General features: G+C 64.4%; 47 protein-coding genes, 1 tRNA gene and 1 riboswitch (2 of these 49 running past the window's edge). Of the genes, 29 read left to right on the top strand and 19 right to left on the bottom strand.

Annotated features, from left to right (window positions below):
* From NJ75_RS09330 to atm1, 4 genes are all read left to right on the top strand, one after another.
* Positions 1-431: the end of a glycosyltransferase gene (locus tag NJ75_RS09330; RefSeq protein WP_236727105.1), read on the top strand. Its footprint begins 625 nt before the window's first position; only the last 431 of its 1,056 coding nucleotides appear in the window; its start codon lies off the left edge, out of view; the stop codon is at positions 429-431.
* Between the two features lie 2 nt (positions 432-433).
* Positions 434-1,957 (top strand): oligosaccharide flippase family protein, encoded by a 1,524-nt coding sequence (locus NJ75_RS09325; protein WP_039333684.1) that lies wholly within the window; start codon positions 434-436, stop codon positions 1,955-1,957.
* A gap of 52 nt (positions 1,958-2,009) precedes the next feature.
* Positions 2,010-2,972 (top strand): aspartyl protease family protein, encoded by a 963-nt coding sequence (locus NJ75_RS09320; RefSeq protein ID WP_236727104.1) that lies wholly within the window; start codon positions 2,010-2,012, stop codon positions 2,970-2,972.
* A gap of 86 nt (positions 2,973-3,058) precedes the next feature.
* Complete coding sequence (gene atm1, locus NJ75_RS09315; protein ID WP_039333771.1) at positions 3,059-4,885, top strand: heavy metal ABC transporter ATP-binding protein/permease Atm1; 1,827 nt, start codon at positions 3,059-3,061, stop codon at positions 4,883-4,885.
* A 23-nt stretch (positions 4,886-4,908) separates the two neighbouring features.
* On the opposite strand, the gene bfr is transcribed toward atm1, so the two are convergent.
* Both bfr and NJ75_RS09305 read right to left on the bottom strand, forming a co-directional pair.
* Positions 4,909-5,388 carry a bacterioferritin gene (gene bfr, locus NJ75_RS09310; protein ID WP_039333682.1) on the bottom strand — a complete coding sequence of 160 codons (480 nt, stop codon included), beginning with the start codon at positions 5,386-5,388 and terminating at the stop codon, positions 4,909-4,911.
* Between the two features lie 107 nt (positions 5,389-5,495).
* Complete coding sequence (locus tag NJ75_RS09305) at positions 5,496-5,672, bottom strand: (2Fe-2S)-binding protein (RefSeq protein WP_039333680.1); 177 nt, start codon at positions 5,670-5,672, stop codon at positions 5,496-5,498.
* Positions 5,673-5,801: 129 nt separating this feature from the next.
* Positions 5,802-5,921: riboswitch (SAM-I-IV-variant riboswitch) on the top strand.
* Positions 5,922-5,969: 48 nt separating this feature from the next.
* Here NJ75_RS09305 and NJ75_RS09300 point away from each other — a divergent pair.
* The 15 genes from NJ75_RS09300 to NJ75_RS09230 all read left to right on the top strand — a co-directional run bounded on the left by NJ75_RS09300 (position 5,970) and on the right by NJ75_RS09230 (position 20,975).
* A complete protein-coding gene (locus tag NJ75_RS09300; RefSeq protein WP_039333678.1) occupies positions 5,970-6,875 on the top strand; it encodes a homoserine O-succinyltransferase in 906 nt (301 codons plus the stop codon).
* Positions 6,876-7,080: 205 nt separating this feature from the next.
* Complete coding sequence (gene rpmI, locus NJ75_RS09295; protein ID WP_039333769.1) at positions 7,081-7,284, top strand: 50S ribosomal protein L35; 204 nt, start codon at positions 7,081-7,083, stop codon at positions 7,282-7,284.
* A 13-nt stretch (positions 7,285-7,297) separates the two neighbouring features.
* Positions 7,298-7,660, top strand: a complete 363-nt coding sequence (gene rplT / locus NJ75_RS09290) for a 50S ribosomal protein L20 (RefSeq protein ID WP_039333676.1) — start codon at positions 7,298-7,300, stop codon at positions 7,658-7,660.
* Positions 7,661-7,792: 132 nt separating this feature from the next.
* Positions 7,793-8,671 carry a helix-turn-helix domain-containing protein gene (locus NJ75_RS09285; protein WP_230487710.1) on the top strand — a complete coding sequence of 293 codons (879 nt, stop codon included), beginning with the start codon at positions 7,793-7,795 and terminating at the stop codon, positions 8,669-8,671.
* Positions 8,672-8,715: 44 nt separating this feature from the next.
* The gene (gene pheS / locus NJ75_RS09280) at positions 8,716-9,816 is read left to right on the top strand and encodes a phenylalanine--tRNA ligase subunit alpha (RefSeq protein ID WP_039333674.1); all 1,101 of its coding nucleotides are present in this window, start codon (positions 8,716-8,718) and stop codon (positions 9,814-9,816) included.
* On the top strand, positions 9,813-12,203 hold the full coding sequence (gene pheT, locus NJ75_RS09275) for a phenylalanine--tRNA ligase subunit beta (RefSeq protein ID WP_039333673.1): 2,391 nt from the start codon (positions 9,813-9,815) through the stop codon (positions 12,201-12,203). The genes pheS and pheT overlap by 4 nt, the downstream gene beginning before the upstream one ends.
* On the top strand, positions 12,200-13,084 hold the full coding sequence (locus tag NJ75_RS09270) for an aldose 1-epimerase family protein (protein ID WP_039333671.1): 885 nt from the start codon (positions 12,200-12,202) through the stop codon (positions 13,082-13,084). The genes pheT and NJ75_RS09270 overlap by 4 nt, the downstream gene beginning before the upstream one ends.
* Positions 13,085-13,095: 11 nt before the next feature.
* On the top strand, positions 13,096-14,616 hold the full coding sequence (locus tag NJ75_RS09265) for a peptide chain release factor 3 (protein ID WP_039333669.1): 1,521 nt from the start codon (positions 13,096-13,098) through the stop codon (positions 14,614-14,616).
* A gap of 59 nt (positions 14,617-14,675) precedes the next feature.
* Positions 14,676-15,548, top strand: a complete 873-nt coding sequence (locus NJ75_RS09260; protein ID WP_039333667.1) for an alpha/beta fold hydrolase — start codon at positions 14,676-14,678, stop codon at positions 15,546-15,548.
* The gene (locus NJ75_RS09255; RefSeq protein WP_039333665.1) at positions 15,548-16,105 is read left to right on the top strand and encodes a pyridoxamine 5'-phosphate oxidase family protein; all 558 of its coding nucleotides are present in this window, start codon (positions 15,548-15,550) and stop codon (positions 16,103-16,105) included. Before NJ75_RS09260 ends, NJ75_RS09255 begins: the two co-directional genes overlap by 1 nt.
* Before the next feature lie 7 nt (positions 16,106-16,112).
* Complete coding sequence (locus tag NJ75_RS09250) at positions 16,113-16,826, top strand: endonuclease/exonuclease/phosphatase family protein (RefSeq protein WP_039333664.1); 714 nt, start codon at positions 16,113-16,115, stop codon at positions 16,824-16,826.
* Between the two features lie 210 nt (positions 16,827-17,036).
* Positions 17,037-17,375: a P-II family nitrogen regulator gene (locus tag NJ75_RS09245; RefSeq protein WP_039333663.1), complete on the top strand. Its 339-nt coding sequence runs from the start codon at positions 17,037-17,039 to the stop codon at positions 17,373-17,375.
* A 35-nt stretch (positions 17,376-17,410) separates the two neighbouring features.
* Complete coding sequence (locus NJ75_RS09240) at positions 17,411-18,733, top strand: ammonium transporter (protein WP_039333662.1); 1,323 nt, start codon at positions 17,411-17,413, stop codon at positions 18,731-18,733.
* A gap of 191 nt (positions 18,734-18,924) precedes the next feature.
* Positions 18,925-20,040 carry a histidinol-phosphate transaminase gene (hisC, locus tag NJ75_RS09235; protein WP_039333661.1) on the top strand — a complete coding sequence of 372 codons (1,116 nt, stop codon included), beginning with the start codon at positions 18,925-18,927 and terminating at the stop codon, positions 20,038-20,040.
* The gene (locus NJ75_RS09230) at positions 20,037-20,975 is read left to right on the top strand and encodes a prephenate/arogenate dehydrogenase family protein (protein ID WP_156135749.1); all 939 of its coding nucleotides are present in this window, start codon (positions 20,037-20,039) and stop codon (positions 20,973-20,975) included. The genes hisC and NJ75_RS09230 overlap by 4 nt, the downstream gene beginning before the upstream one ends.
* Positions 20,976-20,978: 3 nt before the next feature.
* Here the strand turns inward: NJ75_RS09230 and NJ75_RS09225 are convergent, their stop codons facing one another.
* Genes NJ75_RS09225 through ftsE form a run of 6 tightly spaced genes read right to left on the bottom strand, consistent with a single transcriptional unit; the run spans position 20,979 to position 25,742 of the window.
* Positions 20,979-21,527 carry a hypothetical protein gene (locus NJ75_RS09225; RefSeq protein WP_156484052.1) on the bottom strand — a complete coding sequence of 183 codons (549 nt, stop codon included), beginning with the start codon at positions 21,525-21,527 and terminating at the stop codon, positions 20,979-20,981.
* 16 nt (positions 21,528-21,543) lie between these two features.
* The gene (locus tag NJ75_RS09220) at positions 21,544-22,812 is read right to left on the bottom strand and encodes an NRAMP family divalent metal transporter (RefSeq protein WP_039333655.1); all 1,269 of its coding nucleotides are present in this window, start codon (positions 22,810-22,812) and stop codon (positions 21,544-21,546) included.
* The gene (locus NJ75_RS09215) at positions 22,809-23,507 is read right to left on the bottom strand and encodes a lysophospholipid acyltransferase family protein (protein ID WP_413783124.1); all 699 of its coding nucleotides are present in this window, start codon (positions 23,505-23,507) and stop codon (positions 22,809-22,811) included. Before NJ75_RS09215 ends, NJ75_RS09220 begins: the two co-directional genes overlap by 4 nt.
* The gene (locus NJ75_RS09210; protein WP_369821036.1) at positions 23,504-24,064 is read right to left on the bottom strand and encodes a YdcF family protein; all 561 of its coding nucleotides are present in this window, start codon (positions 24,062-24,064) and stop codon (positions 23,504-23,506) included. Before NJ75_RS09210 ends, NJ75_RS09215 begins: the two co-directional genes overlap by 4 nt.
* Positions 24,061-24,996: a cell division protein FtsX gene (locus tag NJ75_RS09205; RefSeq protein WP_039333653.1), complete on the bottom strand. Its 936-nt coding sequence runs from the start codon at positions 24,994-24,996 to the stop codon at positions 24,061-24,063. The genes NJ75_RS09210 and NJ75_RS09205 overlap by 4 nt, the downstream gene beginning before the upstream one ends.
* The gene (gene ftsE, locus NJ75_RS09200; RefSeq protein WP_039333651.1) at positions 24,993-25,742 is read right to left on the bottom strand and encodes a cell division ATP-binding protein FtsE; all 750 of its coding nucleotides are present in this window, start codon (positions 25,740-25,742) and stop codon (positions 24,993-24,995) included. Before ftsE ends, NJ75_RS09205 begins: the two co-directional genes overlap by 4 nt.
* Before the next feature lie 148 nt (positions 25,743-25,890).
* Between ftsE and NJ75_RS09195 the strand changes: the two genes are divergently transcribed.
* Positions 25,891-26,748 (top strand): MJ0042-type zinc finger domain-containing protein, encoded by an 858-nt coding sequence (locus tag NJ75_RS09195; RefSeq protein WP_039333649.1) that lies wholly within the window; start codon positions 25,891-25,893, stop codon positions 26,746-26,748.
* A gap of 131 nt (positions 26,749-26,879) precedes the next feature.
* Positions 26,880-26,966: transfer RNA gene (locus NJ75_RS09190), tRNA-Leu, on the top strand.
* A 154-nt stretch (positions 26,967-27,120) separates the two neighbouring features.
* Here the strand turns inward: NJ75_RS09190 and NJ75_RS09185 are convergent.
* The gene (locus NJ75_RS09185; RefSeq protein WP_039333647.1) at positions 27,121-28,038 is read right to left on the bottom strand and encodes an SDR family oxidoreductase; all 918 of its coding nucleotides are present in this window, start codon (positions 28,036-28,038) and stop codon (positions 27,121-27,123) included.
* 91 nt (positions 28,039-28,129) lie between these two features.
* Positions 28,130-28,750, bottom strand: a complete 621-nt coding sequence (locus NJ75_RS09180; RefSeq protein ID WP_039333645.1) for a TetR/AcrR family transcriptional regulator — start codon at positions 28,748-28,750, stop codon at positions 28,130-28,132.
* Between the two features lie 65 nt (positions 28,751-28,815).
* Between NJ75_RS09180 and NJ75_RS09175 the strand changes: the two genes are divergently transcribed.
* Positions 28,816-29,838: an aromatic ring-hydroxylating dioxygenase subunit alpha gene (locus NJ75_RS09175; RefSeq protein WP_052242270.1), complete on the top strand. Its 1,023-nt coding sequence runs from the start codon at positions 28,816-28,818 to the stop codon at positions 29,836-29,838.
* 35 nt (positions 29,839-29,873) lie between these two features.
* Here the strand turns inward: NJ75_RS09175 and NJ75_RS09170 are convergent, their stop codons facing one another.
* Both NJ75_RS09170 and NJ75_RS09165 read right to left on the bottom strand, forming a co-directional pair.
* On the bottom strand, positions 29,874-30,302 hold the full coding sequence (locus NJ75_RS09170) for a nuclear transport factor 2 family protein (protein WP_039333641.1): 429 nt from the start codon (positions 30,300-30,302) through the stop codon (positions 29,874-29,876).
* Positions 30,302-31,504, bottom strand: coding sequence for an MFS transporter (locus NJ75_RS09165; protein WP_039333639.1), 1,203 nt, complete (start codon positions 31,502-31,504; stop codon positions 30,302-30,304). Before NJ75_RS09165 ends, NJ75_RS09170 begins: the two co-directional genes overlap by 1 nt.
* A 239-nt stretch (positions 31,505-31,743) precedes the next feature.
* On the opposite strand from NJ75_RS09165, the gene NJ75_RS09160 reads away from it, so the two are divergent.
* The 5 genes from NJ75_RS09160 to NJ75_RS09140 are packed head-to-tail and all read left to right on the top strand — an operon-like array spanning position 31,744 to position 36,236.
* Positions 31,744-32,859 (top strand): FAD-dependent oxidoreductase, encoded by a 1,116-nt coding sequence (locus NJ75_RS09160; protein WP_039333637.1) that lies wholly within the window; start codon positions 31,744-31,746, stop codon positions 32,857-32,859.
* Between the two features lie 27 nt (positions 32,860-32,886).
* On the top strand, positions 32,887-33,801 hold the full coding sequence (locus NJ75_RS09155; RefSeq protein WP_039333635.1) for a VOC family protein: 915 nt from the start codon (positions 32,887-32,889) through the stop codon (positions 33,799-33,801).
* Positions 33,802-33,804: 3 nt separating this feature from the next.
* On the top strand, positions 33,805-34,962 hold the full coding sequence (locus NJ75_RS09150; protein ID WP_039333633.1) for an alpha/beta hydrolase family protein: 1,158 nt from the start codon (positions 33,805-33,807) through the stop codon (positions 34,960-34,962).
* Positions 34,963-35,421, top strand: a complete 459-nt coding sequence (locus NJ75_RS09145) for a hypothetical protein (protein ID WP_039333631.1) — start codon at positions 34,963-34,965, stop codon at positions 35,419-35,421.
* A 23-nt stretch (positions 35,422-35,444) separates the two neighbouring features.
* Complete coding sequence (locus tag NJ75_RS09140) at positions 35,445-36,236, top strand: cyclase family protein (RefSeq protein WP_039333629.1); 792 nt, start codon at positions 35,445-35,447, stop codon at positions 36,234-36,236.
* A 516-nt stretch (positions 36,237-36,752) separates the two neighbouring features.
* On the opposite strand, the gene bioD is transcribed toward NJ75_RS09140, so the two are convergent.
* The 6 genes from bioD to NJ75_RS09110 form a co-directional block, all read right to left on the bottom strand.
* Positions 36,753-37,373 (bottom strand): dethiobiotin synthase, encoded by a 621-nt coding sequence (gene bioD / locus NJ75_RS09135; protein ID WP_039333627.1) that lies wholly within the window; start codon positions 37,371-37,373, stop codon positions 36,753-36,755.
* A complete protein-coding gene (locus NJ75_RS09130; protein ID WP_039333625.1) occupies positions 37,370-38,518 on the bottom strand; it encodes an 8-amino-7-oxononanoate synthase in 1,149 nt (382 codons plus the stop codon). The genes bioD and NJ75_RS09130 overlap by 4 nt, the downstream gene beginning before the upstream one ends.
* Positions 38,518-39,585 carry a biotin synthase BioB gene (bioB, locus tag NJ75_RS09125; RefSeq protein ID WP_174544602.1) on the bottom strand — a complete coding sequence of 356 codons (1,068 nt, stop codon included), beginning with the start codon at positions 39,583-39,585 and terminating at the stop codon, positions 38,518-38,520. Before bioB ends, NJ75_RS09130 begins: the two co-directional genes overlap by 1 nt.
* Positions 39,586-39,718: 133 nt before the next feature.
* Positions 39,719-41,422: a GGDEF domain-containing protein gene (locus NJ75_RS09120; RefSeq protein WP_039333623.1), complete on the bottom strand. Its 1,704-nt coding sequence runs from the start codon at positions 41,420-41,422 to the stop codon at positions 39,719-39,721.
* Between the two features lie 115 nt (positions 41,423-41,537).
* Complete coding sequence (locus NJ75_RS09115; protein WP_039333621.1) at positions 41,538-43,952, bottom strand: FtsK/SpoIIIE family DNA translocase; 2,415 nt, start codon at positions 43,950-43,952, stop codon at positions 41,538-41,540.
* Between the two features lie 95 nt (positions 43,953-44,047).
* A complete protein-coding gene (locus NJ75_RS09110) occupies positions 44,048-44,581 on the bottom strand; it encodes a thiamine phosphate synthase (RefSeq protein WP_052242268.1) in 534 nt (177 codons plus the stop codon).
* 22 nt (positions 44,582-44,603) lie between these two features.
* On the opposite strand from NJ75_RS09110, the gene NJ75_RS09105 reads away from it, so the two are divergent.
* Positions 44,604-45,269: a YggS family pyridoxal phosphate-dependent enzyme gene (locus NJ75_RS09105; RefSeq protein ID WP_039333619.1), complete on the top strand. Its 666-nt coding sequence runs from the start codon at positions 44,604-44,606 to the stop codon at positions 45,267-45,269.
* Positions 45,270-45,384: 115 nt separating this feature from the next.
* On the top strand, positions 45,385-46,686 hold the full coding sequence (locus NJ75_RS09100) for a sensor domain-containing diguanylate cyclase (RefSeq protein ID WP_156135748.1): 1,302 nt from the start codon (positions 45,385-45,387) through the stop codon (positions 46,684-46,686).
* 37 nt (positions 46,687-46,723) lie between these two features.
* On the opposite strand, the gene NJ75_RS09095 is transcribed toward NJ75_RS09100, so the two are convergent.
* Positions 46,724-48,504: the 3' portion of a TonB-dependent receptor gene (locus tag NJ75_RS09095; RefSeq protein WP_039333617.1), read on the bottom strand. 547 nt of this gene lie beyond the right edge of the window; 1,781 of the gene's 2,328 nt are visible here — the last part of the coding sequence; the start codon falls outside the window, past its right edge — the gene reads right to left on this strand; it ends in the stop codon at positions 46,724-46,726.

Here is a 48,504-nt window from a genome sequence, read left to right as displayed (position 1 = left end):
GACTGGCATCGGTCACGAAACTGGCGAACATTCCCGAACGCCTGCTCAGCTATCGGCATTATGCTGGGCAGATTTCGAACCGCCATGCGTTCGCGCAGCAATACGGGGCCGCCGTTGCCCAACTCGCCTACCGCGAGCGTCAGCTCGGCCGACCGGATCCCACAGAGCACATGCAGCAGCTTCCCGCCGTCGAGGCGCTGGACCAAGTATTCGACACTCCGGGCCTGTCTCGCCAGATCCGGGACAAGGTTGCGCGGGGCGCCATTTATTCGCGCGATGCCATGCGCGGCGCAGGTTTCCCCCTCCTGATCGGCCATGTTCGCGACGGGGGCAACGGACCAGAGCTTTGGCGCACGGTAATGCGTCTTGTCCTGTTCGGCGTGCCATTACGCGCCATGCGACTGGCAATAGCCCTGCTCCTGCGTATTTGACGATGGCCGCTCCGCAATCACCCGCCGACCAGACAACCGACCGGACTGGCGCACCGATGATGTCTGTCCGCGCGGCAGCCGTCTGGGCGCTGATCTCGCAATATGCCTCCTTTGCGCTGCAGTTCGTGGCCAGCATCGTGCTCGCGCGCTGGTACATCACGCCCGATCAGCTGGGCCGGTTCTCGATCGCCTTTGCCGCGGTCACGCTGGTCGCATTCCTGCAGGATTTCGGCGTCACGCGTTATATCAATGGAGAGCGCGATCTCACGGCAGAGAAACTGCGGTCCGCTTTCACGATTTCGGTGGTCTTCGCCTGGGGGATAGCGCTTCTGGCTCTCGCCAGTGCCTGGCCGATCGCTGTCTTCTATGGCGATCCGCAATTGCTGCCGATCACTCTGGTCATCGCGGCATCCTACCTGCTCGTGCCGCTGGCGATCGTCCCCCAGGCGACCTGCCAGCGCCGCATGGACTATCGTTCGAACACGATGATCGAGGTCGGAGCGGCGGTGGCCAACGCCTTGACCGCATTGATCCTGGCGATCCTTGGTCATGGCGCGCTTGCCCTCGCCTGGGGGGCCTTCGCACAACAGGCGGCGCGGTTGCTCATCAGTCAGTGGCGTTCGGGCGGCATGCTGCCGTGGCCGCCAAAGATAGCGCGCGCGGCAGACGTCATGGCACTGGGCGGCACCAACACCGTACAAGTGGTCTGCAGTTCACTCTCTGCCCGCGCGCCGGAGCTGGTCATCGGGCGCATGATCGACAGCGCCGCTGTCGGCCTCTTTGCGCGCGCATCGGGATTGGCCCTGCAGTTGCGGCTGCTGATCGCGGGTGCGGTTACCGGCGTATTCTATCCCGCGTTTCGCCGGATCCGCGATAGCGGTGAACCCTTGGGGCCACCCTATCTGCGCGTGCTGGCGGCCTATACCGGGGTAACCTGGCCGGCCATGGCGGGCATCGCGGTCCTCGGCGAGCCCCTGATCAGGCTGCTTTACGGCGAGCGCTGGATGGCAGCGGCGCCCCTGCTCACCTGGGTTGCGCTCTCGCAGATCGGCTACGTCGCGCTGCCGCTCTATGCAGACCTGCCGGTGCTTATGGGACGGCTGAAGCCGCTCATGCGCTGCATGGTCATCGAGACGGTGCTGTCCGTGGTGCTGATCGCATTGACTGCGCCGCTGGGGCTGGAATGGGTGGCCGCCTCGCGCGTGATACATGCCGGGCTATGGGTCGTGATCTACCTGCCCTTGCTGGCTTCGACACTCGAGCTGCGTTACCGCGACATCCTGCTGGGCTGGTTGCGTAGTGCCGCGGTCTCGCTGGCCGCAGTCCTGCCGGTATTGCTGGGGTTCTTCATAGGGCAAGGTCCCGCCGAACTCGGGCTGGTGCAGGCCGCATCGACTGTTGCGCTCGGGATCGTGCTGTGGCTCGCCTCCTTGCGAGTGCTCGGCCATCCGCTTTACGCCGAGATCCACGAGATCGCTCGCGGACTGCTGGCGCTCATTCGTCGCTCGTCCCCCGCCACGCGCTAAGGACTCGCCAAGGCGCCCATGCAGGCGTAAATCAGGCATGGGAGAAGTCGCCATGCCACAGGGCCGCCCTTTGCCGGTGTTTTCGCGAAGGCTTTTCATGCTTGCGCTGGCCAGCATCGTGCCGCCGGCGTTCGCCAGCGAACCGGCGACCCAGCCCTTCCCATCACCTGCTGACGAGCTTGTGCAGCTCCAACGGGACAGACATGATCGCATGACTGTCCCGGTCCTGATCGGGAAAAGCGGCCCCTACGATTTCCTGATCGACACCGGCTCCGAGCGCACGGTCCTTTCACGGCAGGTGGCGCAAGGGTTGGGCCTGCCTGTGACCGGCAATGGCGTGGTCGTCGGCGTGGCAGGCTCGCACCAAGTGGAACTGGTCGATGTCGAGGAGATAAGCCTCGGCAAGCGGACATATTATACCCTGACCGCGCCGCTGCTGGAAGCCGAGCATATCGGCGCGCAAGGCATCGTCGGGCTCGACAGCCTGCAGGACCAGCGCGTGCTGATAGACTTCGGCGCCAATCGCATCGCCATTGGCGATGCCGCATCGCTGGGCGGCACGAAAGGCTTCGAGATCGTCGTCAAGGCCAAGCGGCGTTCGGGCCAGCTGATCATGACCAACGCGATCATCGATGGCGTCCACACCGACGTCGTGCTCGATACCGGGTCTGACAGCTCGATCGGCAACCTTGCGCTGCGCAAGGCCATGGCCCGCCGCAACCGCACCGAGCAGACGACACTGTTCTCGGTGACGGGCCAGGCGCTCAATGCGGATATTGTCATGGCCTCGACGATCGAGATCGAAGGGTTGCAGATCCACAATACCCCCCTCGCCTTTGCCGACTCCCCGGCGTTCCACCGGCTCGATCTGGTCAAGCGCCCGGCAATCCTGCTGGGTATGGCGCAGATGCGCATGTTCAGGCGGGTGGCGATCGACTTCGCGACAAGGCGCGTGCTGTTCGACCTGCCGCCCGGGACCGCAATGCCGGACTCGCACAGGAGCATCCGGTTCTGATTGCCAGTCTGCCTGCAAGGCCGCCTTTGCCGCTGTAAACTTTCAAAGCTCTGGCATAGCCGTCCACGTTCCCTATGTGGGAACCCATGCCACCTGATACACCGACGAGTCCCAAAGACGCCCGCCACGATGGCTGGGCCACGCTCAAGCGCTTCCTCCCGTACCTCTGGCCTGCCGACAATGCGATCCTGCGCCGCCGGGTCATGGGCGCGGTGGTCATGGTACTGCTCGGCAAGGCGACGACACTTGCGCTGCCATTCGCATACAAGAAAGCTGTCGACGCAATGACGCTTCCGGCAGGCGCTCAGCCTGCCCTGACTGTCGCACTGGCGTTCGTCCTGGCCTATGCCCTCGGTCGCTTTGCCGGGGTGTTGTTCGACAACCTGCGCAACATCGTGTTCGAGCGCGTTGGCCAGGACGCCACGCGGCATCTGGCGGAAAACGTCTTCGCCCGCCTCCACAAGCTTTCGCTGCGCTTCCACCTCGCCCGCCGCACCGGCGAGGTAACCAAGGTGATCGAGCGTGGGACCAAGAGCATCGACACGATGCTCTATTTCCTGCTGTTCAACATTGCGCCGACGGTGATCGAGCTGACGGCGGTCATCGTGATCTTCTGGCTGAACTTCGGGCTGGGACTGGTCACGGCGACGATCCTTGCCGTGATCGCCTATGTCTACGCCACGCGCACCATCACCGAATGGCGTACGGCGCTGCGCGAGAAGATGAACCGGCTCGATGGCCAGGCGCTGGCCCGCGCGGTCGATTCGCTGCTGAACTACGAGACGGTGAAATACTTCGGCGCCGAATCGCGCGAGGAAGCGCGATACGCCTCCGCCGCGCGCGCCTACGCCGATGCCGCGGTGAAGAGCGAAAACAGCCTTGGCCTGCTCAACATCGCGCAGGCCCTGATCGTCAACCTGCTGATGGCAGGGGCAATGGCGTGGACGGTCTATGGTTGGTCGCAAGGGCGGCTGACGGTCGGCGACCTTGTCTTCGTCAACACGTACCTCACCCAGCTCTTCCGCCCGCTCGACATGCTCGGCATGGTCTATCGCACCATCCGGCAGGGCCTGATCGACATGGCCGAAATGTTCCGCCTGATCGACACGCATATCGAAGTGGCAGACGCCCCCGATGCGCCTGCGCTGGTGGTGAACCGCCCCTCGGTGACGTTCGACAATGTCGTGTTCGGTTATGACCGCGATCGCGAGATCCTGCACGGTCTGTCGTTCGAAGCGCCTGCGGGCAGCCGCGTGGCCATCGTCGGCCCATCAGGCGCGGGCAAGTCGACCATCGCGCGCCTGCTGTTCCGCTTCTATGACCCGTGGTCCGGGCGTATCCTGATCGACGGGCAGGACATTGCAGGCGTGACGCAGGCTTCCTTGCGCGCCGCACTGGGCATCGTTCCGCAGGACTCGGTGCTGTTCAACGACACCATAGGCTATAACATCGCCTATGGTCGTGACGGTGCAGGAATGGCCGAGGTCGAGGCCGCCGCCAAGGGCGCGGCGATCGCAGACTTCATCGCGCGATTGCCGCAAGGCTATGACACCGAAGTCGGCGAACGCGGCCTGAAGCTGTCGGGCGGCGAAAAGCAGCGCGTCGCCATCGCGCGCACCCTTGTGAAGAACCCGCCAATCCTGCTGTTCGATGAAGCGACCAGTGCGCTCGATACCCGCACGGAGCAGGACATCCTCTCCACCATGCGCGCCGTCGCCAGCCACCGCACCACGATCTCCATCGCCCACCGGTTGTCGACGATTGCCGATTCCGACACGATTCTCGTGCTGGATCAGGGGCGCCTGTCAGAACAAGGCAACCACGCCGACCTGCTGCGCCGCGATGGCCTCTACGCCGAAATGTGGGCGCGTCAGGCGGCGGAAAGCGCGGAAGTGAGCGAAGCGGCCGAGTAGGAGGCCGCTTCGCAGCGCCAGGATCAGCTTTCGGCGGCTTCGCTGTTGAGCTGGATGTAGTTGGCCAGGCCCATGCGCTCGATCATGTCGAACTGCTTCTCGATCACGTCGACATGCTCTTCCTCGCTCTCGAGGATCTTGGCGAAAAGATCGCGGCTGACGAAATCGCGCACGGATTCACAGTGGGCGATGGCGTCCCTGAGCAGCAGCAGGGCATCCATCTCCAAGGCAAGGTCAGCCTTGAGGATCTCCTCGACCGATTCGCCAACGCGCAGGCGGCCGAGCGCCTGGAAGTTGGGCAGGCCATCGAGGAACAGGATGCGGTCCGCCAGCATGTCGGCGTGCTTCATCTCGTCGATCGATTCGTGGCGCTCGTACTCGGCCAGCTTCTTGACGCCCCAGTTGGCGAGCAGGCGGTAGTGCAGCCAGTACTGGTTGATCGCGGTCAGCTCGTTGAGCAGGGCCTTGTTGAGATATTCGATGACCTTGGCATCGCCCTTCATCGCGCTGGCTCCTATGCAATGGATAGAGCGACGTTACGCTGCAGGATGGACGGCATAAAGCGCGAACGACTCGCACCGGGTGCCTGCAACACTTTGCAACGTGGGACTTATGCCAGCGCGCAGGCGCGCTCGTCGGCGATCACGTCCTCGGCATCATCAAGGCACTGCCGGCACTGCGGCTTGAAGCCCATGCGGCCGTAGATCTCCTCTGCATTGCCGGCGTGGCAACGGGCAGTGGCGCGGATGTCCTTCTCGCGGATGGCATTGCAGATGCAGATGAACATTGCACTGAAACTCCAGGGCAGCACGCTTCCTGCCAATGACTCGCATTAATAATGCGACTGGATCGCAATAGCAAGTGACATCCTGCACCTTCGCCCCGTTGCAAAGCTTTCAAGGCGGTTCTATCTGTCGTCCTACATCGAGAGTTGGAGTGACGCTCCAACGCCAACCTGCCGATCCGGGCAAGGTGGTACCCGATCTGCCCCAAGCAGAAAGGGGATGTGGCCGATCCGGCAACCAAACGGACACGGACACCGTGAAGAGCGTCTTCTCCCTCAGGTTTGAGGAAGACGTTACACGTGCCGATCAGGATTGCCGACAATCTCCCTGCCCGCCGCACACTCGAGGCCGAGGGCGTGATCGTGATGAGCGAGACCGAGGCCGCGCGCCAGGACATCCGCCCGATGCGGATCGCCCTGCTCAACCTGATGCCCGACAAGATCACCACCGAGACCCAGATCGCCCGCCTTCTGGGCGCAACTCCGCTGCAGGTCGAGCTTGAGCTGGTGCGCATTTCCGACCACGTCAGCAAGAACACTTCGGCAGGTCACATCTCGGCCTTCTACCGTCCGTGGGAGGACGTGCGTGCCGAGAAGTACGATGGCCTGATCGTCACCGGCGCACCGGTCGAGACGATTCCTTATGAAGAGGTCAGCTACTGGGACGAGCTCGCCCGCATCTTCGACTGGTCACAGACCAACGTGCACCGCACGCTGTCGGTGTGCTGGGGCGCGATGGCCGCGCTGCATCATTTCCATGGCATCGAGAAGCACCCCTTGCCGACCAAGGCCTCGGGCGTGTTCCGCCACATCAACCACGCGCCCGCCAGTCCCTTCATGCGCGGCCTGCCCGATGTGTTCGACGTGCCTGTGTCGCGCTGGAGCGAAGTGCGCCGCGAGGACCTGCCCGAAGGTCGCGGCCTTTCGGTCCTTGCCGACAGCGCCGAAACCGGCCTGTGCCTGATCGATGACCCGGCCCACAACACGTTGCACATGTTCAACCATCTCGAGTACGATACGCTGACGCTGGCGGGCGAATATGCGCGGGACGAAGGCAAGTACTTGCCCCGCCACTATTTCCCCGGTGACGATCCCCAGGCCATGCCCGCCAACACCTGGCGCGGCCACGGCCATCTGCTCTACGGCAACTGGGTCAACGAGACGTACCAGACGACGCCATACGATCTGGCAGATATCGGGAAATGACAAGTGGTGCCGTTTCGCGGGGGAGCGGGCCGGTGCCGCCAGCCCTTGGCAGATGCCAGGGCGCACCGTGCAAAGACTCCACAACACTTGCCTTTCCGCGCCGCATCCCCTAACGGCCCCACCTTCAACCGACACGGATTCGATGATCGGCCTGGCCACAAGGGCTGCCAAGGCAGATCGGACGCGTCGAACTCAGGAGACGAAAATGCCCAAGATGAAGACAAAGAGCGGCGTGAAAAAGCGCTTCAAGCTCACCGCCACCGGCAAGGTGAAGCACGGCGTTGCCGGCAAGCGCCACCGCCTGATCAGCCACAACGCCAAGTATATCCGCCAGAACCGCGGCACTGACGTGATCTCCGACGCCGATGCGAAGGTGATCAAGAAGTGGGCGCCCTACGGGCTGAACTGAGGAGCGCTGAACTATGAGCCGTATCAAGCGTGGTGTAACCACCAAAGCCAAGCACAAGCGGATTCTGGATCAGGCGAAGGGCTATCGCGGCCGTCGCAAGAACACCATCCGCGTCGCCCGTCAGGCCGTCGAAAAGGCCGGCCAGTACGCATACCGCGACCGCAAGGTCAAGAAGCGCAGCTTCCGCGCCCTGTGGATCCAGCGCATCAACGCTGCTGTCCGCGCCGAAGGCCTGACCTACTCGCAGTTCATCCATGGCACCAAGCTTGCCGGGATCGAGCTCGACCGCAAGACCATGGCCGACCTCGCGATGAACGAAGGTGCGATCTTCACCGCCGTCATCGCTCAGGCGAAGGCTGCCCTGCCCGCCGCCTGATCGGCGTTGCAAGCAGGCTGAACAAAAGGGCGGTTCCTTCGGGAGCCGCCCTTTTTCGTTGCGATTCGCGCAAGCGCAGTGCAGGGTGCGGATGAACAACACATAACTAAAGTAAACAGGGGCGCGCACAGCTTGACCGGGGACTGCACAGTCCGGGTTCGATTCCATCGGCCGCCAGAGCCGCTGCAGCGCTATTTCACGACATTTTACCTGACCGAGATCGACGTGCCCCAAGGCCGGGTGACCGATCACCTCCACCCTGAATGGGCAAACATCCGCATCTACCAGGGCGACTTTCCGGATTCGCAATTGCCGGGTCGGCCTCCGTTCGCGGGCGTCCAGGCCAACGCCACCGGGCCGACGAGCACCACTCTGGAATTCACCACCGGCACCACGCGCATCTGGGGCATCGGCCTCTTGCCGCTGGGCTGGGCGCGCTTCGTGCGCCAGCCCGCCAATGCGCACGCCGATCATATCTATGACGTCGCCAGCGAGCCTTTCCTTGCCCCCTTCCGTCCTCTCGCAGCCTCGGTCTTCGGCAAGGAGAAGGACGAGCAGGCCGAACTTTCGCGCATCACCCGCTTCTTCGAACAGAACCTGGCGGCCGACGTCGAAGACGATCCACGCATTGTCGCCTGCCACGCCGCCTTGGTCGATCCGGACATCGCTTCCGTCAGCGAGATGGCCGAGGCGACCCAGTTGCCCACCCACACCGTGGAGCGCCTGTGCCGCAAGCATTTCGGCTTCCCGCCCCGGCTCCTCCTGCGTCGCCAGCGCTTCATGCGCAGCCTCGTGCAATACATGATGGACCCGTCGCTGAAGTGGATCGGCGCGATCGATGGTCACTACCATGATCAGGCCCAGTTCGTTCGGGACTTCCACCGTTTCATGGGCATGAGCCCGAGCGAATATGCCCATTGCCCCAAGCCCGTGCTGCAGGAAGTCATGCGCGCACGGAAGGAGTTCGTCGGCGCGGCGGTTCAAGCCCTGCACACCCCCACTCGATCTTAACTCCAGACTTTGATTCCGGCGCATTTGCGGCTAGCGGCTTGCCGATGGAAAACCTCGATCAACAGCAGGCCGCAACGCTCGCGGCCATTGCGGAAGCAGGCACGCCCGAAGCGGTGGAGGCGATCCGCGTCTCCGCGCTCGGCAAGCAGGGCTGGGTCAGTGCCCTGCTCAAGTCGCTGGGCGGGATGACGCCGGACCAGCGGCAGAGCGAAGGCCCGAAGATCCACGCCGCGCGCGAAGCGGTGACCGCGGCCCTCGCAGACCGCAAGAACGCGCTGGAAAGCGCCGCGCTCGAAGCGCGTCTGGCTGCCGAGACTGTCGACCTTTCCCTTCCCGCGCCGCAAGCGCCCAGGGGTTCGGTCCACCCGGTTTCGCAGGTCATGGACGAACTGGCCGAGATCTTCGCCGACATGGGCTTTGCCGCGGCCAGCGGGCCGGAGATCGAGGACGACTGGCACAACTTCACCGCGCTCAACATGCCCGAGACCCATCCGGCGCGCGCGATGCACGATACCTTCTATTTCCCCGACAAGGATGCCGAAGGCCGTTCGATGCTGCTGCGCACGCATACCTCGCCGGTGCAGATTCGCTCGATGATCGCGCAAGGCGCGCCGATCCGCATCATCGCGCCGGGCCGCGTCTATCGCTCGGACTCGGACGCCACGCACACGCCGATGTTCCACCAGATCGAAGGTCTGGTGATCGACAAGGGCATTCACCTCGGCCATCTCAAGTGGACGCTGGAGACCTTCCTCAAGGCCTTCTTCGAGCGTGACGACATCGTCCTGCGCCTGCGCCCGAGCTACTTCCCCTTCACCGAGCCTTCGGTCGAAGTGGACGTCGGCTACACCCTCATCAATGGCAAGCGCGTCGTTGGCGGCAGCGGCGATGCGGAGAACGGTGGCTGGATGGAAGTGCTGGGCTCCGGCATGGTCAACCGCAAGGTCATCGAATTCGGCGGGCTCGATCCCGATGAATGGCAGGGCTTCGCCTTCGGCACCGGCGTCGATCGCCTCGCCATGCTCAAGTACGGCATGGATGACCTGCGCGCCTTCTTCGATGGCGATGTGCGGTGGCTTGGCCACTACGGCTTCGGCGCGCTCGATGTGCCGACCCTTTCCGGCGGTGTTGGAGTACGTTCGTGAAGTTCTCGCTTTCGTGGTTGAAGTCGGTCCTCGATACCAAGGCCGACGCCCGCACCATCGCCGAAAAGCTGACCTCGCTGGGCCTGGAGATCGAAGGCGTCGAAGATGCCTCGGCGGCGCTCAAGAGCTTCCGCGTCGCCCGCGTGCTGACGGCGGAGAAGCACCCGCAGGCTGACAAGCTGCAGGTGCTCTCCGTCGATCTTGGTGATGGTTCGCCCCTGCAGGTTGTCTGTGGCGCGCCCAATGCGCGTGCAGGCCTTGTCGGCGTGCTCGGCCTGCCCGGCGCAGTGGTCCCGGCCAATGGCATGGAACTTCGTAAGTCCGCCATCCGCGGCGTCGAATCCAACGGCATGATGTGCTCGACGCGCGAGCTTGGCCTTGGCGAAGAGCATGACGGCATCATCGAACTGCCCGAAGACGCGCCGCTCGGCACGACCTTTGCCGATTACCTCGGATCGGACCCGGTGTTCGACGTGGCGATCACGCCCAACCGTCCGGACTGCATGGGCGTTCACGGCATCGCCCGCGATCTCGCTGCGGCGGGCTTGGGCGTGCTCAAGCCGATCGAAGCCAAGCCGGTTGCTGGCAGCTTCCCCTGCCCGGTCGAAGTGCGCACCGACGATCCTGAAGGTTGCCCCGCCTTCTACGGCCGCGTGATTCGTGGCGTAAAGAATGGGCCGAGCCCGAAGTGGCTGCAGGACTACCTGAAGAGCGCGGGCCAGCGTCCGATCTCGGCGCTGGTGGACATTACCAATTACGTCATGCTCGGTTATGGCCGCCCGGCTCACGCCTATGACATGGCGAAGCTTTCGGGCGCGGTCGTGGCCCGCAAGGCGCGCGAAGGCGAGACCTGCCTCGCGCTCAATGGCAAGGAATATGCGCTGCAGCCGTGGATGACGGTGATTGCCGACGATGTTGGCGTGCATGACATCGCCGGGATCATGGGTGGCGAAGATTCGGGCTGCTCGGACGGGACGACCGACGTCCTGCTCGAAGTTGCGTACTTCGATCCGGCTTCCATCGCCCGCACCGGGCAGGCGCTGGCGCTAGCTTCCGACGCGCGCGGGCGGTTCGAACGTGGCGTCGATCCGGCGTTCCTCGATACCGGGCTTGACCTGCTGACCAGTCTGATCCTCGAGATCTGCGGTGGCGAAGCGAGCGAAGTCGTGCGCGCAGGGCAGCCGCCGCTGGCGCGCAAGACCGAGGCCTATGATCCGAAGCTGGCCGGGAGCCTTGGCGGCATCGACGTCGGCAATGGCGAACAGAAGCGCATCCTTGCCGCGCTCGGCTTCGACGTGGCCGAAGACTGGACCGTCACCGTGCCGACCTGGCGCCCGGACGTGGACGGCGCACCCGACATCGTCGAGGAAGTGATCCGCGTCCACGGGCTGGATGCCGTGCCTTCCACGCCGCTGCCGCGCGCAGATGGTGTGGCCAAGCCGACCGCAACTGCGGTGCAGACGCTTGAGCGCCGGGTCCGCAGAGCGGCTGCCTCGCGTGGCCTGCATGAAGCGGTGACGTGGTCGTTCCTGCCCGAGAAGGAAGCCGCGCACTTTGCCGATGGCGAGGAAACCTGGGCGCTGGCCAACCCGATCTCCGAAGACCTCAAGGTCATGCGCCCCTCGCTGCTGCCCGGCCTGCTCTCGGCCGCCCAGCGCAATCTCCACCGTGGCGCCACCTCGGTGCGCCTGTTCGAGATCGGCCGCCGCTACTTGCGCGGCGCCAATGGCGCGAGCGACGAAAAGCTGAGCCTAGCCGTTGTTCTGGCAGGCGAATCCGTCTCGCGCGGCTGGGCGACTGGCAAGGCCAGGCCGTTCGACGCATTCGACGCCAAGGCCGAAGCGCTGGCGCTGCTTGCAGAAGCGGGCGCTCCGGTCGACAACCTGCAGGTCATGGGCGAGGCTGGCGATCAGTTCCACCCCGGCCAGTCGGCCACCCTGCGCCTCGGTCCAAAGCAGGTGCTGGCGCGCTTCGGCATGCTGCATCCGGCAACCGCCAAGGCCTTCGATCTCGATGGTCCCGTGGCGGTGGTCGAGCTGTTCCTCGACCGCATCCCGCCGCGCAAGGGCCCAGGCCAGTTCGCCCGCCCGCACTTTGCGCCACCTGCACTGCAGGCGGTGACGCGCGACTTTGCCTTCCTTGTCGCGGCCTCGGTCCCTGCGGGCGATCTGCTCCGTGCTGTCAAGGGTGCGGACAAGCAGGCCATTGTTTCGGCACGGATTTTCGATGACTTCCGCGGGACTGGCGTGCCAGAGGGCCAGAAGAGCCTTGCCATCGAAGTGACGCTCCAGCCGGTCGAGAAGTCATTCGATGAGGCGACGCTCAAGGCGATTTCGGACAAGGTAGTGGCGGCTGCCGCCAAGCTCGGCGGTGTCCTGCGCGGATGAGTGACGATCTCGTCACCATCGCCAGCGAGGAGCTGACTGCGCAAATAAATCCTTTGGGCGCAGAGCTTTGGTCGCTGACCGATGCTGCGGGGGCGGAATACATGACCGATGCGGACCCGGCCTTCTGGTCGGGTCACGCGCCCTTCCTGTTTCCGATCGTCGGGGCGCTGTCGGGTGACACCTTGCGCCTTGATGGTCGCAAATTTTCCATGCCGAAACATGGCTTTGCGCGCCGCAGTGCCTTCGCCCCGGTCCATGCCGAAGGGGCCGAGGCACGCTTCCGCCTGACGGATTCGCCGGCGACGCGCGAGGTCTATCCGTTCGGCTTCGTGCTCGAAGTGGCCTACCGCATCGAGGGCATGACGCTGCACACCGAGGTCAGCGTGTTCAATCCCAACGCGGAAGCGCTGCCCTTCAGCTTCGGCTTCCATCCGGCCTTCGCGTGGCCGCTTCCGGGGAGTTTTCCCAAAGAAGATCATAAGCTTGTCTTCGAAAGGGCGGAAAGTCCAACTCTACGGCAACTCACCCCCAACTCTGGCGAACTCTCCCCCAACTCCGTGCCGAGTCCTGCGAACTCTCGCGAGCTGCGGCTGCACGAAGACCTGTTCCGCAACGATGCGCTGATCTGGGACGTGTTCGAGAGCAAGTCGCTCACCTATGGCACCGATGGCGGGACCACTCTCGACCTCCATTTCCCCGACACGACGTCGATGGGCGTCTGGCAGGTTCCGGGCGCGCGCTACATCTGCATCGAGCCGTGGCAGGGTTACGCCGACCCCGCAGGCTTCACCGGCGATTTCCGCGAGAAGCCCGGCGTCGTCCTGCTCGATCCCGGCGCGACGCGCAGCTTCCGCATGGACGTGACCGTAAACCCGCGCTAACCGCGCTCCCCATGTCCAATCGCCGCACCTTCGCCATCATTTCGCACCCTGACGCGGGCAAGACCACGCTGACCGAGAAGCTGCTGCTTCAGGGCGGCGCGATCCACCTTGCCGGCGAGGTCAAGGCACGCGGGGCCGCCCGCCGCGCGCGGTCGGACTGGATGAAGATCGAGCAGCAGCGGGGAATTTCGGTGACGTCGTCGGTGATGACGTTCCAGAAGGACGGCGTTGTCTTCAACCTGCTCGATACGCCGGGCCACGAGGACTTTTCCGAGGACACCTACCGCACGCTGACTGCGGTCGATTCGGCGATCATGGTGATTGACGCGGCCAAGGGTATCGAGCCGCAGACGCGCAAGCTGTTCGAAGTCTGCCGCATGCGCTCGGTGCCGATCATCACCTTCGTCAACAAGGTCGACCGCGAAGGCCGTTCGGTGTTCGAGACGCTGGACGAAGTCGCCGATGCGCTGGCGCTCGACGTCGTGCCGATGTCCTGGCCGATCGGCATGGGCGGGATCTTTCAGGGCGTGATGAACTTCGCCGACGAAACCATCGCCCGTCCCGAAGGTGACAGCCGCGAATTCCTGAGCAAGCGCGAACCCGCGGTCGACATACCCGAGGACATTGCCGAGGAAATCGAACTGGCCCGCGCCGGCTACCCCGAGTTCGATCTCGAAGCCTATCGCCATGGCGACCTGACGCCGGTCTATTTCGGATCGGCGCTGAAGAACTTCGGCGTTGCCGAGCTGATCGATGCGATTGCCCGCTATGCTCCGCCGCCGCGCCCGCAGAAGTCGAGCGAAGGCACGGTGGAACCGGAGCGGCCCGACGTGACCGGGTTCATCTTCAAGGTGCAGGCCAACATGGACCCGCAGCACCGCGACCGTATCGCATTCATGCGCATGGTCTCGGGCACGTTCAGGCGGGGCATGAAGCTGACGCCTTCGGGCCTGGGCAAGCCGATCGCCGTGCATTCGCCGATCCTGTTCTTCGCGCAGGACCGCGAGATTGCCGACACCGCCGAGGCGGGCGACATCATCGGCATCCCGAACCACGGAACCCTGCGCGTGGGCGATACGCTTTCGGAAAGGAACGACCTGCGCTTTACGGGGCTGCCGAACTTCGCGCCGGAAATCCTGCGCCGCGTGGTGCTGAAGGACCCGACCAAGACCAAGCAGCTGCGCAAGGCGCTGGACGACCTTTCCGAAGAAGGCGTGATCCAGGTATTCTATCCGGAGATAGGCAGCCAGTGGATCGTCGGCGTGGTCGGCCAGCTCCAGCTCGACGTGCTGGTTTCGCGCCTCGAGGCGGAATACAAGGTCGAGGCGGTGCTCGAACCTTCGCCGTTCGATACCGCACGCTGGCTCAAGGGCAGCGACGCGGCGCTCAAGTCCTTTGCCGATTTCAATGCATCGAACCTTGCCAAGGATCGCGATGGCGACCCCGTTTTCATGGCGCGATCGTCATGGGATGTGGGCTACCAGCAGGAGCGCAACCCTGAGCTGACCTTCTCGGCAACGAAGGAAAGGTAGCGGGCCCAGCGGCATCCGGGGGTTGAAACCGCGGCCTATCCGGCGCAGTTACTCGGCCCATGCAGTTACTCGGTCCCAGTTCGAACACCTTCATCTCTCAGCGCCTGCGCCTCCACTATGTGGACTGGGGCAACACGGACAAGCCGCCGCTGCTGCTGGTCCATGGCGGGCGCGACCATTGCCGGTCGTGGGACTGGACCGCCGAGGCCCTGCGCGAGGACTGGCACATCATCGCCATGGACCACCGCGGCCACGGTGACAGCCAGTGGACCGAGGACGGCAACTATCGCACGATGGACCTCGTCTATGACGTGGCCCAGCTGATCCACCAGCTCGACCTCGCCCCGGTGACGATTGTCTCGCATTCGTGGGGCGCGAACACCAGCCTGCGCTATGCCGGGCTGTTTCCGGAAAACGTGCGCAAGATCGTGGCCATCGAAGGGCTGTTCCCGACGCCCGAGCGCGAGGCGATGATGAAGAACGTGCCCTTCGCACGGCGCGTCCGGGATTTCATCGGCGAGAAGCGCAAGGCCGCCGGGCGCCTGCCGCGCCGCTATCCGACGCTCGAGGACGCCTATGCGCGCATGAAGGGCGAGAACCCCTACCTGACCGACGAGCAGGCGCGACACCTGACCCGCCACGGCATCAACCGCAACGAAGACGGCACGTTCAGCTGGAAGTTCGATCCGCATCTCAACGTCGATGGCGCGCCCTATGATATCACCATCGAGCAGCGCAACGAGCTGTGGAAGGCCATCACCTGTCCGACCCTGCTGCTGAACGGCGCGGATTCCTGGGCCGGCAATCCGGTCGAGAACGGGATGATCGAGCACTTCCGCAATGCCGAGGTGATCGAGTTCGAGAACGCCGGGCACTGGCTGCACCACGACCAGTTCGACAAGTTCATCGCGACGCTGAAAGACTTCCTCTGATGGCAAAGTTCACTGACTGCATCCTGCCCGAGCACGAGGCGATGATCGGGCAGCAGTCGGTGTTCTTCGTGGCCACGGCCGCAGCGGAAGGGCGGATCAACCTTTCGCCCAAGGGTTATGACTGCTTCCGGGTGCTTGGACCAAATCGCGTGGCCTATCTTGACCTTGCCGGATCGGGCAACGAGACGCACGCGCATCTGATGGCCGATGGCCGCATCACGATCATGATGACCAATTTCCAGCAGCCTGCGCTGATCCTTCGGTTGTATGGCCATGGCAAGCCGGTGCTTCCTGCCGATCCCGCATGGCAGGAACTGGCAGCGCATTTCACGGTTCTGGCAGGCACACGCCAGATCTTCGACATCGCGGTGGACAGCGTGCAGACAAGCTGTGGCTGGGGCGTGCCGCTGATGACACTCGAGCAGGAGCGGCAAACGCTGGTGAAGTACCACGCGCAATCCGATCCTGCGGCCTGGGAAGCAAAGATGGCGGCGCGCACCAGCAGCATCGACGGACTGCCCGTGACGCCGACCGACCGCTATATTTCAGGGGCCTGACGTCGGTTTGAAACTCAAGGTCGCCAGCTACAACATCCACAAGGCCGTCGGGCTTGACCGGCAGCGTGATCCCGACCGGATCATGACAATCCTGCGCGAGATCGATGCCGACGTGATTGCCCTGCAGGAAGCGGACCGCCGCTTCGGCTTGCGCGAGGCGGTGATTCCCCGCGCCACGCTTGACGACCACAGCCCGTGGCGTGCCGTGGAGCCGGGGCATTACGATCGGGCGCGGACCGGAGCGAGCATGGGCTGGCACGGCAATGCGCTGCTGGTGCGGCGCGAGATCGAAGTGGCGGAAGCCTGCGCCGTGCCATTGCCGACAATCGAGCCGCGCGGGGCGGTCTGTGCCACCTTGCGCATGGGCGGCGCGCTGGTGCGCGTGGTGGGCATGCATCTCGATCTTTCCGGCCTGCGCCGCCGCCAGCAGGTGGAGACGGTGTGCGGGCATGTCGCCGGGCACGCCGAACCCGGCCATGTCGTGATGATGGGCGATCTCAACGAATGGTCGCCTTCAGGCGGCGCACTGGGAGCGTTCGCCGCGCCGCTGAAGGTCCTTGCGCCGGGACGGAGCTTTCCTTCGCGCCGGCCCGTGGCGCAGCTTGACCGGATCGTGGTGAGTGATGGGCTCCGGGTGGAGGGCCTGGGTGTGCACCACAGTCCGCTTGCCGCGGTGGGATCGGACCACCTGCCGGTCTGGGCCGAACTGGTCCTGCCCTGAATTGGTGCTCCGAATTCGTGCACCGGACCCTGCCTAAAAATTGGGCACGCCGGTTTGGCTGCACAAGAATCGAGCGCGCATAACCACCACGTGGCCATTTTTGTTCCCGTGAAAGGCTGAATCCGTAGAAATTCGGATTTGGCACGCCCCTTGCTTAATACTTCTCGCCGGCAGGTCGCCCGGCGTTGAGGGCAACAGAAGGGGGCATGAATGAAATTCATCATCGCCATCATCAAGCCGTTCAAGCTCGACGAAGTGCGTGAAGCACTGTCCGGGCTGGGCGTTGCTGGGATGACGGTGTCGGAGGTGAAGGGCTTTGGTCGGCAGAAGGGCCAGACCGAAATCTACCGTGGCGCCGAATACTCGACCAACATGCTGCCGAAGGTGAAGATCGAGGTTGCTGCGAGCGACGATCTTGCGCCGCAGATCGTGGAAACGATCCAGCAGGCTGCCAGCACCGAAGCAATCGGCGACGGCAAGATCTTCGTCCTCGACCTCGCATCGGCCACGCGCATTCGCACCGGTGAAACCGGGGATACCGCGCTTTGAGCGCGCCTTCCATTTCCGACCTTAGGGGAACCAACATGATCCGCAAGATGATCGGTGGCTTGGCGGGAACGGGCGCTTCGCTCTTCGCTGCCACTGCCGCTTTCGCACAGGAGGCGGCCCCTGCCGCCACCGTCGACAAGGGGGATACCGCCTGGATGATGGTCTCGACCATTCTCGTCCTGATGATGATCCTTCCCGGCCTCGCGCTGTTCTACGGCGGCCTGACCCGCACCAAGAACATGATCGCGACGATGACCCAGATCGGCGCCGTCGCGTGTCTCGCGATGCTGATGTGGGTGATGTTCGGCTACGGCCTCGCTTTCGGCCCCGAAGGCAATGCCTTCATCAGCTGGGGCAAGTTCTTCCTCTCGGGCGTCGACGCCTCGAGCCAGGCTGCGACCTTCACTGCCGGCGTGGAAATTCCGGAATACGTGTTCATCTGCTTCCAGATGACCTTTGCCGCGATCACCGTGGCGCTGGTGCTGGGTTCGGTGGTCGAACGCATGAAGTTCTCGGCGATCATGGTGTTCGCCGCCGTCTGGCTGACGATCTCCTATTTCCCGATTGCGCACATGGTGTGGGCAGCGGGCGGCCTGTTCTTCGACATGGGCGCACTGGACTTCGCCGGTGGTACGGTCGTGCACATCAACGCCGGTGTCTCGGCTCTGGTGGCCTGCCTCATCCTCGGCAAGCGTATCGGTTTCCAGAAGGAAATCATGGCGCCGCACTCGCTGACCATGACCAGCATCGGCACCGGTCTGCTGTGGGTGGGCTGGTTCGGCTTCAACGCCGGTTCGGCTCTCGAAGCCAACGGTTCGGCCGCTCTTGCCATGATCAACACCTTCGTCGCCACCGCTTCTGCCGGTCTGTTCTGGATGCTCGCCGAGCGTGCAGCCGGCCACAAGGGTTCGGCGCTGGGCTTCTGCTCGGGCATCATCGCCGGCCTCGTCGCGGTGACCCCGGCTGCCGGTAACTCGGGCCCGTTCGGCGCGATCGTCCTGGGTGCCATCGCCTCGATCGTCTGCTTCTACATGGTCACCGTGGTCAAGCCGAAGCTCGGCTATGACGACGCCCTGGACGCCTTCGGCATCCACGGCGTGGGCGGGATCGTCGGCGCCATCGGCACCGCGATCGTCTACGCTCCGTCGCTCGGCGGACCTGGCGCGGAAGACTACGACATGGGTGCCAAGCTGGTCGTGCAGATCATGGCAGTCGTCACCACCATCGGCTGGGCTGCAGTTGCCACCGTCATCGCCATGTATGTCTCGAAGGCTGTCACCGGGCTGCGGGTCACCGAAGAAGTCGAACGCGAAGGCCTCGACCTCGGTGAGCACGGCGAGCGCGCTTACAACTACTGATTACCTGAATTCCCGAATTGGCGGGGTTGGAGAGCCAGATCCTCTCCCTCTCATCTCCCTCCCCGCCAAACCTTGTTCCTCCTGCGAACAGACTAAGGCCGGAAGCGCTAGCCCGCTTCCGGCCCTTTTTTTGTTCGCGATCGGCGGTTCGCTTGCCCGGAACCCCGGCAGACCGTAAGGCGCGGGGCGTTATGGCAAACGCAACGACTCCTCCCGCTCCTCGGCCGAAAGACTGGATTCTCGGCATTCACGCCTACGTCCCCGGCAAGTCGACCGGCAAGGACGGGCAGAAGCTGACCAAGCTTTCCGCCAACGAGAATCCGCTGGGCACCAGCGCGGCTGCGCTCGAGGCGCGGGGGATGGCTGCCCATCCGGCGACCTATCCGGATCCGGACAGCACGGAACTGCGCAAGGCCATCGGCGAAGTTCACGGCATCGATCCCGCGCGGATCGTGATGGGCACCGGCTCCGACGAGCTGCTCAACCTTGCCGCGCAGGCCTATGCCGGGCCGGGCGATGAGGTGCTCTACGTGCGCTACGGCTTCTCGGTCTACGACATTGCCGCGCGGCGCTGTGGCGCAGTGCCGGTGGTGGCGCCGGATGCCGATTACGGCACGGACGTCGATGCACTGCTCGCCTGCGTGACGGACAAGACGCGGGTGGTGTTCCTTGCCAATCCCAACAATCCCACCGGCAGCTGGCTGCCGCGCGCCGAAATCGAGCGGCTCCATGCAGGGCTGCGCAGCGATGTGCTCCTGGTGCTGGACGGAGCCTATGCCGAGTATCTTGATCCGGCGGATGACGATGGCGCGCTGGAACTCGCCGCGCGGGCATCTAACGTGCTGGTGACGCACACCTTCTCGAAGATCTATGGCCTTGCCGGAGAGCGCATCGGCTGGGGCACCGGGCATGCCGACATCGTCGACATGCTCAACCGTATTCGCGGGCCGTTCAATGTCTCAAACACGGCGCAGGCGGCGGGGCTGGCGGCGGTGCAGGACCAGGCCTTTGTCATCGCCTCGCGCGAGCACAACAACGCCGAACGCGCGCGCTTTGTCGAGAAGCTGGAAGCGCTGGGCAACCATGGCGTGCGGCCGCTGCCGAGCAAGGCGAACTTCGTGCTGATCCTGTTCGAGGGCAAGGTCAGCGCCGAGGACGTCTATCTGGGCCTGATGGACCACGGCTACATCACGCGCTGGCTACCGGGCCAAGGCCTGCCGCAGGCCTTGCGCATCACCATCGGCACGAGGGTGCAGATGGACGAGATTGCCGATGCCATCCGCGCCATGTGCGAGAGCGCGAAGTGAGCGACACGCCCTTCCGACAGGTCACGATCGTCGGGCTGGGTCTGCTCGGCGGGTCGATCGGCCATGCGGTGCAGGCGTTCCTGCCCGGCACGACGGTTGTCGGATGGGATGCCGATGCCGGCGTGCGCGCGCAGGCGGCGGAACTTGGGCTGGCACACCGGATTGCCGAAAGCGCCGAGACAGCGGCGCAAGGTTCGGATCTGGTGATCTTCTGCGTACCCGTGGGCGCGATGGACGCCGCGGCGCGAGCGATTGCGCCGGGACTGTCAAAGGACGCGCTCGTCAGCGATGTAGGCTCATCGAAGGAGACGGTGGCCGCGGCTCTGGCCGAGGCTCTGCCGGGCCATCACGTGATCCCGGCGCACCCGGTGGCAGGGACCGAGCGCAGCGGGCCGGACGCGGGCTTTGCCACGCTGTTCCGCAACCGCTGGTGCATCGTCACCCCACCTGCGGACGCAGACCCGGCGCTGTCAGCGCGGCTGGTGGCGTTCTGGGAGGCGCTGGGCGCGCGGGTCGAGACGATGGACGCCGCACATCATGACAAGGTGCTGGCCGTGACCAGCCACCTGCCCCACCTGATCGCCTACACCATCGTCGGTACTGCATCGGACCTCGAGCAGGTCACGCAGAGCGAGGTGATCAAGTACTCCGCCGGCGGCTTCCGCGACTTCACCCGCATTGCCGCCTCGGACCCGACGATGTGGCGCGACGTGTTCCTTTCGAACAAGGACGCGGTTCTCGAAATGCTGCAGCGCTTCACCGAGGACCTGACCGAGTTGCAGAAGGCGATCCGCAAGGGCGATGGCGACGTGCTGTTCGACCACTTCACCCGCACCCGCGCGATCCGCCGCGGCATCATCGAAATGGGCCAGGACGATGCGCGGCCCGACTTCGGGCGCAGCGATCATAATGGGGCGAAGGAGAGTGCAGGCTGATGGTCAGCGCTTCTTCTTGTTGACCTCCTCAAGCCGTGCTGCACCTTCAACCGCTTCGGCAAAAATCTCCGTCAATTGTGGCAAAACCCTCCGTGCCGCTCCCTCGTGACGGATGGGCAAATCTTCGAAGCGATTTCTAAAGCTGTAACCGTCCGGCGCGTCGAGAAACGCCATCAGGCTGTGGACTGAGCGTTCTTCGATATAACGGTAAGGAATGGCGAGCTCCTGAAGCGTTGCATCGTCGGGTGACCGCATCGCCTTGCGGTATCGCTCCGCCACTTTCAGCATAAAGGCCGCCCGTTGGTTGGGCGTGGCATCGCTGTGTTGTTCGCGGAGCCAATTTGCGACGGCAGTGCGCATCTCTGGGTTCATATCTGCATCCCACGGCGCGAGTTGGGCTATCAGGGCGCGAACTGCTTCGATTTGCTCTGCTGTCGGCGGGACGGGCGGTGGCGTGTATGCCTTGAGTTCTCCCTGACCGAAGACGATGAGTGCCGGCACGGCCACAAGCAGGCGGGCTACTTGGGTTTTGAGGATTGAAGCAATCGACAAGCGCATAAGTGGAACCTCAGCCGAGCAGAAATAGCAGCGCCACTGCCCACATCGCGACGGTGGAGAGCCAGCCGCCCACGGCAAGACGGCGCGAGATGGCGAGGCGGCCCATGATGCGCGGGTTGCGGGCGATCATCATCGTCACGACCATCAGTGGCGGGGCGAGCAGGCCATTGACGACCGCTGCCCAGTAGAGGGCGCGCATCGGGTCGAGGTCGATGAGATTCAGGGCAACGCCGCCCAGCGTTGCGAGCGCGATGGCGGCGTAGAAGGCCTTGGCCTCGCGCGGGCGACGATCAAGCCCTTCGGTCCAGCGGAAGGTTTCGCTCACCGCATAGGCGGCGGATCCGGCCAGGACCGGCACGGCGAGCAGTCCGGTGCCGATGATGCCGAGCGCGAACAGCGCGAAGGCGAAATCACCGGCAATGGGACGCAGGGCCGCGGCAGCCTGTTGCGCAGACTGGATCTCGGTCAAGCCACTCGCATGAAGCGTGGCGGCGGTGGCCATGACGATGGACAGCGCGGTCACGTTGGAGAACGCCATGCCGGTCAGCGTGTCGTTGCGGATGCGGCGCAGTTCGGGGCCTGCCTCACGCGGGGTGATGCACAGCGGCTTGGCGTGGCGACGGTGGCGTTCCTCCACTTCCTGACCCGCCTGCCAGAAGAACAGGTACGGGCTGATCGTGGTGCCGAAGATGGCAACGAGCGCCATGGTGTGATCGCGATCAAGCGCAAAGCTGGGCACTGTCAGGCCGCGCAGGGCCGCGCTCCAATCGACATCGGCGACCAGTACCACGGCGATGTAGGAGAACAGCGAGAGCGTCGTCCATTTAAGGATGCGGGCGTAGCGTTCATAGGAGACGAAAACTTCAGCCAGCACGCTCGCAACGCCGAACAACAGCACGAACAGGTGTTCCGGCCCCGGTATCAGCAGAGCCAGCACCGCCCCCATCGCGCCAAGGTCTGCGCCGAGGTTGATGACGTTGGCGACAAGCAGCAGCGCAACCATCGTGCGCAGCAGCGCGGGATGGTAGTGGCGGCGCAGGTTGTGGGCGATGCCGCGCCCCGTCGTCGCGCCGATCCGCGCGCAGATCGCCTGGATCGAGACGAGCAGGGGCAAGGCCAGGATCATCGACCAGGCCAGCGAATAACCGAACTGCGCGCCGACCTGGCTGTAGGTGCCGATACCCGATGGATCGTCGTCAGCGGCGCCGGTAATCAGGCCGGGGCCAAGCACTTCGACAAGCGAGCGCTGCTCCTCCTCGCTCGGTGCAGTTTCGCTCATGCGTTGAGCGCGTTGATCGCGGCCTCGACGCGCGCCTCGATCTCCTCGCGCTTGAGTCCGGGCGGGATTTCCTCGGCAAAGCGATAGCGGATGATACCCGGCTGCTTCCACGTGCGATGATACAGCGGACCGCTGTCGACCGCGACCGGGATGACCGGCAGGCCAAGCAGCTTGTAGATCCCCGCGAAGCCTGCCTGAAGGGCGCGGCGTTGCCCATGCGGGACACGGGTGCCTTCAGGGAAGATGATCAGAGGGCGGCCCTCGGCGATCAGGCGGCGAGCCTCGGTCAGCATCGTACGCAGGGCGCGCGCGCCTGCCTCGCGCTCGACCGAGATCAGGCCGTAGTTCCGGCCGGCGAGCCCCCAACCGGGTATGCTCATGAGTTCCGCCTTGGCGAAGACCACCGGCAGGCGGAACAGCCACGGCAGGTCGATCGCCTCGAAAAAGGCTTCGTGGCGGATGGCATAGAGCACGCCGGGCTTGAACACCGGGTTTTCCAGTTCGACGCGAATGCCGAGCAGGACGCGCGCGCAGAGCCGGTGCCAGCCACCCCAGCCGCGCACCACCGCGCGAAAGCCATCTCGCCAGAGCGCCATCAGCGCCAGGGAGCCCAGCACGAAGAACACCGAGCCGCCATAGAACGCGGCGTAAAATAGCAGGCTGCGGGGAATGGATAGCAGATTGCGCAAGATCACCAACCGATCGCTTTCGCTCCGAGCCAGACGACGAGGCGCGCAACGTACTTGTTGTATTCGATGAAAAGGATGCGGAAGCTGGGCTTCGACACAACGGCATCTTCGACGATGATGAGATGGGTCGGCGCCTCGGCCGAAAGGTCGAACGCGGCGCGGCGCATGTGCCAGTCCGTCGTGACAAGACGGACGGAGCGCAGCTTGTTTTCCTTGACCCAGCGCGTGACCTCGACCGCGTTCGACCGCGTGTCGACCGCATCGTAGCCCAACACGATGCAGCACAGCATCAGGCGATCGGGCACCTTGTATTCGGCGGCGAACTCGCGCGGGCGCACTTCACGGTCCACGCCCGAGACAAGCAGCTTGCTGGCGCGACCGCGTTCCAGCACCTTGAGCGCGTGAGGGATGCGCCCTCCCCCGCCAGTGAGCGCGACGACTCCGTCGGTGCGGACCGGTTCAACCACCGGACGCGGCAGGAAGACCGCAAACCAGATAAAGCCGAGCGCCCAGGCGATCAGCAGGAGCGCAAACAGACGGCGAAAGATGCCCCGCTTGGTCACAGCATGCGCCTCAAGGCGCTCAGCACGGTCAGGCGCGCGGTGAGGACGGCGAGCAGGACGCCGGCCAGGGGAATGCAGCAGATTGCGATCCAGTCGCTCCAGGCAAGGCCACCGGCGGCCATCATGCCCGAACCAAGCGCGGCAAACTGGCGGCCGAGAAGCCCTGTCACGACTACGCCAAGCAGCAGGCCGCCGATGCCGCCCGCGGCTGCGTCCACTGCCATCGAGCGCTGGAAGATGCGAGCGATCTGGCTGTCGGTGCCGCCGAGCATGTGGACGATCTCGATGGTACTGCGGTGGTTGCCCAGCGCATTGCGCGAAGCCAGCAGCACCGTGGCGACGGTAGCGAAGGCGAGCAGCGCGATCAGGCCGCCAGCGAGCCACTGCAGCGCATGGACCGCCTCGAACACCGGAGCGAGCCAGCTGGCCTGCGCATCGATGCGAGCCGCCGGTGCCTTGCGCCGGACGGCCTGCCCCAAGGCCTTGACCCGCGCGGGATCGGCACTTCCGGCGAGGCGGACATCGATCAGCGCGGGCACCGGCAGGGCGTTGACATCGTCGCCCGCGCTGGTGCCGAGCCAGGGCTCCACCAGCGCGTCCAGCTCCTGCTGGGGGACGAGGCGCGCTTCGGCAATGCCCGGCGTCGCCTTCAGGACAGCCAGGGCAGCCCGGGCCTGACGGTCTCGCTCACGTGGGGCGCCGTGGACGATCTGGACGGTGACGCCACCGGCGACATCGGCCCTCGCCGCCCGGGCCGTGTTGCGCAAGGCGAGGCCGCTGGCGGTGGCAACGACAGTCAGGCCGATCATGATCGCGATGACCCAGGGCATCGGGCCGGAGAGCTTGCCCTGAGGCAGCAGTCGGCTTTCCGCGCTGGTGCGTTCGCGCCAGTCGCCACCCAGGGCGCTGGTGATGGCGGGAAGTACGCTCATGCGCCGAGCACGTCCGGGCGCGGCGGAACGGCGGCGCGGCGCGGCGGATAGCGCAGGGCGCCGGTGGGATCGGACAGGCGGCCCTTGTCCAGCCGCATGATCAGCGATTCCGGAACCTTCTGGATAAGGTGCACGTCGTGGGTGGCGACGACCACGGTCGTGCCGAGGCGGTTCAATGCCTCGAACAGGCGCAGCAGCTTGACCGCCATCTCGGGATCGACGTTACCGGTCGGCTCGTCAGCCACAAGCATGTCGGGGCGTCCGATCACCGCGCGGGCAATGGCGACGCGCTGTTGTTCACCACCAGAAAGCGTAGCGGGGCGGGCATTGCTGCGATCGCCGAGGCCTACCCATTCGAGCATGTCGGAAACGGGCTTGACGATGTCCCGCTCGGGCACGCCGGCCACGCGCAGGGGCAGTGCCACGTTGTCGAACGCAGACAGGTGCGGGACGAGGCGGAAGTCCTGGAACACGACGCCGAGGCGGCGACGGAAACCGGGCAGGCGTTCTCGCGGCAGGGTGATGGCATCGGTGCCGAACATGCGGATCAACCCGCGCGAAGGGCGCTGGGCAAGGTAAAGCAGCTTGAGCATGCTCGTCTTGCCCGCGCCCGATGCACCGGTGAGGAAGTAGAAGCGCCCGGAATACAACGTGAAGCTGACATCGGTCAGCACCTCCTTGCCCGTGCCGTAGCGCAGGCCGACGTTGTCGAAATGGACAATCTCCGCGTCGTCTGGCTGGCTCATGAGGTGGAGACTGTACCCGTTTGTTCTGCGCCGATCGTTACGCCCCAAGGGCTATACGCGGCAATCCATGTGGAAAAAAGGCCGGGGATGCGTTTCTTGGGTGGTGTGGCTATTGTTTCCCACGGCACGGCCATGCTTAACCCGACGAATGATCATTGCGTGCCCAGCCTGCTCGACGCGCTATGTCGTTCCCGACACCGCGATCGGCGTGGACGGCAGGACCGTGCGTTGCGCACGGTGCCGCCATTCGTGGTTTCAGAACGGGCCTGAGCTGCCCGCGCGTAGGGAAGCGTCGCTCGAACCCGCGCCGGTGGAGGCCGCACCTGTTGCGGCCGCCCCTGAGGCGCCCCCCCAAGCAACCGCACCGCCCACACCCGATGCGGCGCCGGCGAACGCGGCTGCGGCCCAGCCTGAACCCGATTTGCCATTCGCGCGCGCTTCGCAGTCCGGTGCTGCCCCGGACGAGGCCGAGCCGCCGACGCCTCCGCCACTGCCCCACCCGGCGCGGCGCAAGTTCACCCCGGTGGAGGAAGCGGTCGATCAATCACCCTTCGAGCACCAGCCCCCGTTCCGTCCGCGGCGCAATCCCACCAAGCTGTGGACGATGGCTGCCGTGGCGTTCGCGGTCACGATCGCGGCACTGGGCGGGGCGGCATGGTATTTTGGCGTGCCGCAGTGGATCCCCGGCGTGAACCAGACATTCGGCGCTGGCCCTGCCGATCTCGTGCGCTCTTTCCCGCCGGAAAAGCAGGATCGCCGCCAGCTGCCCAACGGCACCGAATACTTCGGCCTGAGCGGAACTGTCACCAATACCGGCAAGGAAGTGCGCGCCCTGCCGGAAATCCTGATCGTGCTGCGCGATTCGAACGACAAGGTGGTCAAGACCTGGCCGGTGCCGCCACCGCAGGCCGAACTTGCGCCAGGCGAAAGCGTGACCATCAACGCTGCGGTCACCGACGTGCCGAAGTCGGCAAAGGTCGCGGAAATCGGCTGGAAGCCTGACTGACCCGCAGCTGTTTCGAGGCGCGCGCGAAAAATTGCGCGAAGCTTGTTGCGCAGGCCAAACTCCTTTGCTAGGGGCGCGCTCCTACCCCACCACGGGGCGCCGATCACGGATCGGACACCCCGTATGATTTTGCGGTCGTGGCGGAATTGGTAGACGCGCAACGTTGAGGTCGTTGTGGGCGAAAGCCCGTGGAAGTTCGAGTCTTCTCGACCGCACCATCACTCTCCGAACAGTGTGATCCTTGCCTTCGGGCAACCAATTTTCGCTTCAGGCGGAAACCTCTTCCTGCGAACTGCGTTCGGCAGGCAGGATGAGACGCATGACCCTTGGCGGGGCACAGGCCACAGCGGCCCGTGCCCCGCTTTTCTGTGATCAGGTAAGGTCTGCAAGGCCGATGGCGTGCCCTTCGGCCGCTGCCTTGTTGGCGGCCCGGCGCAGGCGCTCGATATGGAGGCGGCCTTCGGGGACAGGCTCCTTGGGCAGGGCTTCGAGCGAGGTGCGGTAGATCTCCTCGAAGTCCTCGGCGAATTCGCCGTGGGTGAGGATCAGGCCGCGGTTCTCGATCATGCCCTGCAGGGTCTTCTGCCCGACCTCAAGCGGGTCCATGCCGAGTTCGAAGGCAGTGCCGAACTGTTCGAGCTCGGCCGGGTCGGCCGGTGCAAAGCCGGAGTCGGCAAAGCCTTCGGGCCGCTTCAGCGCACTGGTCCAGGCGTTGGTGCGGGTCAGGCCGGGGCACATCAGCGAAACGCCGATGCCATGCGGGGCGAGGTTGTAGCGCAAGGATTCGGTAAGCCCGCGCACCGCAAACTTGCTGGCAGTGTAGATGCCTGCCTGAGGTCCGGAGAGATAGGCCGCCATCGAGGCCACATTGACCACGTGCCCACCCTCGCCATGGGCCTTCATGCCCGGCAGGAAGGACACGAGACCGTTGACCACCCCGCCGAAGTTGACGCCCATGATCCAGTCGTAATCGGCATAGGTCGCCTCGTCGGTCGGGCCGAACACGCTGACGCCCGCATTGTTGACGAGGACGTGGACCTTGCCCACCTCGGCAGCGATCGCGGCAAAACGGTCACGGTCGGTGACGTCGAGCCGGACGTAGCGCGCCGCCGGGAGGTTGTTGTCGGCGAGCCAGCGGGCCGCATCCTCGCGGTCCTGCTCCTTGCGGTAGGTGAGGACGAGGTCCATCCCGGCCATGGCGAAGGCGCGGGCTATGCCGAAGCCGATGCCGTTGACGCCGCCGGTGATGAAGGCGGTCTTTCCCTGAAATTCGCGTGTCGTGCCAGTCATGTGTCGTTCCTCTTCCGTTTGCAAGGCTAACAATCGTGAGGATTGTCGGCAACTGTGCGAAGTGAAACGGCCGCAGTGAACGGGCGGCAGTTCAGGCGGGCTTGCGCAGGCCATGGAGGAAGATGCGGACGCAGGTGCTCGCGTGGTCGGCGAGCGATGCGTCATCGAAGCTGGCCTCGACACGGTAGAGCTTGCGGCTGACCATGCCGGCAAGGGTAAGGTCGAAGAAGGCGAGCGCGGCGCGTTCCGGATCGTCACAGGCCAGCAGGCCACGCTCGGTCCAGGCGGCGAGTTGCGCGGCGAGCAGATCGTTGAGCGGCGTGACCGCGTGCTGGCGGTAGGTTGCGCCCACTTCGGGAAACAGATGGCCCTCGGCAATGGCCATGCGACCAACGAAGATGCTTTCGTCGGTGAGAATCCACGTCAGCGCACGCAGGGCGAAGCACTCCAGCCACCCCTGCGGTTCGGCATCACTGACGTCCGCCATGTCCACCACATCGCGCCAGCGTTCGGCAATCCGCGCGACGACCCCTTCGAACAGCGCGCGCTTGGTTTCGAAATGACGGAACATGGTGGGCTTGGAACCGCCGAAGCGCTCGAGGATGCGGTTCGTGCTGGCGCCGGCAAAGCCCTCAGCCATGAACTCGGCCTGCGCGGCATCGAGGATGCGGGCGCGCACCACTTCCGGATTGCGACTGACCGGGCTTCTCATCGCGACTGTCCGTGATACAAAGAAACCAACTGGTGTATTTGATTCGACATCTGGGGAGAATGACCGTGAGCGCCTTCATTCGCAATGGCTGGTATATGGCCTGTTGGTCGCACGAAGTGCCCGAGGGCGGTTTTCTCGCCCGCCGCCTGCTCGACAGGCCATGGGTGATCTGGCGCAAGTCGGATGGCGAGCTGGTGATGATGGCGGATCGCTGCCCCCACCGCTTCGTGCCCCTGAGCCGCGGCGGGCGCGATGGCGACATGATGCGCTGCGGCTATCATGGCCTCGCCTTCGACGGTGCAGGCAACTGCGCGCACAACCCGTTCAGCGGCCAACCGCTCGACATTGCCAAGGTCGAGGTGCTGCCGGTGGTGGAGAAATACACCGGGGTGTGGTTCTGGCCGGGCGATGCCGACAAGGCAGACCCCGCGCTGATCCCCGACTACAGCTTCATCGACCATGACAGGCCACTGCATCGCGGCACGATCAAGATGGACGCGAGCTACGAACTGGTCACCGACAACCTGATGGATCTGAGCCACGCCGAATTCATCCACCGCGAAAGCTTCGGCACGAACGGTGCCCTGCTGGCCTGCGGCGAGCACGAGGTGATTCAGGAAGACGATGGGGCCATCTGGAACAACTGGACGATGCCCGACTCCGATCCGCCGGCCTGGGCTGTGCCCATGCTTCCGGAAGGCGCGAAGACCGACCAGTGGCTGCACATGCGCTGGAATGCGCCGTCGAACCTGGCCCTGTACATTGGCCTTGCCCGGGCAGGCACGGACCGCAAGGACATGGTCGTGCCGCTGATGGGCGACCCGCATATCCTGACGCCCGAGACGGCAACGTCGACGCACTATTTCTATACGCACGAGCCGACCCCCGAAGCGCATGCGCTGCTCGAGAAGGCCTTCCTTGAAGAAGACCATCCGACGCTGCACGCGCAGCAGGAAGCGATGGGCGATGCAGACTTCTGGGATCTGCGCCCGGTGATCCTGCCATCTGATGCAGGCGCGATCAGGGTCCGACGGCGGATGATGCAATTGCGCCGCGCCGAAGCAGGGGAGCCTGTGGCCGCGCAATAGCCGGCCACGGCCAGCGCGCACTCAGAACATTGCCCTCAGAACATCGGGTGCGCGTTGGCCGACTTTTCCGGGATCGGCTGGATCACGTCCCAGTGCTCGACGATCTTGCCGTCCTTGAGGCGGTAGAAATCCGCCACGGCGGCACCGCGCGCCGCAGGATCGGGCCTTGCGAAGATGTGGATCGCGGCAAGGTCCCCGTCGACGAGGATCCTGCGGACCTCGAAGCTGCGGTTGCGGTCGGAAAACATCGGCTGCAGCAGCGCGATCGCAGCCTCGCGCCCATCCGGCACGCCCGGGTTATGCTGGATGTAGTCGGGCGCGACGTAGGTCTCGAAGGCCTGGCGCACGTCGCGCTCGACATAGAACATCCGGGCGAAGTCCTCGATGATGCGGCGGTTGTCCGCCGCTGCCGGGCCATTGCCCAGCAGGGCGACGGTCGCGATGGCCAGGAGGACGCGGCGCATCAGGCCAGCGCCGGTTCGGCCTGGCGCGGGGTAACGATGAACCACGTCACCACCGCAATCACGATGCCAAGGCCACCCGCGATCAGGAACGCGCCCTGCATCGAGCCGCTGGACGTGCGGGCAACGCTGACCAGCAAGGGCGAAATAAACTGGCCGAGGAAGAACGCAGAGGTCCACACACCCATGCCGCGCCCGCGGTGTTCGAAGGGCAGGTAGCCTTGCGCCCAAGCGATCAGCGTCGGCACCGCCATGCCAGCGCCGGTCTGCTGCAGGGCCATGCCGGCAACCATGCCCTTCCAGTCGCTCGCAGAACCGATCACGGCAAGTCCTGAGCCGAGCAGCAGGAGGAAAATGGTCAACTGGGTGCGCGCACCGAGGCGCCCGGTGGTCCAGAAGATCAGCGCGCCGACGATCACGAACATGCTCGGGATCGTGGTCAGGCGGCCGATTTCCTTGGGATCGGATACGCCAAGCTCCTGCCAGACGATGCCGCCATTGATGATGAAGACATAATAGAGTGCGCCGCCGAACAGGGTGACGAGACCGAACAGGAGCACACCCTTCCACGGGAACGGAGTGCTTGCTTCGGCACCGATGCCCAGCATCTTGCGGGCGGTGTCGTCGTTTTCAGGCTCATAGATGAAAGCGAGCATCGCGAAGAAGCAAAGGAAGCCGACTCCATAGATCGCAAAGACCGCGTTCCAGCTCATCGAAGCGAGATAGCCCGACGTGAAGATGACGGCGCTGCCAAAGAACGGGCCGACGATGCCCTGCATCGAAAGCCAGCGATAGCGCCCCTTTTCGTCCCAGTAGTCTCCGATCAGAGTGTTGACCGTGGTGAGGATCGCCGCTTCTGCGACACCCAGCAGCAAGCGCGATGCGTAGATGTGGTCGAGATTGTCGAGCAGCATCGGTGCCATGCCGACGAAACCATAGAGTCCCGTGGACCACAGCAGCAGGCGGCGGCGACCGAACTTGTCGACGAGCAGGCCCGCGAACAGGGCAAGGATCGCGACGGTCAGACCGGGTGCCGAGACCATGGCCGGCACCTTGGTCGGCGCTGTGGGATCGCTCGCGAAATGCGCGATCATCGCGGGCACCGCCGGGAACATCGACACGATCGCGACGATGGGCAGGAAGCCGGTCAGGACTATGGTGAGGCCTTGTGGAATGCCCGGTTGGCGCCTGGCGGAACTGGTCATCTGATCTCCCTGTGGCCGATTGCCGCCACATTCTAGAACCGTTATTCTCAAACGGTATCCACGCGCCTTTTGCGCAAGTCAAGCTAATGGACTTGATGCCAAACCATCAATTTCAGAGATGCTATGGCATAAAAATTACTTGCTTGGTGTATTGGTCCGCGCATTCTAAATCCTGCGCAATCCCAATCAAGCAGACGAGAGGGGCCGGCATTCCGAACTGACGGATCCGGTCAGAGGCCATGGAAAATCTGGATATTCTAATCATCGGCGCCGGCATCGGCGGACTTTCGGCGGCCATCGCGCTGGCTCGCAAAGGGCACACCGTAACAGCCGTGGAAAAGGACCCGAACTGGTCGGTCTATGGTGTAGGCATCATCCAGCAGTCGAACGTCCTCAGGGCGATGGACCAGCTTGGCGTGCTCGACAGGTTCATGGATGCGGCCTGCGGTTTCGATGCGGTCGAGATCTTCCTGCCCGATGGCACCAAGGTCGCCCGCGTGCCGAGCCCCCGCCTGGTCGAAGGTCGCCCCGCCAACGTCGGCATCGGCCGCCGCGCCTTGCAGAAGGTGCTTGGCGACAGCGCAAAGGAACTGGGCACCGAGATTCGCCTCGGCATCACGGCCGATGAGATTGTCGATGATGGCGAGAAGGTGGCCGTGACCTTCTCGGACGGCTCGTCTGGCATCTACGACGCCGTGATCGGCGCCGATGGCGTCTATTCACAGACACGCGCCGCCATCCTGCCCGAGGCAGAGAAGCCGGTATTCACCGGCCAGGCGGTGTGGCGTTACAACTTCCCGCGCCCCGAGGGACTCGATGCCTTGCAGGTCTACAATGGCCCGACCGGCGTGGGCCTCGTGCCGATGAGCGCGGACGTGATGTACATGTATGTCACCACGCCCGAGCCGGGCAATCCGTGGTATCCGAAGGAAGGCATTGCCGCCGCGATGCGCGCCAAGCTGGCCAATTGCTCGCCTGCAATCCGTGAACTGGGCGAGCAGATCACCGACGATGAGGGCGTGGTCTACCGCCCGCTCGAAGGCATGCTGGTGCGTGGCGACTGGAGCAAGGGCCGCGTCGGCCTGCTGGGGGATGCCGTCCACGCCACCACGCCGCATCTCGGCCAGGGCGCAGGCATGGCCATCGAGGACGCCATCGTCGTCGCCGAGGAACTGGAGCGTCACGACACCGTCGAAGCCGCGCTCAAGGCCTATCGCGACCGCCGCTTCGAGCGCTGCCGCTACATCGTCGAGAGCAGCCTTGCGATCTGCCACGGCCAGCTGGGCGTGGGGCCCGCGGTCGACAACCACAAAGCGACCGCAGAGATGTTCGAAGTCGTCTCGCAGCCGATCTGATTCACCCGCATTTCAAGGAAGATCCCAATGAGCCGCGTTACCGAAATCCGCTATGTCGGGTATGGCGTGAAGGAATTCGACGCCGAGAAGACCTATTACACCGAGGTCTGGGGCCTCGAGCCGGTGGGCGAGGACCCGAACCATGCCTGGTTCAAGGCGCAGGGGCATGACGAGCACCACGTGGTGCAGCTGCGCCGCGCGGACGAGAACCGCGTCGACGTGATTGCACTTGCGGCTGACAGCCGTGCCGACGTCGACGCGCTGCGCACGAAGGTTGCCGATGCCGGATGCCAGATCGTCAGCGAGCCTGCCGACCTGACCTCGCCCGGCGGCGGCTACGGCTTCCGCTTCTTCTCGCCCGATGGCCTGATGTTCGAAGTTTCGAGCGACGTTGCCCGTGGCGCCAAGCGCGAGCTGGCGCGCTGGGAAGGCGTGCCGGTCAAGATCAGCCACATCGTGCTGCATTCGCCGAACCATCAGGAAGCGGTGAAGTTCTTCTGCGACGTGCTCGGCTTCAAGGTCTCGGATTGGCTCGGCGATTTCATGTGCTTCCTGCGCTGCAATTCGGCGCACCACCGCATCGCCATCCTGCCGGGGCCGGCCTGCCTCAACCACGTCGCCTACGACATGCTCTCGGTCGACGATATGATGCGCGGCGCGCATCGCCTGAAGATCAAGGGTATCGACATCAGCTGGGGTCCGGGCCGCCACACTGCCGGCAACAACACCTTCAGCTATTTCGTGACCCCGGGTGGCTTCGTCACGGAGTACACCTCGGATCTTGAAGAGGTGGACTTCGAAGCGCACCAGCACAAGGTTCACGTGCCCGCACCGATGGTCATGGACCAGTGGGGCATCGGCGTCGGCGGTCCGCAGACGATGCCGCATCCGCACGTCAACCCGGGCCTGTTCAAGACCCCCGAACTCGTCGGCGAGGCTTGATCGATGGCACTTTACGAACCGTTCCCGAACTACATCTGGAACCTCTCCGTCTCGATCGCGATGGAGAGCGGCGGCCAGATCGGCGAAATCGTCGACATGTGCCAGCCGATCATCGATGCCGCGGCCAATGGCGGCGATGCCGGCACGCCGCAGTTCATGAAGCAGTGGGCCGCCTATGGCGACAAGCTGATCGAACTTGCTGCAGAGGACGAAGCCAAGGGCCGCGCGTTTTCGGCATCCAACAAGCTGGAGCGCGCGTCGCTCTACCTGCTGGTGGCCGAACGCATGCAGGGCCACGGCGCGCCGGGCCGCAAGGAAACTTACGCCAAGGCGCTGGACGCCTTTGCGAAATCGACAGCGCTGGGCAAGATCAATCGCGAGCGCGTCGAAATTCCGCTGGCAAAAGGCACGATGCCCGCACTCTACACCCGCGCCGAAGGGCCGGGGCCGCATCCGGTGGTGGTATATTGCAACGGCCTCGATAGCTGCAAGGAGCTGCTTTACTGGAGCCGCCTCCCCGAAGCCCTGGCCCGCCGGGGCGTCTCCACGCTGTGCGTCGACCAGCCGGGAACGGGCGAGGCACTGCGCCTGCAGGGCCTCCCGGTCGATCCGCATTCGGAGAACTGGGCGAGCAAGGCGGTGGACTGGCTGGAGAGCCAGGCAGACGTCGATCCCAAGCGGATCGGCATGACCGGGATCTCGCTCGGTGGCCACTTTGCGCCGCGCGCAGTCGCCTACGAGCCGCGCTTTGCTTCGGGCGCGGTATGGGGTGCCAACCACAATTGGCGCGAAGTGCAGGACAAGCGCATGAAGCGCGAGGGTGAAAACCCGGTCCCGCACTACTGGGCGCACGTGATGTGGGCGTTCGGCGCAGAGACGATGGAAGAGTTCCTCGAGAAGTCGACCGACATGAACCTGAACGGGCACATGGGATCCATCAAGGTGCCTTTCCTGGTGACCCACGGCGCGCAGGATCGCCAGATCAGCGTGTCGTACGCGGACGACCTTTATGATCAGCTCGTCAATTCGCCCCGCCGCGAGAAGGTGATCTTCACTGCCCGCGAAGGCGGTGTCGAACACGTCGGCGCGGACAACATGTCCTACGGGCGCGACCTGATCGCCGACTGGTTCGCCGAGACGCTGGGTGGTACGACTGCCTGAATGGAGCCTGCCGCCTACATCCGCCGCGAGACTGCGGTCAGCATCGCCGTAAATGTCGCCTTGAGCGCGGCATTCTTCATTGCGGTGTTCGGCACAGGTAGGGACGTACCGGTGTGGAGCGTGGGCGGCTATGTCTTCGACTTTGCCCCTCAGGGGTTCATGATCGGCCTGATGGCCACGCTGGTGCCAGGCTTGCTGGCACGCAAGGCCCGGGCGGCGGGCAAGGTGCGGACTCTGGACAGTGAATCGCGCCTGCCCGCAGCGGTCCTGCCACGCGCAATCCTGTGCGGCTTGGCTGGTGCCGCATCGGGCGTGGCAGGCGCAGCCGCCGTGCTGATCTTGGCGGGGACAACGCAGCTCGGATGGCTGCCTGCCCTGCTTGCAAAACTCGCGTTCGGCGCGGCACTGGCCCTTGTGGTCACCCCTGCGGGCCTCCGGACCGAACTGACAAGGCGCTGAGCAAGCGCAAGGGAGAAATTGCCATGAGCCGCCGTTTCGTCGATCTCTCGATCTATCTCGAGAATGATGTCATCACCGATCCGCCGTTCCTGCGCCCCAAGATCGAGTATCAGAAGCATGGCGAGACGATGCCCGAACTGGGCTTCTTCTTTCCCGGCGTGACGCCGGAGCAGACGCCGGACGGCGCGGGCTTCGCAGCGGTCGAGAACGTGACGCTGACCACGCACAACGGCACGCACCTCGATGCGCCGTGGCACTTCCACCCGACGATGGACGGCAAGGACGGCAACCCCGTGCCCTCGATGACCATCGACGAAGTTCCACTGGAATGGTGCTTCCAGCCGGGTGTGAAGCTCGACTTCCGCCACTTTCCCGATGGCTACGTCGTGACCGCGCAGGACGTGGAAGACGAGCTCAAGCGCATCGGGCACGAGCTCAAGCCGCTTGAGATCGTGATGGTCAACACCGCAGCCGGCAAGGCCGTGGGCGATCCCAACTACGTCAGCATCGGCTGCGGCATGGGCTACGAAGCGACGATGTACCTGACCTCGCGAGGCGTGCGCGTGACCGGCACCGACGCTTGGAGCTGGGACGCGCCCTTTGTCCACACGGCAGAGAAGGTCAAGGAAACCGGCGATACCTCGCTGATCTGGGAAGGCCACAAGGCCGGGCGAGACATCGGCTACTGCCACCTCGAGAAGCTGCACAATCTTGAGGTGCTGCCGCCCGACGGCTTCATGGTCAGCTGCTTCCCCCACAAGATCAGGGGCGCTTCGGCAGGCTGGGTCCGCGCCGTGGCGATCTTTGAGGAATAAACTCCACTTATTTAGTTGACATTAATCTCAAGCGCATTAGTAGAGTTCTTGTCGCGCAATTCTGCCGCGATTCGAAAAGGCCCAAGGCGACCTCGCTCGGGTTCGTGTTCCCACGAGCAAGGACTCTACCAATGACGATTCAACTGAGCCCCACCCTTATCCGGCCAACGCGCGGCATCCCGGCCGAAGCCTTCGCGATCGGCGTCCTGGTCCTGACCGCAGCGGCAAACGCGCTGCATCTGGTGATCTAGAGTACTTTCCGACCAATCGGGCTTACCGTGATTGTCGCAGGGCGCTTCTCGGCAAGGAGCCTTGTGCAGGGCGCGATGGTGGCCCGTCCAAACAAAGCGACGCTGTCCGAGGGGCTCCCTGCGGCAAACCCTCCGGGGCGGGCCCCTTTTGGCCGATCGCTGCGTCTCTCGTCGGTCACTATGCGATGGCATGGCTCCCTCCTCGATCCTCGCGCTCGGCCAAAATCGGCTCCGTCACGGTGAGCCAGATTGGTCGGAAAGTGCTCTAGACGAAGTCGCCCACCCGGAAATTTTCGGCGAACGCGGCGGCGAGGCTCTCGCGATCGAGCCTGGCGAGCATCGGCAGGCGGCCAAGGCGCTTCACGTTGCCCATTGCGCAGATCGTCGCCTCGCTGTCCTCGTTACCCTCGCCGACGAACGCGACGCCGTGGATCGGGACACCGCGCGAACGCAGCGCCTCGAAGGTCAGGAGCGAGTGGTTGATTGTGCCCAGCGCCGTCCGCGCCACGACGACGACCGGAAGGTTCCACCAGGCAAAAACATCGGCATAGGTGGTGCTGCGCGTGACAGGCACCAGCGCGCCCCCTGCCCCTTCGACGACCAGCGGCCGCACTGCGGGCAGCGCCAGTTGCGCCAGATCGATGACGACCCCGTCCAGCTCTGCGGCCCGATGGGGTGAACATGGCGTGTTCAAACGGTAGGCTTCCGGGAGAACCTGATCTGCAGGCACGCCCGAAAGACTGGCAACGTGGTCACGGTCCGCGCCGTCATCGAGTCCGGCTTGCACCGGCTTCCAGTAGTGCGCGTGCAACGCTCCGGTAAGCGCTGCGGAGAAGATCGTCTTGCCGATGCCGGTATCGGTGCCGGTCACGACAAAGGCGCTCATCGCAGTGCCTCCAAAAGAGCCATCCCCAGAGCGTCGACATCTTCGAAGGTGGCATTCAGGGTCAGCGAGATGCGCAAGCGGCTGGTGCCTTGCGGAACAGTGGGCGGACGGATGCCGCGCACGTCAAACCCCTTGGCCTGAAGCGAAGCGGCGACCGCCATGGTCCGTGCATCCTCGTGCAGGATCAGCGGCAGGATCTGCGATCCCGAAGGCAGCGCACCGTGCGGAGCAAGCACGCGCTCGGCATGGGCGACAAGGGCGCGCAGGGCTTCGCGGCGTTGCGGTTCGTCCGCCATGATCCGGACCGCCTCGCGCACGGCAGCGCAAACCAGCGGTGAAGGCGCGGTCGAGAAGATGAAGGGACGCCCGCGGTTGACCAGGAAATCACGCACGACCTTGGGGCCCAGGACAAGCGCGCCTTCGCAGCCCATCGCCTTGCCGCAGGTTCGCAGCACCACGGTGTCCGGCCGGCCATCGAGCGTTGCGGCGATGCCGCGCCCATCCGGACCGAACACGCCGGTGGCATGGGCCTCGTCGATCAGCATGATCGCATCGTGCCGTTCTGCCACCTGCGCCATCGCGGCCACGTCGGCCATGTCCCCGTCCATCGAATAGAGCGTCTCGAAGGCGAGCCAGATGCGGCCAGAATTGCCCTTGGCACGCCATTCGCGGGCGGCGTCATCGAAGCTCTGCGGATCGTTGTGTGCAGCACTGACCGCCGTGGCACGGGTCAGGCGCAGACCTTCGTGCATCGAAGCGTGGACCAGTTCGTCATGGACGATCAGGTCTCCGCGCTGTGGGAGGGTGGACAGCAACGCGACATTGGCGGCGTAGCCAGCCGAGAAAAACAACGCGGATTCGCTGCCGAAAAAGCGGGCTGCTTCTTCCTCCAGCAGTTCATGCTCGGGGTCATTACCACGCAACAGACGCGATCCCCCGGAACCCAACGGAACCCCGCGCGCGATGGCTTCCTGCACCGCCGCCGCGAGCCGAGGCGACGAAGACATCGCAAGGTAGTCGTTCGAGGCAAAGTCGATCCCGCGCCGGGGAGCAAGGCTGCGCAGGCGGGCCTTTTCGCCCAGCCCTGCAAGATCGGCGACATGTGCCGACCACAGTGAACCGGTGCGAGTGGTGCTGTCTGCCATCAGGCCGCGCAGCCTCCCGAGCAGCCTCCGACCGCCTTCATCGCCCGCATCGGTTCCTCGCCTTCCATCGGCTTGAGGCCAAGGCGGGCGAACATGGCAGCATCGGCATCATCACCGGCGTTGGCGGCGGTGAGCAGTTTGTCACCGGTGAAGATCGAATTGGCACCGGCCATGAAACACAGCGCCTGCGTGGCTTCGGACATGGATTCGCGGCCGGCCGACAGGCGCACCATCGACAGCGGCATGGTGATGCGCGCGACGGCAACGGTGCGGACGAACTCGATGTCATCAATCTTGGCGAGCGGCGTATCGGCCAGCATGTCGCCCAGCACCGTTCCCTTTATCGGCACCAGCGCGTTGACCGGCACGCTTTCCGGGTGCTGTTCGAGCGTGGCGAGAGCGTGGACGAAGCCGACGCGGTCGGCGCGCGTCTCTCCCATGCCGACGATGCCGCCCGAGCAGACGTTGATCCCGGCATTGCGCACGTTGTCCAGCGTCTGCAGGCGATCGGCGAAAGTGCGGGTGGTGATGACTTCCTCGTAGCGTTCGGGCGAGGTGTCGATGTTGTGGTTGTAGTAGTCGAGACCTGCCTCGGCGAGTTGCGCGGCCTGGCCGGGCGTCAGCATGCCGAGCGTCATGCAGGTTTCCATGCCCATCTCGCGCACGCCCTTGATCATGGCGATGATGGCAGGCATGTCCCGGTCCTTGGGGTTGCGCCATGCCGCACCCATGCAGAAGCGCTTGGAGCCATTGTCCTTGGCCTGCGCGGCGGACTGCAGCACCTTCTGCACTTCCATCAGCTTGGTCGCCTCGACGCCGCTGTCGGCCTTGACCGATTGCGAGCAGTAGCCGCAATCCTCGGGGCAGCCGCCGGTCTTGATCGAGAGCAGCGTGCACAGCTGCACTTCGCCCGCCCGGTGGTGCTGGCGATGAACCTCTGCGGCGCGGAACACCAGCTCGGTGAAAGGTAGATCGAACAGCGCGGCGATCTCCTCGCGCGTCCAGTCGGTGCGAACGGAAGCCACCGAGGCAGTTGTTTCGCGCTGGCGGAGCAGGGTGTCTTGCACGGCGGGAGTCCTTCGCAGTCTTCGATTTCGCAGGCCCATAGCGCAAATCGATGCCGCATGCTCAAGTGAATTAGCGAAGCTGCAAACCGGAAATTTGCATTTCACGGAGCGAAACCGGTTTTGTCGGCTTTCTTCAGGCCACCGCGCGGCTTGCAGCGTCGAAACTGGTGACCTTTTCCCGCATGGTGCGATTGCGGCCGAGCCGCTTCGCTTCGTACAGCAGCTGATCGCAGCGAGCATAGAGCGCGGCGAAGTCTATCTGCAGATTTCCGCCGGTGTCGTGCTCTACCAAGCCCATGCTGGCCGTCACCAGGCAGTCGAGGCCGGGCACCTCGGCGGAAACGCGAACAGCTATGGCGCGGCGACAACGCTCGGCGCGGGCCGCAGCATCCTGACCGCGCAGAAGCAGCAGGAACTCCTCGCCGCCCATCCGGATCGCCTTGGTGTCGCGGTCGTCGAGCAAGGCACCGGCTGCCGAACGCAGCACCACGTCGCCCATCGCATGACCGTGCGTATCGTTGACGTTCTTGAAATGATCGAGATCGATGACGGCCATTGTGCGGAACCCCCCGGCAAACAGCTGGGTGAAACGCTCCTCGATCGTGCGGCGATTCCTCAGCCCGGTCAGGGGATCACGGTCGGCAACGCCTTCGAGTTCGAGGGCGCGGGCGGTCGCACGGTCCCGTTCCTGCCGGACCTCGACGAAACGATTTACGATTCCGAGGCCCGTGACCAGCACCTCGAAGGCCAGGGCAAGCTGGTATAGCTCGATGGCCTCGGTAGGATGGAGTCCTGGCAGAAGATAGGCCGAGATGCGCCAGGACCCGATCAGGAGAATGGGCGTCCAGGCAATGATCTGCAGACGGACCGATTGGCTGCCGCGGCGGTGTCCATCCCATAGCATGGCCGCCAGCACGACAATCGCCAAGCCGATCGAAAGGTGCATCGCAGGCGATGAATATGGCCTCATCCAATCGACGGGCATGCAGGCGACGAGACCGACGATGCCGATCGCAGGCGCCAATCGCCGCCCCAGCAACCGCAGGCGCGGCGCGAGCTTGTCGGCTTCGATGAAGCTGGCGGCGAACAGCAGCGCGGCTCCCGCCATGGCAGAAAAGGCGATGTTCGAAACCTGCCATTCCCACAGCGCGCCGACATCAAGGAAGATATGCAGGAAACCCGTGGCGAAGGCGGCCTGCACCAGCATGGCTGCGACCATGACCAGATGCCAGATCACGTAGCGTTCCGGCAGAACGGAATAGAACGCGGTGTTGATCAGCAGGGGCACAAGCAGCATCCCGCAGATCGCCGCCATCACGACGATCCGGGGCAAGGGCCAGCCGGTCCCTTCGGGAAAGGGATCAAGCCGCATTTCGCTCATGATGGTCTTGCCCCAGGGCTTCACGACCCTGACCGCCACGGCTTGCGCATCCGCGGTCACGCCGGTCACGGGAATCACCATGTAAGGCCCCGCAGCGAGGTGATGGACGTCTTCAGGCCAGAACGAGGACCAGCGGATATCTCCGCGCTGCCCGACAACGCCCACATCCACCCGCTCGAAGTTGCCAGTATGCGTGACGAGGCTCTGCGGAAGAACCCGGTTTTCTTCCTTGCCGAGATCGAAGCGGATCAGAACCTCTTCGGCCAGGGACCAGCCACTGTCGTCGCAGCGCCAGCGGGACGGCGCCGATGCGACTGCCTGCCAGGTTTCACCAATGCCGGCATCGGCGTGGCAGACCGAGCGAGGGCGAACGGGATCGGCATGCCCTTCAGCGGACCTCAGACCGACGAAGAGCACCAGCACCAAACACAGCCAGCGTCCGAACCCACCCAACATGAACTCAGTGCTAGCTCGTCAAACTTAGAAGCTCGTTAATCCCCTGAAAGAATTGCCCCGACATCCGTATTAAGTTCCGATGTCGGGATGTTCATGAGTTCGCGCGCAAGTGCGTTCAAAGGACGTTGCCGTCCTTGTCGCGGTAGATCTCGCGCCGACCGACGTGATTGGCAGGCCCAACGAGGCCATCGGCTTCCATACGCTCGATCCACTTCGACGCCGTGTTGTACCCCACGCCCATCTGGCGCTGGATCCAGCTGGCAGAGGCCTTCTGGCTTTCGAACACGAGCTGGCAGACCTGACGGTACTTGCGGTCTTCCGGATTGTCCGAAGCGCTGTCGATATCGTCGAAGCCGAAGCCGCCGTCTTCCGGCTCTTCCGTAACGGAATCAACGTATTCGGGGCTACCCTGTCCACGCCAGTGATCTGCCACCTTCTCGACTTCCTCGTCCGAAACGAACGGGCCGTGGACGCGCTTTATCGGGTCGGTGTTGGGCTTGTAGAGCATGTCGCCCTTGCCCAGCAGCTGCTCGGCGCCCTGCTCTCCAAGGATGGTGCGGCTGTCGATGCGGCTGGTAACGGCAAAGCTGATGCGGGTAGGCAGGTTGGCCTTGATCACGCCGGTGATGACGTCGACCGAGGGGCGCTGCGTGGCCATGATCAGGTGGATACCGGCTGCACGGCTCTTTTGCGAGAGACGCTGGATCAGGACTTCGATTTCCTTGCCGACCGTCACCATGAGGTCGGCGAGTTCGTCGACGATGACCACGATCTGCGGCAGCACCTCGTAATCGAGCTGCTGTTCCTCGAACAGTTCCTCGCCCGTGTCGGGATCGAAGCCGACCTGGATGCGTCGTCCGAGCGGCTTGCCCTTGGCCAGCGAGGCGCGAACCTTGTCATTGAAGCCCGAAATGTTGCGGACGCCGATCGAGGACATCTGGCGGTAGCGCCGCTCCATCTCCTCGACCGCCCACTTGAGCGCGCGGACAGCCTTGGCCGGCTCGGTCACCACCGGCGAGAGCAGGTGCGGAATGTCGTCGTAGGACTTGAGCTCCAGCACCTTGGGATCGACGAGGATCAGGCGGCACTGCGCCGGCGTCAGCCGGTAGAGCAGCGACAGCAGGATGCAGTTGAGACCGACCGACTTGCCCGAACCGGTCGTACCGGCCACGAGCAGGTGGGGCATCGTCGCAAGGTCGGCCACAATCGGCTCGCCGGCAATGTCCTTGCCCAGGATGATCGGCAGCAAGGCCTTGGAACTGGCGAACTTCTCGCAGGCGATCAATTCGCGGAAGGATACCATGTCGCGGATCGCGTTGGGCAGTTCGATGCCCATGACCGTGCGGCCCGGGATGGCCGAAACGCGCGCAGAGATCGCGCTCATGTTGCGGGCAATGTCGTCGGCAAGGCCGATCACGCGGCTGGCCTTGATCCCCGGCGCCGGCTCCAGCTCGTACATCGTCACGACCGGGCCGGTTCGCACCGCGGTGATCTCGCCCTTTACGTTGAAATCGTCGAGCACGTTCTCGAGCAGGCGGGCATTGCGTTCGAGTGCCAGCTTGTCGATTTTCTGGGTCGAACCTGCGGGCGCTTCGACCAGCAGCTCGATCGAGGGCAGCTCGTACTTGTCGAACAGATCCCCTTGCCGTGCCTTGGGCTGCACAGCCGCAGGCGCAGGCGTGCGAGTGGGATCGGTGATCTCGGTCGGCTTGCGCTGCGAGAGCGCCTCCTCGACGTCGATCGCGTCGGCAGCCGCGCGTGCCTCTTTCTCGCGGCGCTCCTTCTTTGGCGGACGGACAGTGGCCTCGTCCTCTTCGTCTCCCAACGCAACTTCGCGCGGCTGGCGGCGCAGGAACGACGGCAAGCTGAGCATTCCGGCCCAGTCGAATGCAAAGATCCGGCTGGCGATGGCAAGGCCTCCTGCAAGCGAGACAAGCCCAAGCGGAACCGTGAACCACAGCGCGGAGACCTGCGGCACCAATCCGGCGAGGCCGCTCACCGCGGCGGCTCCCAGCAGGCCCGAGAGCCCGCCTGGCCCGGCAGGCAGGCGGCTCGACGTGCTCGCCCCCCAGAGCGAGAGCGCAGTGCCGATCAGCGCCATGGCAACAAGCAACAGCAGCGTAGGCCGCCACCAGCTAGGGGGCGGCGCTGCGTCCTCGTCCTCGTCAAGATCGATGAGATCGCTTTCCGAATCCCACAGGCGCCGCGAAAACACCCACAGGAGCGGGAGCAGCAAACCGCCCGGCAACCCGAAGAACAGCAGCACACGCTCCGATGCCCATGCGCCGGCCAGGCCCATCCAGTTCTCGACCGGGCTTCCCGAAGCCGTGCTGCCGGAGGGATCGGTCTGCGTGTAACTCAACAGCGCGAGCGCGAGAAACACCATCGCCGCCGCGAGAATGCCGCCGCCCAGCAGTTCCAGACTGCGGCGCAGCGAGCGGCGCAGAACGGCGCGCCAGTCGGCTCCACGCAAGCCTCCTCGCGCGTTCGATCCGCGTGCCTGCGCGGTGGTTGCTGCCCGGCTTGCCATGAACTTGTGCCTATCCCTGCCCTTGAGCGCGCATCATGCGCCCGAAGGGGACTCACCGTCAAGAATCCCGACAGGAATTGCGACGAGTGAAGGGTTTAGGCGAGCCCGTCGATCGCCGCCCAGCCATGGACCGGCAGGTGCGCGGCACGGGCGCGGGTCATCCCGCCCAGTGCGATCACCGGCAGCGGCGAGAGCCGCGCCAGCATCAGGAAGCGGACCGGGCCGAGCACTTTCCCGCCCGGATGCGATCGCGTCGGGTAGACCGGCGAAAGCAGGATGGCATCGGCCATGGCGCGTGCTGCTGCGGCTATTTCCTGCAGCGAATGGGCTGTCGCCAGACGCAGGCCGCTACCAGCCATGATCTCTCTCGCCCCGCCGTAGACACCATCGACATGCCACATCCGCGGCACGCGGGCGCCGATGACCATGACGCCACGGCGCCTCGCCAGTCTGGCCAGCGTCACGAAGCGGGTGCGGCGTGGCGCACGGTCGAGGTGGTAGTGGCGGAACACCAGCGCATCTCCGTGCCCGAGCCGCGCAATCGCGCGCTCCAGCCCGGCATCGTTGCGCGCATCGCTGAGCAGCACGCGCCGCGGCACCCTTTTCGCGATGGTCTGGCGCTTTCGCATCGTGGCGCTATAGCACCGCGCCATGGAACAGGCAGTCCCTTCATCGCCGCTCGAACAGGTCCATTCGCGCATCGCCACGGCCGCCCGCATCGCCGGGCGCAAGGCCGATGACGTCACTCTGATCGCGATCTCCAAGACCAAGCCCGCCGAGGCGATCCTCGATCTGATCGCGCAAGGCCAGCGCGTGTTCGGCGAAAACCGGGTGCAGGAATCGCAGGACAAGTGGCCCGCAATCCGTGCGGCCCATCCCGATGTCCAGCTTCACCTTGTCGGCCAGCTGCAGTCCAACAAGGCCGAAGATGCCATCGCCCTGTTCGACTGCATTCACTCGGTCGATCGCCCCAGCCTCGTGACGGCTCTGGCCAAGGCGCAGGACAAGCTTGGCCGCAAGGTGCCGTGCTTCATTCAGGTCAACATCGGCAACGAAGAGCAGAAGGGTGGCTGCGCCGTGGCGGAACTGCCCGCCCTGCTGACGCAAGCCTGCGAAGCCGGTCTGGAAGTGGTCGGCCTGATGTGCGTGCCCCCCGCCGGGATCGAAGCCGCGCCGTTCTTTGCCTTGCTCGACAAGCTGGCCGACGACAACGGCCTCAGCCGCCTGTCGATGGGCATGAGCGACGATTTCGAAACGGCGGTGCAACTGGGCGCGACACATGTTCGCATCGGGTCCGCTTTGTTCGGCAAGCGTTAAAGCGCTGAATGGTGTGGTTAATCCGGCGTTCCGTAAGAGTCTGGTCGTCCTACGCCCGGTGAATTAACCCCATCTTACAACGCCCCGCGGCATACCTTCATGATTGGAGGATCCCTTGGCCGCCGCAGATCGTGAATCGTCAGAGAAACGCCAGCTTCTTGATGACGAGGTAAGCCTTGAGAAAGTGCATATCTCGACTCTAGTCGCGCATGCGCTGGTGCTTTGTGCCGTGATCCTGCCGATGGTCGTGGCCGACAAGTACCACGACTTTCTCGCCATAGTTGCAGCCTGCTGCATGGTGGCTCTATTTGCACTTCAGCTGGTCCTGAAGCGGGCAGCCCAGTCTGTGCGCAACCGCAACATCACGAACTACGTTATCACCCGCGACTCTCGCGAGCAGATCCAGGAACTGTTCGCGATGACCGATATGCTCCAGGCCGCCGAGACCTATGAGGACGCTGGCGCCGTATTGATGGCCACAGCGCGCCGCTTGCTGCCCAGCTACGGCGCCGCACTGTTCGTGTTCAACAACTCGCGCGACCGGCTCGATCTCGCGCGGGCGTGGGACATGCCCGAGGGCTACAGCGTTCCCGAGATGCTCTCGCCCTCGAACTGCTGGGCGCTGAAGCGCGGCAAGCCGCACGTCAATTCGCCGGCAGTCGGAACCCTGTGCTGCGCGCACCATCCCTCGGAAATCGCCACCGTCGAAATGCCGATGATGGCCTGCGGACAGCTGCACGGCCTGCTGATCATCGCCCATCCTGACTCGGATGGCGCCTACGATCACATCATGGAAATCCGCCGCCTCGGCCGCGCCTTGGCGGACTCCATGTCGCTCGCCCTTTCCAACATTGCCCTGCGCGAGAAGCTGCGCACCCAGTCGCTGCGCGATCCGCTGACCGGGCTGTACAACCGCCGCTACATGGAAGACGCGCTGGAACGATTCGTGTCGCTCGGTTCGCGCACCGGGGCAAGCACTGCCGTGGTCATGCTCGATCTCGACAACTTCAAGAAACTGAACGACGAACATGGCCACGCCAAGGGCGATGCCGTCTTGCGCGATGTCGCGGCACAGATCGTCGGGTGCCTCAGGCCGACCGACGTGGTCTGCCGCTATGGCGGGGAGGAACTGGTCGCCATCCTGCCCGACTGCTCGCTCGAGGACGCGATGGACAAGGCCGAAATCCTGCGCCAGCGCATCGAATCGCTGAGCGCCAGCCACGAGTGCGCAATATCTGCCTCGCTCGGCATCGCGACCGTCCCCGAAACGGCAACATCGGCAACCGACATCGTGCCGATTGCCGACGCTGCGCTCTATGCTGCCAAGAAGGCTGGCAAGAACTGCGTGAGCTCTGCAGAAAAGCGCGCGGCACGCGAAGCGCCAAGGCTGGCAACAATCAAGTCACGCCAGAACTGAGCGCTGCGGAGCGGTACACCCCGCAGCGCCCTCTGCCTCAGAAGTCGGCGTTCAACTCCACGCCCAGCACGCGTCCGCGCACCAGCGGCGAGAACGTGCCGGCCTTGGGATTGTCGGCAAACGGCCGGTCGACGCCGGTCGAAAGCGGGCCACCAAACACCGGGATCTGCGCCGCCGTACCCAGCTGCGTGTCCCCACCATGCTGGACCTGATCGAGCAGGTTGCGGCCATAGACCGTGAAGGTCAGCCCACCGGTCTTATAGCTGATCGAGGCGTCGAGGTTGTCGGACGAGGTGATCCAGCCAAAGTTGTTGTCGGTATAGGCAAACCGGTCGCGGTGCTGGAAGTTGGCGCGGGCAACGATGGCATTGCCTTCGCCCACCGGGAAATCACCCAGCACGCCAAAGCCATAGGTCCACTTCGGAGTGCGTGGCAGGTCGAGCGCCTTGTCCGCGTCGTTGACCACGCCGTCGCTCGAAATGTCGAACAGCACCTTGGTGTACTCGGCATCGATGTAGCCGAAGTTCGCGGTGAGCAGGAAGTTCTTGCCCACGGCAAAACGGCCTTCGCCTTCGATGCCGGTGATGCGGGCGTCGGCAGTGTTGAAGATGGACTGGGCAACACCCGCCGCAGACCCTTCGTTGACCTCACGCTGCATGTTGCCAACCTCTGTGCGGAAAGCCGCCAGGTTTAGCGTCAGCTTGCGATCCGGTGTCTGGAACTTGGTGCCCAGTTCGAAGCTGTCGACCTGCTCCTCGTCGAACGAAAGGCCGCGCGTTGCTGCCACTGCCTCGAAGGCGCGGGCATTGGTGATGCGGAAGTTGTACCCGCCCGAACGGAAGCCGCGCGTCCAGTTGCCGTAGACCTGCGCATCGCCGTTGAAGCGATACTGGAAGCCGAGCTTGGGGCTCCAGTTCTCCCACGTACGCTTGTCCTTGAAGCCGTTGTTCTCGTTCGGAATAAGCGGGTTGACCCCGGATGTCGGGCAAGTGCCGGCCACGACCGAACAATTGGAACGAGGCCGAATGTAGGTGACGGCGACGTCCTTGGTTTCCTTGGACCAGCGGATGCCTGCGGTCAGCGTCAGCTGGTCGGTCACATCGAAGTCGCCCGACGCAAACAGGCCGAGCACGTCGTGATCCTGGCGACCCCCGCCGATCTGGGTCAACGGGCTGATGAACGTGGGGAAGAAGCGCAGCTCGTCGTAGCGCAGGTCCTGCGTGAACCAGAAACCGCCTGCCGTGAAGTCCAGCGCACCGAAGCGGTTGTTGTAGCGGATTTCATCCGAATACTGGCGCTGCTTGAACAAGGAATTCGAGTGGAAGATGAATACCGGCTTGGAATCGATGTCGCCCCCGGTCGAGGCGTCATAATCGCGGAAGCCGAAGATGTTGGTGATCTTGCCATCACCCACGTCGATTTCGGTCTTGTGCGTCGCAAACCAGGTGCGGTTCTTGTAGAAGCCGCCGTTATCGATCGCAAAGTCGAAGGTGTCGCGCTTGTAGAGGCCGTGGTTCTGGCCGGCGGGGCCATCGCCCTCGCTGTTGAAGTATTCGACCTTGGCAACCATGCGGATCGCCTCGGACGGCAGGAATTCCAGCGCACCGCGCAGGATCTGGGTCTGCGCCTTGCCGAAGTCCTTGCCATTGAACAGGTTCTTGAAATAGCCCTCGTCGTTGTTGACGTAACCGCCGACCTTGAAGTTCAGCACGTCCTTGATCAACGGACCGGACACCACGGCCTGCGCCGCGAAGTTGCCCGATCCGCGCCCGGAATCGATCGGCCCTTCATAGAACACGCGGAAGTTGGCGCGCAGAT

This window comes from Novosphingobium subterraneum, from assembly GCF_000807925.1.
GTDB lineage: Bacteria > Pseudomonadota > Alphaproteobacteria > Sphingomonadales > Sphingomonadaceae > Novosphingobium > Novosphingobium subterraneum.
Note: the sequence above shows the minus strand (reverse complement) of the source record. Positions and strands in the feature narration are given on the sequence as shown.

Coding starts and splice junctions, on each gene's coding strand:
- NJ75_RS09245 (WP_039333663.1), top strand. CDS start 17,037: ATGAAATTCATCATCGCCATCATCAAGCCGTTCAAGCTCGACGAAGTG.
- NJ75_RS09170 (WP_039333641.1), bottom strand. CDS start 30,302: ATGCGCCGCGTCCTCCTGGCCATCGCGACCGTCGCCCTGCTGGGCAAT.
- NJ75_RS09120 (WP_039333623.1), bottom strand. CDS start 41,422: ATGTTGGGTGGGTTCGGACGCTGGCTGTGTTTGGTGCTGGTGCTCTTC.
- NJ75_RS09260 (WP_039333667.1), top strand. CDS start 14,676: ATGCAGTTACTCGGTCCCAGTTCGAACACCTTCATCTCTCAGCGCCTG.
- rplT (WP_039333676.1), top strand. CDS start 7,298: ATGAGCCGTATCAAGCGTGGTGTAACCACCAAAGCCAAGCACAAGCGG.
- NJ75_RS09195 (WP_039333649.1), top strand. CDS start 25,891: ATGATCATTGCGTGCCCAGCCTGCTCGACGCGCTATGTCGTTCCCGAC.
- NJ75_RS09320 (WP_236727104.1), top strand. CDS start 2,010: ATGCCACAGGGCCGCCCTTTGCCGGTGTTTTCGCGAAGGCTTTTCATG.
- NJ75_RS09105 (WP_039333619.1), top strand. CDS start 44,604: ATGGAACAGGCAGTCCCTTCATCGCCGCTCGAACAGGTCCATTCGCGC.
- bioD (WP_039333627.1), bottom strand. CDS start 37,373: ATGAGCGCCTTTGTCGTGACCGGCACCGATACCGGCATCGGCAAGACG.
- NJ75_RS09165 (WP_039333639.1), bottom strand. CDS start 31,504: ATGACCAGTTCCGCCAGGCGCCAACCGGGCATTCCACAAGGCCTCACC.
- NJ75_RS09150 (WP_039333633.1), top strand. CDS start 33,805: ATGGCACTTTACGAACCGTTCCCGAACTACATCTGGAACCTCTCCGTC.
- NJ75_RS09270 (WP_039333671.1), top strand. CDS start 12,200: ATGAGTGACGATCTCGTCACCATCGCCAGCGAGGAGCTGACTGCGCAA.
- pheS (WP_039333674.1), top strand. CDS start 8,716: ATGGAAAACCTCGATCAACAGCAGGCCGCAACGCTCGCGGCCATTGCG.
- NJ75_RS09185 (WP_039333647.1), bottom strand. CDS start 28,038: ATGACTGGCACGACACGCGAATTTCAGGGAAAGACCGCCTTCATCACC.
- NJ75_RS09220 (WP_039333655.1), bottom strand. CDS start 22,812: ATGAGCGAAACTGCACCGAGCGAGGAGGAGCAGCGCTCGCTTGTCGAA.
- NJ75_RS09110 (WP_052242268.1), bottom strand. CDS start 44,581: ATGCGAAAGCGCCAGACCATCGCGAAAAGGGTGCCGCGGCGCGTGCTG.
- NJ75_RS09305 (WP_039333680.1), bottom strand. CDS start 5,672: ATGTTCATCTGCATCTGCAATGCCATCCGCGAGAAGGACATCCGCGCC.
- rpmI (WP_039333769.1), top strand. CDS start 7,081: ATGCCCAAGATGAAGACAAAGAGCGGCGTGAAAAAGCGCTTCAAGCTC.
- NJ75_RS09145 (WP_039333631.1), top strand. CDS start 34,963: ATGGAGCCTGCCGCCTACATCCGCCGCGAGACTGCGGTCAGCATCGCC.
- NJ75_RS09115 (WP_039333621.1), bottom strand. CDS start 43,952: ATGGCAAGCCGGGCAGCAACCACCGCGCAGGCACGCGGATCGAACGCG.
- ftsE (WP_039333651.1), bottom strand. CDS start 25,742: ATGAGCCAGCCAGACGACGCGGAGATTGTCCATTTCGACAACGTCGGC.
- NJ75_RS09325 (WP_039333684.1), top strand. CDS start 434: ATGGCCGCTCCGCAATCACCCGCCGACCAGACAACCGACCGGACTGGC.
- NJ75_RS09180 (WP_039333645.1), bottom strand. CDS start 28,750: ATGAGAAGCCCGGTCAGTCGCAATCCGGAAGTGGTGCGCGCCCGCATC.
- hisC (WP_039333661.1), top strand. CDS start 18,925: ATGGCAAACGCAACGACTCCTCCCGCTCCTCGGCCGAAAGACTGGATT.
- NJ75_RS09160 (WP_039333637.1), top strand. CDS start 31,744: ATGGAAAATCTGGATATTCTAATCATCGGCGCCGGCATCGGCGGACTT.
- NJ75_RS09205 (WP_039333653.1), bottom strand. CDS start 24,996: ATGAGCGTACTTCCCGCCATCACCAGCGCCCTGGGTGGCGACTGGCGC.
- NJ75_RS09265 (WP_039333669.1), top strand. CDS start 13,096: ATGTCCAATCGCCGCACCTTCGCCATCATTTCGCACCCTGACGCGGGC.
- NJ75_RS09240 (WP_039333662.1), top strand. CDS start 17,411: ATGATCCGCAAGATGATCGGTGGCTTGGCGGGAACGGGCGCTTCGCTC.
- bfr (WP_039333682.1), bottom strand. CDS start 5,388: ATGAAGGGCGATGCCAAGGTCATCGAATATCTCAACAAGGCCCTGCTC.
- NJ75_RS09155 (WP_039333635.1), top strand. CDS start 32,887: ATGAGCCGCGTTACCGAAATCCGCTATGTCGGGTATGGCGTGAAGGAA.
- NJ75_RS09140 (WP_039333629.1), top strand. CDS start 35,445: ATGAGCCGCCGTTTCGTCGATCTCTCGATCTATCTCGAGAATGATGTC.
- atm1 (WP_039333771.1), top strand. CDS start 3,059: ATGCCACCTGATACACCGACGAGTCCCAAAGACGCCCGCCACGATGGC.
- NJ75_RS09130 (WP_039333625.1), bottom strand. CDS start 38,518: ATGGCAGACAGCACCACTCGCACCGGTTCACTGTGGTCGGCACATGTC.
- NJ75_RS09255 (WP_039333665.1), top strand. CDS start 15,548: ATGGCAAAGTTCACTGACTGCATCCTGCCCGAGCACGAGGCGATGATC.